Genomic DNA, 42,843 nt, shown 5'->3' with positions numbered 1-42,843 from the left:
CGATCCCCACGCCGCGCCCGCGGATTACGAAGCGCGCTACCGGCGTTCTGTGGAGGATGCGGACGGTTTCTGGCTGGAAGAGGCGAAGGAGCGGCTCGACTGGTATGCTGAGCCGACGAAGGCGGGTGAGTGGTCGTTCGATCCGGTGGACATCAGGTGGTTCGCCGACGGTTCGCTGAACCTGTGCTACAACTGCGTCGACCGCCACCTGCCGCAGCATGCAGAGCGCGCGGCGCTGATCTTCGAGCCCGACGATCCTGCCTCGCCCGCGCGCACCCTCACCTATGCCCAGCTTCACGCCGAAGTGGTGCAGATGGCCAATGCGCTGAAGGCGATGGGCGTCGCGAAGGGCGACCGGGTCACGCTCTACATGCCCATGGTGGTCGAGGGCGTGCTGGCCATGCTCGCCTGCGCGCGCATCGGGGCGATCCACTCGGTGGTGTTCGGCGGCTTCTCGCCAGAGGCGCTGGCGGGCCGGCTGGAAGGCTGCGACAGCCGCTTCGTGGTCACCGCCGACGAGGGGCTGCGCGGCGGCAGGACGATCCCCCTGAAAGCCAATGTCGATGCCGCGCTGGATCATGACGGGGTCACGGTCGACGGCGTGCTGGTCGTGCGCCACACCGGCGGCGATATCGCCATGACCGAAGGCCGCGACCACTGGTACCACGATCTTGCCAGCGATGCGGAATGCCCGTGCGAGGAGATGGGCGCGGAAGATCCGCTGTTCATCCTCTACACCTCTGGCTCCACCGGCAAGCCCAAGGGCGTGCTGCACACCACCGGCGGCTATGCCCTGTGGTGCGCGGCGACCTTTTACTACACCTTCGATTACCAGCCGGGCGAAGTGTTCTGGTGCAGCGCCGATATCGGCTGGGTGACGGGGCACAGCTATGTCACCTACGGCCCGCTGCTGAACGCTGGCACCAGCCTGGTGTTCGAAGGGGTGCCCAACTATCCCGATCACGGCCGCTTCTGGGACGTGATTGCAAAGCACAAGGTCAACATCTTCTACACCGCGCCCACCGCCATCCGCGCGCTGATGCGCGAGGGCGATGGCTGGGTGACGCAGCACGACCGTTCTTCCCTGCGCATTCTTGGCACCGTGGGCGAGCCGATCAACCCGGAAGCCTGGCGCTGGTATTACGAGGTGGTGGGCGAGAACCGCTGCCCGGTGGTCGACACCTGGTGGCAGACCGAGACCGGCGGCCACATGATCACCACCCTGCCCTATGCCCACGACATGAAGCCAGGGAGTGCGGGCAGGCCGTTCTTCGGCGTGCAGCCGCTGCTGGTCGATAACGAGGGGCAGCCGCTGCCGGAAGAGGACGGGGTCGCGGCCGAGGGCAACCTGTGCATCGCTGCCAGTTGGCCGGGCCAGGCGCGCACCGTCTACGGCGATCACGACCGCTTTATCGAGGCCTACTTCACCACCTTCCCCGGCCGCTACTTCACCGGCGACGGCTGCCGCCGCGACGGCGATGGGTACTACTGGATCACGGGCCGGGTGGACGACGTGATCAACGTCTCGGGCCACCGCATGGGCACGGCCGAGGTGGAAAGCGCGCTGGTGCTGCACCCCAAGGTGGCAGAGGCCGCGGTGGTGGGTTACCCGCACGAGGTGAAGGGCCAGGGCATCTACTGCTACGTCACCACGATGGAAGGGGTGGAGCCATCGGACGAGCTCCACGCCGAACTGAAACAGCAGGTGCGCCGCGAGATCGGCCCCGTGGCCACGCCCGACCACCTGCATTTCACCGACGGCCTGCCCAAGACCCGCAGCGGCAAGATCATGCGCCGCATCCTCAGGAAGATCGCCGAGAACGACTACGACGCCCTCGGCGATACCTCTACCCTCGCAGACCCATCCCTCGTCCAGCGCCTTATCGACGGACGGCAGAACACGTAGTAGCGGGGGGATATGCGCGAACGGATCATCATTGCCGACGACCACCCGCTGTTCCGCACTGCGCTGGTGCACGCGGTGTCGCGGGTCTGGCCGCAGGCGGAGGTGATCGAGTGCGCTTCCGCCGCGCAGGCTCGCGCCGCGCTGGAGAAGGGCTGCGACACCCTGCTGCTGGACCTGCACATGGAGGATTCGCACGGTCTTTCCGTGCTGATGGACCTGCGCCAGGAATATCCCGCCCTGCCCATCGTGATCGTATCCGCGAGCGAAGAAAGCCGCGTGTTCCAGGCTGCCAGCCAATTGGGCGCAGCGGCCTTCGTGCCAAAGTCCGCAGGGCTGGACGAGATGCGCCAGGCGCTGGGCGCGGTGCGCGACGGCGATAGCTGGTTCCCGGAAGCCGCGGGTAACGAGGATGCCGACCTGCAGCGCATCGCCAGCCTCACCCCCGCCCAGCGCCGTATCCTGGCCCTGATCAGGGAGGGCTTGCTGAATAAGCAAATCGCCTTCGAACTGGACATAAGCGAGGCGACGGTAAAGGCCCACATCACGGCCATCCTGCGCAAGCTAGGCGTCGTCAGCAGGACTCAGGCCGCGCTGGTGGCAACGAAGCTGGACGTCGATTACGCTTCGGTTGAAACCGGATCATCCTGAACGTCCTGCGCCTTGCTGCGCGACACCGCCTCCGCCAGCAGGGCGCGCAGCGCGGCGGGGGGCGAGGGCTTCAGCAAACGGTGCGCTGCGATCGATGCCGCCGCGAGGCGTGTCTCCTCCCCTGATTGCGCGGTCAACATGATGGCGGGTGGCTTCGCTCCCCACTGCCGTGTCACGCTGCGATAGGCGGCATCGCCGGTAACGCCGTCGTCGAGCTGGTAATCCACGATCACGACGTCGGGCGGCTCGGGGCAGTGCGCCAGCGCTTCATCCGCACTTGCCGCGCCGGTCACGCGAAGCTGCCACTTGCCCAGCAGGGCACTTGTTGCCGCAAGGGCCGCAGGATCGTTGTCGATCACCAGCACGCTGGCATGGCCCAGCGAAAGGGACCGCGCGGGTTGCCGGACCGGCGCGGTGTCCGCCGACCATTTGGCGACCCGGAGACGGAGCGCAAAGGCACTGCCGCTGCCAACGCGGCTTTGGAGTTCGATAGGCACGCCAAGCAGGCGCGCGGCCCGCTTGGCTATCGCCAGCCCCAGCCCCAACCCCTCGCCATCGCGCGAAGCCCGCTGGAATTCGCCGAAGATGCGCTCGCGATCATCCGGGTCGATGCCGGGTCCCGTATCGATCACGCACAGCCGGATTTCGTCACCGCAGCGCTTCACCCCCACCAGAACTTTGCCCGCCGGAGTATAGCGGATGGCATTGCTGACGAGGTTGCGCAGGATCGAAAGCAGCAGAGCGCGGTCGCTTTCCACAATGGCACTGGTGGGAAGACATCGCAGGTCAATCCCCTTGGCGGCAGCCTGGATAGCGAATTCGCGTTTGAGGTCAGCCACGATCTCGGCAAGCGCAAGCTGCTCCATCTGCGGCTCTATGCCGCCGCCATCGAGCTTCGAGATATCGAGCAGCGCGCGGATCAGGCGGTCTGCCGCGGCGATGGATCCGTCGAGATTGCGCACCAGCCTTTCCAGGCCATCCTGTCCCGCCACCTCCTCGCCAAGGGCAGAGGCGAACAGCCGGGCGGCGTTGAGCGGCTGGATCAGGTCGTGGCTGGCTGCTGCCAGAAAGCGTGTCTTGGAACGGGTGGCCTGCTCCAGCGCGGCGTTTGCCTCGCGCAGCTGCGCGGTGCGCTGCGCCACCTTCTCTTCCAGCGCCTGCTCGGCCAGCCGGTCTGCGGTGATATCGGTATAGGAGGTGACATAGCCCCCGCCGGGCGCGGGATTGCCGAGGATGCGCATCACCCGGCCATCGGCCTGCGTGCGCTCCGCCCGGTGCCGGGTGCCTTCCTTCATGTAGCCTATGCGCCTTGCCACCTGCCGCTCGATCTCTTCGGGGGCCACGCCGCTTTCTGCCAGGTTGAAGCGGATCAGCTGGGCGATGGGGGTGCCGGGCATTACCAAATCATCGGGCAGGCCGAACATGTCCTGATAGCGGGAGTTCCACGCGACGAGGTTCATGTCCCTGTCCACCAGCGCAACACCCTGGTCGATGTTCTCGATAGCCACCCGCAGCAGGTCGGCGTTGAACGACAAGCGCCTGCTCGTCTCGTCGAACATGGCGACGACTTCGGCAAACGAGACGGGGTCGTCCTGTGCCCACGACAGCATCAGCAGGCGGGCGGACGAGCTTCCGATCACGCCCGCCACCATCCGCTCCGCCATGGCCAGCAGCGGCTTGTCGGCATGGTCGCTGTCGCGATAGGCGCGCGGCGCAGCAGCGATGGCCGCATCGGCGTTATTGCGACCCACAAACTGGGCCAGCAGCAGGCGCACGTCGGCCACGCGCTTGTCCACTTCGTGCAGCGCATGTTCGGCATGGCCCGGCGCGCCCCGGAAAGCGGCCGCCTGCGCTTCGTCGACGAGGTTCGGCCGCGTCAGCAGCGTAGCGATCCAGAACAACGCCGCGTTGGCCGCCAGGCTGAGAGCGATGCCGGAAACCAGCGGATCGGAATGGACACTGACCACAGGCTGCGTGCCGAGCGCCGCAGGGCCGATCAGCAGCGCCACCCAGATGGCGAACCCTGCCACCAGCCCCGCCACCATACCGTGACGATTGGCACGGCGGGTATAAATGCCGAACAGCAGACCCGGCGCGAACTGCGCCGCCGCCGCAAAGGCCAGCGTGCCGAGGTCTGCCAGGCTCGCGAGTCCGCCGAAGCCCAGGTAGAAGAGATAGGCAAGCACCAGCAGGGAAGCGATGACGATGCGGCGGATCGCCAGCAACTGGCGCGCCAGCTGGGTGCGATCGCCGCGCCCGCGAAAGACCTGCCGGAACACCAGCGGCGCGACGAGATCGTTGGTGATCATCGTCGACAGCGCCACGCTGGCGACGATGATCATCCCGGTCGATGCCGAAAGTCCACCGATGAAGGCAAGGATGGCGAGCCAGACATGGTCCGTCGCCAAGGGCAATTGCAGCACGATCATGTCGGGATTGGTGCCGTCTGGCAGCAGGGCCGTACCCGCCAGCGCTATCGGCACGATCAGCATCGCCGTTAGCGCAAGATAGGCGGGGAATATCCAGTACCCGCGCCGTCCCGCATCGGCATCGCGCGCCTCCACGAAGGTCATGTGGAATTGTCGGGGAAGGCACAGAACTGCGCAGGCGGAGATGAGGGTCAGCACCCAGAAGCGGCTATCCACCTGACCCAGCGAGAAGGTGGCGGGCAGTTCCGAAACAGAAGCCGGATCGGTCACGGTCAGCACCAAGGCCAGCAGCGCGATGGCGAGCAATGCCACCAGCTTCACCACCGCTTCCACCGCGATAGTGAAGACGAGGCCCGCGTTCTCGCCCGACCGATCGCCCCGGCGAGACCCGAACAGGATCGCGAACAGGGCCATCACCGCGGCCACCAGCAGCACCAGCTCGTCCTGCGCCAGCGCCTCGCCCATGCGGTTGTCCAGCGCCAGCAGAGAGGCACCCACGGATTGCAGCTGCAAGGCCATGTAGGGGAGCGAGCCGAGCGTGGCGATCACCGAGACGAGCGCCGCGACGGTGCCGCTCTTGCCGTAGCGGGCAGACAGGAAATCGGCTATCGAGGTCGAATGCTGCGCCTTTGCGTGCAGCAGAACACGGCGGATCAGCGGTTTGCCCAGTACGAACAGCAGGATCGGGCCCAGGAAGATCGGCAGGAACTCCAGACCCTGCGTCGCCGCCGTGCCGACGCCGCCGAAAAAGGTCCAGCTGGTGCAGTAGACTGCCAGCGACAGGCCGTAGACCCAGCCGCCGCGACGGTTGCGGTCACTCCCTTCGGCCTGTTGCCGATCGCGCCTCGTGGCGAGCCAGAAAAGCAGGCCGAGATAGGCAGCGGCCAGCGTGACCGCCAATGCGAACACCATGGCTCGTTCACTCCCTACCCAAGGCTAGCGAATGGCCTGTGCGATGCAAGACCTGCCGGATACTTGAAGGACGCGGAATCCGGCGGGGCCGCCAAACGGTGCGAACACCGGATGGCAGCCCCGAACGGATCAGTGCACGTGGGCGCTGGCCGCGCCGCGCGGCACGCGGATCGAATCCACCAGCTTGCGCACCTCCACCGGCGGGCTTGCGGTCATCTTCGACACGGCGATGGCCACTGCGAAGTTCAGCACCATGCCGACCACGCCGATCCCTTCGGGCGAGATACCCAGCAGCCAGTTCTCCGCCACGTTCGCCGCCGGATTGGCGAGTTTGAAGTAGAAGATATAGGCGAAGGTGAAGAACAGCCCGGAAACCATCCCGGCTATCGCCCCCTCCTTGTTCATCGACTTGGTGAAAATGCCCATGAAGATGGCGGGGAAGAGGCTGGATGCGGCAAGGCCGAAGGCAAAGGCCACGACCTCGGCAACCCAGCCCGGCGGGTAAATGCCGAGATATCCCGCAACCACGATGGCCGCGCTGGCCGCCAGGCGTGCGGCAAGCAGTTCGCCTTTCTCGGAGATGTCGGGCCGGAACGTGGATTTCAGCAGGTCATGGCTGACCGAGCTGGAAATCACCAGCAGCAACCCTGCCGCAGTCGACAATGCCGCAGCAAGGCCGCCCGCTGCCACCAGCGCAATCACCCAACCCGGCAGGTTGCCGATCTCGGGGTTGGCCAGCACCATGATGTCGCGGTCGACATAGACCTCGTTGGTGTTTTCCGAATTGGGTGCATTGGCAAGCAGGCGTTCTCCCGATGCGCCGCGCTCTTCGGTGAATACAGGGGTACCTTCGAAAGCGGTGCCGGCGGAATATTGCATCACGCCGTCCTGGTTCTTGTCGACCCAGGCGATCAGGTCGTTGCCTTCCCAGTTGCCGAACCAGGCGGGCGCATCCTCGTAGGCGGTCTGGTTGACGGTATCGACGAAGTTGAGCCGGGCGAAAGCCCCTACAGCTGGCGCGGTGGTATAGAGGATGGCGATGAACAACAGCGCCCAGAACGCCGATTTGCGCGCGTCCGATGCCTTGGGCACGGTGAAGAAGCGCACGATCACGTGCGGCAGGCCGGCGGTGCCGACCATCAGGGCCAGGGTGATGCAGAACACGTCGATCATCGACTTGCTGCCGTCGGTATATGGGGCGAAGCCCAGGTCCGTAAGCACCAGGTCCAGCTTTTGCAGCACATAGAGGCCGGAACCGTCGTTCACCTCCGATCCCAGGCCGATCTGCGGGATGGGATTGCCGGTGATCATGAAACTGAGGAAGAATGCCGGCACCATGTAGGCGAAGATCAGCACGCAGTATTGCGCCACCTGGGTGTAGGTGATGCCCTTCATTCCGCCCAGCACGGCGTAGATGAACACGATGCCCATGCCGATGATGACGCCCCAGAAGATCGACACGTCGAGGAACCGGCTGAACACGATGCCGACCCCGCGCATCTGCCCGGCGATATAGGTGAAGCTGATGAAGATCAGGCAGATCACCGCCACCACCCGCGCGGCCTTGGAGTAGTACCGCGTGCCGATGAAATCGGGCACGGTGAATTGCCCGAACTTGCGCAGATAGGGTGCCAGCAACAGCGCCAGCAACACGTAGCCGCCGGTCCAGCCCATCAGGTAGACCGAGGCATCGTAACCGAGAAAGGCGATCAGGCCCGCCATCGAGATGAAGCTGGCAGCGCTCATCCAGTCGGCGGCCGTGGCCATGCCGTTCACCACCGGGTTCACCCCCCCACCGGCAACGTAGAATTCCTTGGTGGAGCCCGCGCGGCTCCAGATCGCGATGCCGATGTAGAGCGCGAAGCTCAGGCCGACGAAGAGATAGATCAGTGTCTGCGTGCTCATGCTCGCCCCCTCAATCGTCGAGATCGTACTTGCGCTCGATCTTCCGCATCCGCAGGACGTAGAAGAGAATGAGCGCCATGAAGACGTAGATCGAGCCTTGCTGGGCGAACCAGAAGCCGAGCGGGTAACCAGCGATGCTGAACTGGTCCAGCCAGTCGCGCAGCAGGATCCCGCAACCGAAAGATGCGATGAACCAGATGATCATGAGCACCACAAGCAGGCGCACGTTCTCGTGCCAGTAGGCGTTTTCCGCCGCACTGGTTTCACCGTCCTCGGCGCGCGTCTCCTGGCCTTTTTGTTCGTTTTCCATAGCCTCCCCCGGAGTTCGACGTCCGCTTTTCGGACATCTTCCCATGCAGGCTAGGTGGCGCATCGCAGCAGCGCGACCGCGACATTAGTCTAATGCACGATGATAAGGGGTTCCGACGGGAGGCTGCAATCCGCCGGGCCCGTTTCAGACCCTGTTGCGCAGCGTCAGCGCGGCTTCGCTTTCCTGCATCAGTCCGGCGATGATATCGGCCACCGGCTCCTCCGCCTTCACCATGCCGACCGACTGGCCTGCCATCAGCGAGCCATTTTCCACGTCGCCATCGATCACCGCACGGCGCAGCGCGCCAGCCCAGTAGTGCTCGATCTGCAACTGCGCCTCGGCCATCGCGATTTCCTCGCGGTCGAGCACGGCGGCGACTTCGCGCTGCTTGGCGGTGAATTCCTCGGTACCCTTGTTCTTCAGCGCGCGCACCGGGATCACCGGCAGGCGCGCATCGACCTGCACCGATGCGACAGCGTCGCGGGCACTGGCGCGGAAGAAGGCCTTCTTGAAATCGGGGTGCGCGATGCTTTCCGTGGCGCAGGCGAAGCGAGTGCCAAGCTGCACGCCGGCCGCGCCCATTTCCAGGTAGCCTGCGATCATGTCACCGCGGCCAATGCCGCCCGCCACGAAGACGAGGTTTTCGGCTGCCAGCTCGGGCAGGATTTCCTGCGCCAGCACGCTGGTGGAAACAGGGCCGATGTGGCCGCCTGCCTCCATCCCCTCGATTACCAGCGCGTCCGCGCCCGAACGCAGCAGCTTCTTGCCCAGCGCCAGCATCGGGGCGAAGGCGATCAGTTTCGCGCCCTTCTGCTTGATCGCATCCACACTGCCCTTGGGCGGCAGGCCGCCCGCCAGCACCACGTGGCCGACCTCGTGGCGGGCGCACACGTCGATCAGGTCGAACAGGTCGGGGTGCATGGTAATCAGGTTCACACCGAAGGGCTTGCCGGTCAGCTTCTTCGTCTCGGCGATCTCGCTGTCGAGCAGTTCGGGCGTCATCGCTCCACAGGCGATCACGCCAAAGCCGCCGGCATTGCTGATGGCAGAGACGAGATTGCGCTCCGACACCCAGCTCATCGCGCCGCACATGATGGCATGCTCGCTGCCGAGAAATTCGCTGCCACGCGCCATCAGCGCGGACGTCTTGGGATAGCTGCTCATGGCGTGGTCCTTAGGGGCAGTGCACCGCGTCGACAAGCGCGGCGCGTACCAAACCGGGCTTGGTCCATTACAATATCGGTTATCGGGTCGCGGCGCGTTTCTATGCGATTGCCTGCACGCAATGCCCGCAATAACAAACAGCAATGCAACCGCCGCGAGTCTCTCGCGGTGCGGGGTAAGCCAAGGGGGCAAGAATGAATTTTCGACATTTCGTGGCCGCGGTTTGCGGCGTGGTGGGGCTGGCGGCAATGCCGCTGACAGCGCAGGCGCAGAGCGATTCTTTCCGGATCGATGCCAACGCCACCCACACGACGGACCTGACCATCTGCAATCCGGAAGTGCGCGTGGTGCTGAGCGGGGACGGCGATACCGATCTTGATTTCGTGATCCGCAACGTTCGCGGCGACATTGTCCATTCCGACTACGGCCTGACCGATCAGAGCAGCGCCACGCTGCAGCGACAGGCCAGAAGCGGGTGCGAGAATTTCGAGTTGCGCACGACCAACCTCGGCAATGTCTGGAACCTGCTCGATGTGAGCCTGGAAAACATTCGGACCGATAGCGGCAACCCGATCGATACCGACAGCTACCGCGTCGATGCCAACTCCACCCACCGGGTGGACCTGTCCATCTGCTCACTTCAGGTGATTGTCAGGGTCAGCGGCGATGGCGATACCGATCTCGATTTCGTGATCCGCAATTCGCGCGGAGAGACCGTTCATTCCGATTATGATCTGACCGACCAGACGAGTGCTACGCTCTCTCGCCGCAACGGGGTAAGTTGCGAGACCTTCGAGCTGGAGACAAGCAACCTGGGGAACGTGTACAACCTCTTCACCGTGCAGCTTGAGGACGTGGTGCGTGATACGGCGGTGCGCAGCACAGGCGATGGAAACAACCGCGACATCTCCATCCAGAACCGCACCGGCCAGACAATCACGTACCTTTACTGGTCCAACGTCGGCGCTGACGGTTGGGGCGATGACAAGCTTGGTTCCGGCATTCTCGCGAACGGGCAGGACTGGAACGTCACCGTGGATGACGGATCAGGTGCCTGCCGCTTCGATTTCAGGGCTCGACTGGCAGACGGGCGCGACCTGGAGCAGCGCAATGTCGATGTATGCTCGGTTTTCGTCGTACAGTTCGCCGGCAACGGAAAGTAGTGACGGCTGCGGCGGTCTGATCTGAAATCAGGCCGCCGCGTCCTCCCCGTCGAGGCCATAGGCGGTGTGCAGTACGCGCACGGCAAGTTCGGTTTCATCTTCGTCGATCAGCACGGACACCTTGATTTCCGAAGTCGAGATCGCCTGCACGTTGATGCCGCGATCGGCCAGCGACTGGAACATGGTGGCAGCCACGCCGGCATGGCTCTTCATGCCCATGCCCACGACCGAAATCTTTGCCACCTTACTGTCGGTGATGATGCGGTTGAAGCCGATCTTCTCGCGCTTGTCTTCCAGCAACGCCTGCGCACGGGCGAGTTCCGCCTGCGGCACGGTGAAGGTCACGTCGGTCTCGCCCTTGTCGCGGCCCACGTTCTGGATGATCATGTCGACATTGATGCCCGCCTCTCCCAGCGGGGTGAAGATATCGGCAACCGCGCCCGGCTTGTCGGGCACGCGCGTCAGCACCACGCGGGCTTCGTTCTTGTCGTGCGCGATGCCGGTGACGGACTGGCGTTCCATATTGGTGTCCTCCAGGATTTTTTGCATCTCCTCCTCGGAGACAATCATTGTGCCGGGCAGGGTATCGGCTGGCGGGGAACCGTCTTCCACGAAAGACGATAGCACCTGCACGCGCACGTTGTGTTTCATGGCGAGGCTGACCGAACGGGTCTGCAGCACCTTCGCGCCAACCGAGGCCAGTTCGAGCATTTCCTCATAGGAAACGTAAGGGATCTTGCGCGCCCGGGCGACGATGCGCGGGTCGGTGGTGTAGACCCCGTCCACGTCGGTATAGATATCGCAGCGGTCGGCATTCACGGCAGCAGCAATGGCCACGGCAGAGGTGTCGGACCCGCCGCGCCCCATGGTGGTGATGCGCTGGAGATCAGATACGCCCTGGAAGCCGGGGATGATGGCGATCTCGCCCTCGGCCATGGACTCGGCCAGCCGTTCCGCGTGGATCTCTCCCACGCGGGCATTGGCATGGGCGGAGAAGGTCTTGACCGGCAGCTGCCAGCCCAGCCAGCTGCGCGCCTTGCAGCCCATCGCCTGAAGCGTCAGCGCCAGCAGCCCGCTGGTCACCTGTTCGCCGCTGGAAACGACCACGTCGTACTCGGCCGGATCGTACAGCGGATTGGCCTCGCGGCAGAAATTCACCAGCCGGTCCGTCTCGCCCGCCATGGCGGAAACCACCACGGCAACCTCGTTGCCGCCTGCGGCCTGCGCGCGCACGATATTGGCGACGCGACGAATGCGCTCGGTCCCGGCCACCGAAGTGCCGCCGAATTTCATTACGATGCGGGCCAAGTCACGTCCTTCATGCGTTTGTCTGGTTTAACCTTGCGCGCGCTGTTAGTGAGGGTGAATGTCCGACGCAACTGTATCGAATGCAACCAACTCGGCCACGATCAGGCCAGAGGAAGCCGAACACTTCGGCAAGCTGGCTGCCGACTGGTGGAACCCGGCGGGAAGCTCCGCCATGTTGCACAGGCTGAACCCCGTGCGGCTGGGCTTCATCCGCGAGGCTGTCGACATGCATTGGGGCGGCGACGTAGAGAGCGCCAAACCGCTGGCGAACAGGCGCGCGCTGGATGTCGGCTGCGGCGCTGGGCTGCTGTGCGAACCGCTGGCCCGGCTGGGCGCGGAAGTGACCGGCGTCGATGCGGCGGAAGAGAACATTGCCGCGGCGAGCAACCACGCAGCGGGCGCGGGACTGCCCATCGACTATCGCCACGGCGAAATAGGCACGCTGGGTCTTGGCCATTTCGATCTCGTCACCTCCATGGAAGTGATCGAGCATGTCGAGGACAAGCAGGCCTTCATCGCCCAGCTTGCCGCGCACCTGGCACCCGGAGGGCTGATGGTGCTTTCCACCCCCAACCGCACGCTGAAGAGCCGCACCCTGCTGGTCGGCGCGGCAGAAGCCTTGGGCGCTGTGCCCAAGGGTACGCACCACTGGGAAGACTTCGTCACGCCCGAGGAACTGGAAGCCCTGCTTTCCGACGCCGGACTCGCCATGGCCGAGCCCAGGGGTATCGGCTTCTCCGTGGGCAAGGGCCTCCACCTGACGGACGACCTTGCGCTCAACTACATCGTCACGGCGCGTCACCGGTCCTGAGCGGGAAGGGTGCGCGCGCAGTGTCGCGTGCCTTCGCGAAAGGCCGTAGCCCGGCGCGGGCTGTCCGCGAAGACGCCATCGACGCCGGCACGCTGCAGCATAGCGAACAGCAGGTCGTCGCATCCGGTGGCTTCCGGCACTTCCCCCATCTGTAGCATTTGCGGGAGGAAGGGGTTTTCGGGCCGGAGCGTCCAAGCGTCTACGGTCAGTCCGGCGGCCCTTGCGCGAGCCACCACGCCAGTGGGCTCGCCCTGTTCGTCAAGCAGCAGCGGCACCGCAACACCGATACCCACAGCATAACGAGCAACCTTCTCCATGCCCTCGGGCGTCAGCATGTCCGCATAGCTTATCGAGGGATCGTCGGCGGGCCCTCCCTCGGCAGCAATCAGTTGCACCAGCCTGATGCCGGTCATGGCCGAGAGCCGACGCAGCGGCTCGACTTCGAAACTCTGGATGTAAACCGGCGCACTCTCTCCCTCGTACCCGGCGGCATGAAGTTGCTCGACTAGCATGGCAGCAAGGTCGTGCCCGATCCCGGCGAAGTAGGTGGGATGCTTGATCTCGGGATAGAGGCCGATCGCGCGGCCCGTTTCGCTCTCCTTTGCGCGGGCCAGCTGGATAATCTCCGACAGCGTGGGCACCTGGTAGAGCCCGTCATAGGCCGTATTCTGCGGCCTGATCTCCGGCAGCCGCTCGCGGGCGCGCAGGGTGCGCAGTTCGGCAAGGGTGAAGTCCTCGGTGAACCAGCCGCTCACCTCTTGCCCGTCGATCACCTTCGTGGTCCGGCGGTCGGCGAACTCGGCGCGCTCTGCCACATCGGTCGTGCCCGAGATCTCGTTCTCGTGCCGAGCGACCAGTACGCCGTCTTTCGTCGCGACAAGGTCTGGTTCGATGTAATCGGCACCCTGATCGATGGCGAGTTCGTATGCTGCCAGTGTATGCTCGGGCCGTTCCCCGCTCGCGCCGCGATGGGCGATGATCAGCATTCCATCCTCCTGCGCTAAGGCCGTCGACGGGACCAGGCCGCTTATCAGGCTTGCGCACGCAAGCGCTATCGCCGCAACAATGGTTCTGCCGATCATTACCGTAGCCCCTCGTCCTCGACTTTCGCGACCGAACGGAAAGCCTCGTCGTTCCCTCGCGAAAGCGATTGCCCCGCTTCCAGCCAGCGCGCAGCCTCGTCCAGCTTTGAGCCATCGCTTTCGTCGCCCTCTTTTGCCAGCATGGAGTGAGCAACATCACTGAGAGAAAGGCGAATACGCTTCGAACATTCGCGCCACTGCCCGGCACGCGCCTCGATCCGCGGCTTGTGCAGACGTCCGCGGAGTGTCCGGTCGGCAACCCGGCCCACGTATTCGAGCTGCTCGTCTAGCGACATGGCAGAGCGGTCCATCGTGCGAAGCGCGCTCTCCACATCGTCCCTGCCGGTCTCGCCTTCCCGGCACCGGCACAGCTCGTCGCGCAGCCCGTCTGCCGCCTTCGCAAACTTTTCACCTGCCTTGCGCATGATACGGAAGGGGTCGGGCGTGAGAAGCACCTGGCTGAAAGCCAGCGCCACGCCGCCTCCGATCAGCGCATCGAGCACGCGGGCGTAGCTGTTCTGGCCCTGCCCCTCCACCAGTACGATGACGGTGGAAACGCCCGCCTGGATACCGATGATGGGCTGCACTTCGAATGCGATGGCCAGCATGATCGAGACGAACACGGCTAGCGCCAGCACTGCCGGATGTGCGCCCTCTGCACCCGCCAGTGCGATCTCGCCGATCACGATGCCCACGACCACGCCCAACAGCAGGCCCAGTGCCTGGCGCGAATGGCTGGGCAGGCCCGGCGCAAGGCTGACGACGGCGGCAACGGCGGCGAACAGCGGGGTATGCTCTGGCCCGAACACCAGCGTGCCGATCCACCAGGCAATACCCGCCGCCAGCGCCGATTCCAGCGACTCGCGAAAGGCGCGCTGCCAGTTCTGCTGCAGGCGGCTCAGCATGGCACGGTCAGCATCATACGATCAGCATAGGACATTTTCCCATTCGCTCTGGGTGAAGCCCACCAGTATGCGATCGCCGTCGTCGGTTTCCACCACCGGGCGCTTTATCATGCTGGGATTCTCAGCCATCAGCGCGAGCGCCCTGTCCCGGTCGATCCCGTCCTTGCGCGCTTCATCCAGCTTGCGCCAGGTCGTTCCGCGCCGGTTGAGCAGCACTTCCCAGCTGACCCGGTCCGCCCAGCGGCCGAGATTACCGGCATCCGCGCCTTCTTTCTTGTAGTCGTGGAAGGCGTAGTCGATCCCTTGCGAATCAAGCCAGCGCCGGGCCTTCTTCACGGTATCGCAGCCCGGAATGCCGTAGAGATGGATCGTCATGCCTTGGGTGCCTCTTTCCAACTAACCTGGAACACATGGAACACTGTCCTAGAGCGAAAAGGTTCGCGCTGTCAGCAGGGGCTGCGCCGCATCCCCGGATAGCGCGTGTTTCGGACAGGTTTGCGACAGGACCTTTCATGCCGCCGGGGTGGGCGAACAGGTGCGAGTAGGAAAGCGTCAGGGAAAGCGATGGGTGCGGGGGCGGTCGCAGCCGAACATGGTGTATTCGGCATACCAGCGCGCCCGGCCCTCGGCCTGTGCGGCAGCGTGCTCGGCCACCCGGCCCCACGCGCGGGCGCTGGCCTCGTCGGTCCATTCGGACAGCGCCACTACCTCGCCATCCTCTGCAACATAGCTCTTGAAGGAAAGGTAGCCCGGCTGCGCACGCGCCATGACCTCCATCTCCTCCGCCTGCAGATCGTAGGCGGCGGTGTCGATATCGGCGCGTTTGCGGTTGCGGAAGACCACCAGATACATGGGGCGCAGTTAGCCACACCGCCCCCTGAATCAAACCACCTTGGTTGCTCCAATCGTCAGAGTACGCGGAAATCCGCGATGCGCCCGTTGCTGGCAAAGGTGCAGGTGAATTCGTCGCGGCTACGGTCGCGTGTTTCGATGCGCCCGTCCACCCGCACGCTGTCGCGGGTAATCTGGTCCACCCGCTCCACGCGAACGCGGTCACGGGTGTAACGCTGGGCTTCCTGGCCGCAGGCGTTCACTGCTGCGCGTTCGAAGTCGCTCAGGTTACGCTCGTTGTAGCCGTTGCCGCCAAGGATGCCGCCCAGCAGGCCGCCAAGCGGATTACCGCCGACGCCGGTGGTGCAGCCGCTGACGCACAGCGTGGCGGCGATCAGGGCGGGTAAGGTCTTGCGCATTTCAAATCTCCTTAGATCAGGCCAGCGCCGTCCTCGCGCCCGGATACCCATCTACGAAGTGTGCAAGTGCTTGTTCCAATTTGTTTTGCTGTCAGCCCAGGTTCGCGTCCGCGATGGCTACGGCCAGCGCGTCCGCCGCATCGGCCCCTTCCGGCTCCGCGCCCGGCAACAGCACGCGCAGCATCGCCTGGACCTGGTGCTTGTCGGCGCCGCCCGTGCCGACAACAGCCTTCTTCACCAGCCGGGCCGCGTGTTCGCGCACCTCCAGGCCAGATGCTCCGCAGGCCGCTAGCACCGCGCCGCGCGCCTGCGCCAGCTTGAGCGTGGATTGCGGGTTCTTGTTGGCGAACACCTCCTCCGCCGCCCCGCGATCCGGGCGGTGGCGGGCGATGACCTGGGCGATCCCGGCGTGCAGGGCTGCCAGACGGTCGGGCATGGTCGCCCGCGCGGAGGTGGCTATCTGGCCGTTGGCGACATGGGATATGCGGCTCCCCTCGACCCGGATCACGCCCCAGCCGGTGCAACTGAGCGAAGGATCGAGGCCGAGGATGATGGTCACCACACCGCGTCATCCGAATGGGGGAAGTCCATTCGCAGGGGCGCGCTCACCCGCCCACCTTCTCCATCACATCGTCGGAGATGTCGTAGTTGCCCCACACGGTCTGCACGTCGTCGTCATCATCCAGCACGTCGATCAGCTTCAAGAGGGTAGAGGCGTTCTTCTCATCCATGTCGACGGTGAGATTGGGCTTCCATGCAAGCTTCACGGTCTCGGCCTCGCCCAGCGCCTTTTCCAGATCGCTGGCGACCTGGTGCAGGTCGTCTGCCGCAGTCCAGATTTCGTGGCCGTCCTCGGTGGAGGTGATGTCTTCCGCGCCGGCTTCCAGCGCGGCTTCCAGAACCTTTTCCTCGTCGCCCGCGTCGGCGGGATAGACGATCAGGCCAAGGCGTTCGAACCCGTGGACCACGCTGCCTTCGGTGCCAAGGTTACCGCCGTGCTTGGAAAAAGCCGTGCGGATAGAGGTGGCGGTGCGGTTACGGTTATCCGTCAGCGCTTCCACGATGATCGCGCTGCCGCCGGGGCCATAGCCCTCGTAGCGCACTTCCTCGTAATTCTCGCCGTCGCTGGCAGAAGCCTTGTCGATCGCGCGCTGGATGTTGTCCTTGGGCATCGACTGGGCCTTGGCCGCGTTCACCGCCAGGCGCAGGCGCGGGTTCATGTCCGGATCGGGCATGCCCATCTTCGCCGCGACGGTGATTTCGCGGGAAAGCTTTGAAAACAGGTTGGAACGCTTTTTGTCCTGCGCACCCTTGCGGTGCATGATGTTCTTGAATTTGGAATGGCCTGCCATGATGGTTCTTCTAAGGGGTGCTGAAAATGAAAGCGGGGCCTAGCCCAGCCCCGCTCATCCTTCAACAATGTCTGTCGCCTCAGCTGCCGACGACGGTGCCGCCGTTCGGGTGCAGCACCTGTCCGGCCATGTAGGAAGAATCTTCGCAGGCCAGGAACAGGAAGGCCGGGGCGACTTCGTTGGGTTCGCCTGCGCGACCCATCGGCGTGTCGGTGCCCCAGTCGTCCATTTCCTCTTCCGGCATGCCGCCGCAGGGGTTCAGCGGGGTCCAGATCGGACCGGGCGCGACTGCGTTCACGCGGATGCCGTCGTCGATCAGCTGGCCGCTCAGCGAGCGGGTGAAGGCCGTGATCGCTCCCTTTGTGGCGGAGTAATCCAGCAGGATAGGCGCGCCCTGGTACATGGTGATGCTGGTGCAGTTCACGATGGTCGCCCCACGCTTCAGGTGCGGGCGGGCGGCCTGCGCCACGTAGAACATCGAATAGATGTTGGACTGGAACGTGCGCTGTAGCTGCTCGGGCGTGATGTCGGTGATGTCATAATCGGGGTGCTGCTCGCCCGCGATCTGGATCAGGCTGTCGATCTGCCCGAAAGCATCGAGGGTCTTTTCCACCAGCTTCCCGGCATCTTCCTTGCGACCAAGGTCGCAGCGGAAGGTGATGGCCTCGCTGCCTTCCTGCTCGCACAGTTCCTTCGTCTTGGCAGCGTCGTCGTCTTCTTCGAGATAGGCGATGGCGACCTTCGCCCCTTCGCGCGCGAAAAGCACGGCAGTGGCGCGGCCGATTCCGCTATCGGCCCCGGTGATGATGGCAACCTTGCCCTTCATCCGGCCCGAGCCGGGATAGCGCGGCTGCCATTCGGGCTTGCGATCCAGCGCGCTTTCATGGCCGGGCATGTCCGGCTCCTCGGCGATGGGCTTGATGAAGGTGGCGTCCTGGGTCTTGTCGAGCGTGTCGGTCATGGGGTGTTTTCCTGCAAATTGGCTATTTGCAGAATCAACGGCCCTGTCCGACGCGCCGTTCCGCGCGTCGTCGCCCGGAAGGCTCCAACCGTCCCCTATCAGGCCATGCCCAGCGCGGCCTTGTAGGTATCGAGGATCATTTCCTGCTCGCTGCGGTCGTTCGCGTCCATCTTCCGCAGGCGCACGATCTGGCGCATGATCTTCACGTCGTAGCCCACGGCCTTGGCCTCGGCATAAACGTCGCGGATGTCGTCGGCGATGCCCTTTTTCTCTTCCTCGAGGCGTTCGATACGCTCGATCAGCAGGCGCAGGCGGTCGTCGGTGGCTTCGGCCATGGGGTGTTGCTCCGGTAGTATATGAGAATCGGTTGGCGCGCTGATTAGCGCAGCCGTTCACGGGTGCAAGCGCGCCCTGTGGACCGATTTGTGCACAGCACGCGCGTTAGCGCAGGTCCGCGCGGTTCTTTTCCACGCTGGCGGCCATCCGGTCGAGCTGCTCTGGCGTCGCCTCGGTCTGGCGGGTCGCCTTCCATTCGTCCATCGGCATGCCGTGGATCAGTTCGCGCGCGGCGGCCTTGTCGCCCTCGTACCCGGCGTCGCGAATCCAGTCGGCCAGGCAATTGCGGCAGAAGCCGGAGAGGCCCATCAGGTCGATATTCTGCGCATCGTGGCGGTGCCGCAGATGGCGCACCAGCCGTCGGAAGGCAGCGGCGGCGACCGCATCGGGCAACTGGTCGAGGGGATCTTGCGCAGTGCTCATCATATATCCTTGTCTTGTCATGCGAGAGTGCCATAGGCGGGGGCCATGGAAACGCTCGATACACGAAAACTTGGCCCGCGCGGGCGCAAGGTCAAGATTCTCGCCACCACCGGTCCTGCTTGCAGCGATATCGATATGCTGCGGCGGCTGTTCCAGGCAGGTGCGGACGCCTTCCGCGTCAACATGAGCCATGGCGAGCATGCAATGCACGCGCGCACCATCGCCAACATCCGCCAATTGGAAAAGGAATTCTACCGTCCCATCGCCATTCTGGCCGACCTGCAGGGGCCGAAGCTGCGCGTGGGCACGTTCAAGGATGGCCGCGCCATCATTCCGCACGGCGGCACCTTCACCTTCGACCGGGTGGGCGAACCGGGCGACGAGACGCGCGTGGAATTGCCGCACCCGGAAATCTTCCACGTGGTGGAGGAAGGCCAGCGCCTGCTGGTGAACGACGGCAAGATTCGCCTGAAGGTAAAATCGGTCAGCAACGGCGAGATCGTGTGCAAGGCCGAGGTCGGCGGCGTGATCTCCGACCGCAAGGGCGTGAACGTGCCCGATGCGGAAATTCCAATTCCCGCCCTTACCGAAAAGGATAAGCGCGACCTCGCCTTTGCCATGGAACAGGGCGTCGACTGGATCGGCCTGTCCTTCGTGCAGCGACCCGACGATTTGATCGAGGCGCGCAAGCTGATGGAAGGCCCCGATGGCGAGCGGCGCGGCGCGCTGTGCGCCAAGATCGAGAAACCGCAAGCGGTGCGCCGCCTCGACGAGATCATCGCGCAGGCCGACGGCATCATGGTGGCGCGCGGCGACCTTGGCGTGGAGCTGGAGCCGCAGGAAGTCCCGCCGCTGCAGAAGAAGATCGTCAACGCCACGCGCCTTACCGGCAAGCCGGTGATCGTGGCCACGCAGATGCTGGAAAGCATGATCGAAAGCCCGGCCCCCACCCGCGCCGAGGTGTCGGACGTGGCGAACGCGGTCTACGACGGTGCCGACTGCGTCATGCTGAGCGCCGAGACCGCTGCCGGCGACTGGCCCGAGGAAGCGGTGCTGATGATGGACGCCATCGGCCGGCAGGTGGAAAAGGACGATGCCTACAAGCAGCGCGTGCGCATGCTGGACACCCCGCCCGATCCCACGCTGGCCGACGCCCTCAGCCACGCCTGCATGACCATTGCAGACACCGTGAACATCAGCGCGATCGCCGTGTTCACCTTCTCCGGCAGCAGCGCCCGGCGCGTGGCGCGCGAACGCCCCGCCGTGCCGCTGATGGTGCTGACCCCGTCGATGGAAGTCGCCCGCCGCGTAGCCCTGCTGTGGGGCGGTCACCCGGTGGCAACCAAGGACATCGGCAGCTTCGAAGAGATGATCGCCAAGGGCAAGCGCATGGCCCTGCGCCACGGCTTCGCCGAGGAAGGCACGCGCCTCGCCATGCTGGCCGGCGTTCCCTTCGGTCAGGCCGGCGCGACGAACCTCGTCCACGTGGTGAACGTGCAGGGTGACGAACTGGAGAATTACGAGGGCTAGGCGACGCGCACAGCCAAATGCTGTGCGCTCGTCAGGCAGGTATTCGGAAGGAAAATGGAGCGGGCGAGGCGATTCGAACGCCCGACCCCAACCTTGGCAACTGCCTCTCGGCATTTTCGCTATCGTTTTCGTATTCAGTAAAATCTACGATATTCCAGGCAATATCAATTGCTTGTTTCTCACATCGAGTCCCCATTGGTACGCTGCGATTTCCGGCGGTTTCCCTCCTACTGCTTCCCCCCTGCTTCCCCGGCCATGCTGCACCTGTGTGGGGAAGCAAATATCAAGCGCGTGGGCCACCGGAGCGCAGGAGCAACTTCGAAAGGAATGACAACTCAAATCAAGGACAAATCGCATGACCAGACTAACTAAACGCACCGTCGAGGCGCTCAAATCCAACCGAGAGCGCGACACCTTTCTTTGGGACAGCGAACTGCGCGGTTTTGGCGTTCGCGTTAAACCCAGCGGCACCAAAACATTTATCATCCAATATCGAAACCAAGAGGCGAGGACCCGTCGCTGTGTTATAGGCCAATATGGTGTTCTGACTGTCGAGCAAGCCCGCGACCTCGCCCAAAAGAAGCTCGCCGCTGTGATCGACGGGGCCGACCCATCCGCCGAACGGCACTCGGTCCGTACGGGGCTGACAATCGCAGCAGTTTGCGATTGGTATCTTGCCGAGGCCGAAGCCGGTCGGCTGATCGGACGAAACCGCCGCCCCATCAAGGCGTCATCGGTCGCAGGTGATCGAAGCCGTATTGAACTCCACATTAAGCCGCTGATCGGCAATCGCGTGGTCAGCCAATTGAAATTGGCAGATATTGAACGCTTGCAAGGTGATATTGCGGCTGGTCGAACCGCCCGAGCGAGGCGCACAAGCCGAGGTGGGCAAACGGCTGGCGGCTCAGGCGTTGCTGCCCGCGCCATCAGCACGCTTCGCGCTCTACTCAATCACGCCCGCCGCCTCGGCATTATTGAGGTTAGTCCGGCAACAGGCGTGCGCATCATGGCCTCGCAGAAGGTGAAGCGATATCTGAGCGCTGGCGAAATCCGTCACCTTGGCAAGGTGATGACGCAGATGGAACGCGAGGGCGAACACCCGGCCGGCCTCGCTGCGATCCGCGTCATGCTTCTCACCGGTTTTCGCCGCATGGAAGTGCTGGCAATGCACAAGGCATGGGTTCAGCCCGACGACAATCTCGTCCGTTTTCCGGATACCAAGTCCGGTCCGCAGATCCGCGTGGCCGGAGACTCAGCAATGCACGTGCTGGAGGCTCAGGCTTTGTCCAGTCATTCGCCCTTCATCTTCCCGGCGGATTGGGGCGATGGGCATTTCGTAGGCGTCGTTCGGGTGCTGGGCCGAGTCTGCGCGCGTGCAGGCCTGGACAAAGTGACACCGCACACCCTGCGCCACAGCTTTGCCAGCATGGCAGCGGCGCAAGGTTTCAGTGAACTGACCATCTCGGGCCTACTCGGTCACGCCCCGCGCGGCGTAACCCAGCGCTATGTGCACCTGGATACCGCGCTCATCATCGCGGCGGATCAAGTGGCGGCAGAGATTGCGCGACTATTGGACGGTGGCGAGTTGCGGAGCGTGCGGGAGATCAAGCAAGCGCGCACACTGGCAGCTTTGCGTGCAGTTGCATGACGCCTACTTGGCTAAGATTGCCCAAAAGTCAGATTGAAAAACTGCGGTAGCTCGTGGATAGCGCTCCAAATCAAAGCCCGTCTCCAGAAATGGGGATGGGCCTTGTGGATAAGCCTGTGGTCTGTTCGGACTATCAGGAACCGGGATTCACGGACTATCAGGAACCCAAAGCTCGGACTATCAGGAACCGAAACAGGCCTCAAACCCGCAGAAATGCTTGGCTCCAGCATCCCTTAACAATGCTAACGACAATCCTTCTCGGATTGTTGCTAACACTAGGCACAGCGGCGCGCGGCTCCTCAGCGCTTTGGGGTGCGCCGTCACTGCGCGCCTTATGCACTCGGCAGGTGCAAGCTTCGCGGCTGCTTGCTAGAGATTAAACGATGAAGACCGACCTCGATCATCTTCCCCCGCAAAAGCAGCGCGAGATCGAGCGCGTCGTGCAGCTTATCTTCGAAGAATTCGACGATGCCTTCGCGCTCGCTAAGCATGAGTGGAAGAAGGCCGGGCGGATACTTAAGGTCATTCTTTACGGCAGCTATGCTCGCGGGACCTGGGTCGACGAGCCTCACACGGCCAAGGGATACCGCTCCGACTTTGATCTTCTGATCATCGTCAACGACAAGCGACTCACTGACAGGGTGAAGTACTGGGCGAAGCTCGATGACCGGCTAATGCGCGAATATGGCGTTACCGGTACGCTCCAGACGCCGGTCAATTTTATCGTGCATACCCTGCAAGAGGTGAATAACGGGCTGGCACATGGGCGCTACTTCTTCATGGATGTGAAGGAGGACGGGGTTGCGCTCTACCAATCCGACGACACCGACCTGCATACGCCCAAGCCGAAGACGCTGGAACAGGCGCTGGCGATGGCTCAGGAGTATTTTGACGAGTGGATGCCGTCAGCCGAGCAGTTTCTCATCCAGGGGAACGAGGCCACGAAAAGAGGCTGGAACAAGAAAGCAGCGTTTGAACTGCACCAAGCGGCTGAGCGCCTTTATCACTGCGTTCTGCTCGTTTGCACCTTCTATACGCCGCATAACCACAATCTTGCATTCCTGCGCACCCAGGCTGAACGGATCGACCCGCGTCTTACTTACGTCTGGCCGCGTGAAACGAAGCGTGATCGCGCACGCTTCGAGAAGCTCAAGGAAGCTTACGTGAAGGCGCGCTACTCGAAGCACTACCGCATCAACAAGGAAGAACTCGATTGGCTCGGTGAGCAAGTCGAAGAGCTGGGTCGCGTCGTCCACGATGTATGCACAGAACGCCTCGAAAAGCTTCAAGCCGATGCCAAATCGTGCCCGGATAAGCAGTAGACGCCGATTTGATTGGCCGGCAGCTTATCGATCTGGCTTGCCGGAAGCAGACCTTCGGCTATCGACCCCATTTCGGTGGTAGCAGCGCATTCGACCTATCGCCAAAAGCGGTCGTTCATGAAGAACCGGTTGTCGTTGGTAACGCGCCTCAATCCCAGCCATTCTGGTACGAGATCTGAACGCCCAAAAACAGTTGATCGTATAGCGGCAGCTACGCGCTACACTCTCCGAGACACAACAAATCGTCGCGAAAAATTCAGAATGTCAGCGGTCGACAAAAGGGCGGTCGCGAACCGCAGTCGAAAACGGCGCCGGGTTTAAGCCAGCGCCGTTCATCGTTCTCATTCAATGCGAAGTGGCCTGAGAATCAACCGTTGCATGAATACTCAAATTGCGCCGCGAAATAACCGGCGTTCTGGATTATGCGAATGACGTTGAAAGATGCCAGACCGCCATTCGAAGCACAGATGTTTTGCGCACCTTGCTCGGCCGCAGCTATGGCCTGTCCCACTTCGGGTAGAAATGGCCCGATATCCGTTTGCTGAGCAACCGCGGCAGAAGAGCCAAATGCGATTGCAGCCGAGAGTGCCAGAACCTTCGTTTTAGTTTTGAACATGGTATTTTCTCCGTGGGCTCTGAGCGCTTCACGCCGATATAGTGGCTTGGATCTCCGGACCTCGGCCGAGCAGCCTGGTCAACGGACGCGATACGCCGACCGGGCGTGCTCGGAGCAATCCAAGCCGCTTATCGTCGCTCCGACGAAAATGATTCCGCGCCCGACCAATCCCATGAATCAGGCAAGAGCGACTCGCTCCGGTCGGTCTCCTGGCTCGCGGGTCATCACTTGAAATACACCTTCCCGAACCAAACAATCAGTCCAGTGGTTGCGGAGTGACCCGCCAGTATTTCTCGCTCGCCGCTTACAGTTGCAGGGACAGCCGCAGATTTGACCTTGGAGGGCCTCACTGTGTTCCCGTTACCGGTGCGAACTTGAAGCTGAATGCGCGCAACTTTGCATGCAGCTGATTTTGAGTATCGGTACGCAGCTTTGAAAACAAGGGCTGATGCGCTCGTTTCGCGTCGAATAGCGCGAAAAACATCGTCAAACCCCATCGATGGAGATCCAATCCCGTCCCATCTCCAATGCCTGTGTTGGCGTCGCCCCAACCAACTGCGCGATCAGTTCAGCCGACTCGACGAGTCGTGGGCCAGGACGATTGAAAAGATGGTGGCCATCAACGGCAAAGACCTTCCCTTTGCGAACCGCGGTAAGGTCTTTCCAACCGAAGTGGTCGACGAGCGACCCCAGATCGGCGAGCGTTTGTGGCAACAGATATCCGCAGGGCATCGCAACGATCAGATCGGGATCGGCGGCAATCAAGTCGTCCCAATTCAGCCACGAGGAATGTTCTCCGGCTCGCGCGAACAATGGGTGACCGCCGGCCGCCTCGATTAGTTCGGGTACCCAGTTTCCTGCGGCCATCAGCGGATCGATCCATTCGATCGCGGCGACACGCGGGCGATCCATCCTCTCCGCGCTACTTCGGGATAGCCCTGACATCCGCTCCTTCAAGTCACCGACGACCGATGATGCACGCTCGGGAATTCCCGCCGCTTCGGCGACCTTAGCGAAATCGCTCCATACATCTTCCAATGTATCGGGTGCCAGCGACAGCAGCGTCGGGGCGGTTCCGATCCAGTCGCCGAGTGCTTCTTCCAGATCGGCAGGGGTGACCGCGCAGACCGCGCATTGCGATTGGGTCAAGATGAGGTCGGGCCGCAAGTCCCGCAGAAGCGCGGTATCGACTTCGTATACCGACAGTCCTTGCCTCACGATTTCCTGGATCCGGTCGTCGATCTGCCGCGACGTCAGTCCTTTCTCGAGTCTGGTCGACGTGACGACCGGCAATGCCTTTACGAAAAGCGGATAATCGCATTCGTGCGAGCGACCGACGAGGCTCTCTCCCAATCCGAGTGCGACGGCGATTTCGGTCGCGCTCGGCAGGAGGGACACGATGCGCGGCTGCGCCATGTCAGGCGAACCGTATTCGCGGAGAAGGTCCGAATAGCGTGGGAGCGGCTCTGGCGAGGAGCCAGGACGCCAACAACAGTCCTGCGAACCATAATGCATCGTTCGCGAAGATCTGTCCCACGATCGCCATCGTGAAAGTCTCTGTCCCGCCTACCACCAAAGCAAACCCGAATAGCGCAGCCTCGTAAACAGCGAAGCCGATCAGAAAGGCGCCAAATGTCCGAAGGGTGCTCAGCTCGTTTTGTTCTCCCATGATGATGGCACCGGCGAGCATGGCGAGAATAGATGCGATGCCCAGCGCACCGCCCCAGGCGAACGCATATCCCGTGTGCGGGTAGCCGAGGACGGTGAACCCCAGCAACTGGTTGGTCGCCCAGATCGCGAGGATCGTCGTTAACGCGAGCGAGCGGCGCATGGTCGCGGCGGTCACGATCGTAACAGCCACGAACGGCATCATGCAGGCGGCAACCAGCGATCCGCCCACCGTCGCCAAGGCAAGTGTGACAGGCCATGCGAACCTCGCAATGTCGGACTTTGCTATCATTTCATCCGTCATCGAAATTCTCCTTAGAAACGCGCGCGCGCGCCAATGGCGAACGAGCGTCCGGGCGTCGCGAAACTGAAGACATCCTCGTAATCGGCGGCCGTCAAATTCTCGACTCGGCCGAACAGCTCGACATTATCCATCACCCTCACGTCGGCGTTGACGTTCAGCAGAAAGTAGTCGTCCAGTTGCACGCGAACCGGCACGAACGAGGGATCGATGAAAGCGCTGTCGATCGTCTCTCCATTGTAGCGCGCAACGAGCGTGACCCCTCCGGCATCCTTGGGAGCGCGCCAGTCGACAGCCAGGCTGGCGGTATGGGAGGGCCGCCGCACTTCGCGCGCGCCATCCTCGTGGGAACGCAGATAGGTGTAGGCTCCATTGACGCGCCAAGCTTCCGCGAAGCGCGCCTCGCCGAACACTTCGACGCCGTTTCTCTTGGATACGGTATCGCGATTGCCAGGGCTGGCGACGAAGTTCGGGGGCGGAAAAGAAGTGAAGATCTCTTCGTCCAGTTCGCTCTCGAAATAGGTGACCCCGATTGAAGCGCGCTCACCGAACAGCGACTGGTCGATCCCGATCTCCCATCCGCTCGACTTCTCGGGCCTGAGGTCGGGATTGCCGATGAAACGGCCGTCCACGAACCCATATAGTTCGTAGAACGAGGGGTTCTTCACCCCCGATCCGACGGCCCCGCGCACTCGCGTAGCCGCAGCGATCCGATAGCTCGCCTGAAGCCTGTACGTGGTTGTATCGGCGAACTGGTCGTTCCAGTCCCTGCGGATGGATGCGGACGCGCTCGCTCGGTCTCCGAGATCGATCGCATACTGGCCGACGAGACCGACATTGTCGATCTGTCGGCGACCGGTGAATGCGAAGCCGGTCGGATCGGTGTTACGGAAGCGTTCGCGTTCGACATCGAGAGCCGCCGTGACCCGGTGGGTCAGACCGCCAGCCTCGATACGCAACGTCGTATCGTAGGACCCTTTCAACCTCTGGCCCTCGCTGCCATAGCTGCGTCCAGTCGAAGCGAAACCGTCGCGCCGGGTATCCGCGATCTGGGCCGAAAACGCTTGGGTCCAGCGATCGTCGAGCAAGTCTAGCTCGCCCCTGATGAGCACATAGATAGCCTCGTTCTCGAAGCGGTTGCCGGGGCTATCGACCTGGAATCCGAAGGTCGGACTTCCCGGATCGGAATCGCTGTCGTTGAATTCGGCATTGGTGCGCGCGTAGCGTAATACACCAGTGAGGCGTGCATTGGTTGATGGCGCGAACGTCGTCTTCAGCGAGACCGCACCACTGTCGTTCGCAAGATCGCGCGTGCCGTTCCGGGCGCCTGGCGTGCCATCGGTGGTATTGAGTGTGGCGGACAGCGCGTAGTCGAGATCGCCACTATATCCAGCGATCCGGGCAGCACCGTTCACCATGCCGAACGAACCGGCTTCGATCCGCGCGACCGCCCCGGGCGCATCGCGGCCGTCGAGAGTGATGTACTGGATGACGCCGCCGATCGCGTCCGACCCGTAGATCGCGCTCTGCTGTCCGCGCAGCACCTCGATCCGCGAAGCCTCGTCGGCGATAAGCGTTCCGAAATCGAACTCGCCGGCATAGGGATCCGACACCTCGATCCCGTCAACGAGGACGAGCGTATGGTTGGCTTCAGCACCGCGCAACCGAAGCTGTGTCTGACCGGGAACCCGTCCGACCGCGACCCCTGGGACGTCGCGGAGCACGTCGGACACCTCGCGGACTTGCCTCCGGTCGAGGATTTGCTCGTCGAGGACGGTGACCGATCCGCCGATCCGGTCGAGCGGCATGGGATCGGTGGCGCGGTTCCCGGTGACGACGATCGAGGTGTTGGATGTCTCTGGATCGGCAGCGGGATCGATGGTCTGAGCGAGCGATGGAGCCGGCAGAAGCACGGAAGACAGAAGCGACAGGTGAATGTATTTCATGAGAACGAATTTCCGGGGCGCCGGGCGACTTGGCCGGAGCGTCCGCACGAGTGCGGTCGACGAGACTGCTAGGGACGGACGCGTGCATCCCCCGGCAGTCCTGCCGATGCGGCTCCAACCGCTACTCGTCGCCCGGACGAAATTCGTTTCGCGCCTGGCCAATCCCATGAGCCCGGCAAGAGCGACACGCGCCGGTCGGTCTCCTGGCTCACGGGTTGTCGCACGAAACATACCTTCCCAGACGACAATTGCCGCCCAGTGGTTGTGGAGCCAACCCCACCCATGTTACGCGCTCGCCGCTTACAGTTGCAGGGACAGCCGCAGAATTGGCCTATCGAGACCTCACTGCGTTCCCGTTACCGGCACGCTTTATCGACATTTGATTCTGCCGACGCTCGTCTCATAGACTTTGGTCGAATGAGCGGCAAGCGCTCAGTTCCAGAGCAACGCAGCAAGACGATGGTCGCCGTTTTAGGGGGTAGGTGAACTTAATCCATCGTATCTGTTTAGGTCACCAACTGAAATGCCCAGATGTTGATCCGTCGACCTTTGGATTGGCACCAGCTTTCGCTTTCGTCTGAGATCGATTCTCAACCCTTTCTTAAATATCGCGAATGGTGTCGGAAGCCGTACGGCAGCATTTTAGTTTCTAATGCGCAAGCCGGACAGATCGCATACGGTCCAACTTCGTCGCCGGTTCAATGTCCTCTATATTGAATGCGCGGCCTAAAAGCCGACCGTCGCACACCCACCCTAAACCACGACATTAAAGCGTCAACATTATTGACCCAGAAGCTGACACATAGGCCGTCCACGAGCGTGGCTGCAACCAATCGTCGAGTATCCCGTGTGCGCTCGTAATCCGAATATCTGGCGCTTGGTGTGCGATGATCGCGTCGTTGCGCTGCCTTGGCGTTGCATCATTTAGCGACGCTCTTAGACACTGCCGCTACAGAAACTTTGCAGCTTGGTTGCTAATCAGAAGCACACTCGCAACGCTATCACTGCAGGTCGCTGGCAGCGCCGGATACAGTCGCGATGCACTCCGCTTGCAGGCGTAATCGGCGTGGGGTATTTGTCCGTAAGCGTCTGATTTGAAGAAAGAAAATGAGGGCGAGATAAAAGCGCCGCCGTCGGTCGGGGCGCAGGTGGTTGGTTTCGTTCAGTAATATGCGACGGCACCCATATTGCCCCTGCGGCGCTCATTTCAAAAAGTTCTTTGCTATCAAACAGATTGGCGACGGCGCTTGGCGTTCTGCGCTGTTTTCGTTCGGTAACCCGCTTTCGCCCGGACGTCCTTCGCCGTCCCGATGAGCATCGGTGCATTTGACTGGAGTGCTTGCCCCCACGCCTCTGCGCTGCGGCGAAAGAACGACAGCTGCGGCGTAGGAACGTCATGTGGCGCAGGGTGCCCTAATCGATCGATACTCAGTGCTGATGGCGGGCCGGCCTGTTCCCTCCATGCTTCCCAAGGTCGGTCCGTCATCACCCGAAAGATGAAAGGATCGACGGCTATGCCATCTGCGAGCACGACAGAGCATCCTTGCGAGCAATGCGGGCCCCAGGCCATCGAACCGATCGCCATGCGCGTACCCGAAGCCTGTCGCTATCTCGGGATCGGACGCAGCACACTCTATGTGCTCATTTCCAGAGACGAGATCGAGATCATCAAGATGGGGAGCGCAACCCTCGTGCTCACAGCCAGCCTGCGCTCGCTGGTTGAGCGGCTACGTCGTCCTGCCGATCAGGTACCGGGGACCGCTATATGATTACGGCGCATCCTGACTTGCTGAAAGCTGTGGTGCTTGCCGCAATCGTGAGCATGCCAGATCATTCCAAACGTCAGCTGGTCTCGAAGATCAAAGCGCGGCGTGCAAACGCAGAAGAAGCGCTGGCCGCCAGATTGGTGATTGCGCTTTCGCAGCGATCCTAGGCTCTCTGGCTATGGCAGCTACGCGCCCTCATATTGGACATTTGATCGGTCTCGTCGCGATCCTGAAACCTGCCACTGGACTAGGTAGTAGCTGAGGGCGGCTTCGTGCCCTCAATTCGGAAATCGGAGATACAAATGCCGATCTCGAAAGCCGACATTCTCCAAGTGCAAGGCAGACTGTTCGCGTAAGGCTTTTGACAACACCAGATCAATGATCTAGCAGTTTGACTTCGGGCACTTATTCCGGCGCCCGGTAAGGCAATGCGCCCAAGTCCGGCTCGATGAGCTGTGTGCGAAGGACGCGTTGATGAATTCTCCCGCTAATTCAGGTTCCGTAGAACAAACTCCGATCCCGTTTTCCGAAGGGGTGCGTGTCTGGGCGCGCGTGGCCGTGTTGAGCTTTGGTGGACCAGCGGGCCAGATCGCGGTGATGCACCGCATTCTAGTCGATGAAAAGCGCTGGATCGGGGAGAACCGGTTCCTGCATGCGCTCAATTACTGCATGCTCCTGCCCGGACCGGAAGCCATGCAGCTTGCCACCTATATTGGCTGGTTGCTCCACGGCGTTCGCGGTGGCCTCGTCGCAGGATGCCTGTTCGTCCTTCCCGGCTTCCTCAGCATTATGGCGCTTAGCGTGCTCTATGCCAGTTTTCAGGAGGCCAGCTTCGTCCAGGCGATTTTCTTCGGCATTAAGGCGGCGGTGCTCGCCATAGTCATCGAGGCCCTGCTGCGCATCGGGAAAAGGGCATTGAAAACTTGGCCCATGTATCTGATTGCCGCCGCAGCCTTCGTGGCGATATTCGCATTCGATGCACCTTTCCCGCTGATTATCGCGGCCGCCGCGTTGGTCGGTTTTCTTGGAGGGCATTTCGATCCTGCACGGTTTCTGGTCATTCGCGCCCGTGAAACGACCGAGGACGGGGAGAGCGAGCCGGAAGCCGTGCTTCATACAGGCGGTATGGCGAAAGCGCAGCCTACATGGCGCGGAGCAGTCCGCACGGCCTTGATCTGGGGCAGCATCTGGGCAGCTCCCATAATTGCGCTGATCCTTCTTGTTGGCCCAAATCACGTGTTCACGGAACTGGCGGTTTTCTTCTCCAAGCTCGCGGTCGTGACATTCGGGGGCGCGTATGCCGTGCTGGCCTATATGGCGCAGGAAGCCGTGCAGACGCATGGCTGGCTTGCCCCCGGTGAAATGCTCGATGGGTTGGGCATGGCGGAGACCACGCCGGGTCCACTGATCCAGGTCGTCCAATTCGTGGGGTTCATGGGGGGATATCGCGAAGCAGACATGTTAGGCCCGGTGGCTTCGGGCATCGCGGCTTCGGTCATCGTCACGTGGGTCACGTTCGTGCCGTGCTTCCTATGGATTTTCCTTGGTGCGCCATTTATCGAAAAACTGCGCGGCGTGAAGCTTCTGACAGCGGCGCTTTCGGCGGTGACGGCAGCAGTCGTCGGTGTGATCCTAAACCTTGCCATCTGGTTTGCGCTGCACGTTGCCTTCGCACGGCTTGACGAGGTTCGAGGTTACGGCGCACGCCTGCTCGTGCCGGACTTCGCCACGATCGACGTCGCCTCCGTCGTCATTGCCGCTGCGGCCCTGATCGCCATGCTGCGCTTCAAGATCGGGATGTTGCTCGTTCTCTTCGTGAGCGCACTCATTGGGTCGCTGTATTACCTCGCAATGATGGCTGGCACCTGAAATCACATCCAAGGAGAACTAAGATGAAGCAATTACGCAGAACATTGTTCGTCGGCGGCTTGGCTCTATCGCTATCAGCGATGTCGGCGGCTCTTCACGCGCAGGATAATCTCGGCAATCTCGAGGCACTGATTTTCGAGGCATCGCACTCGGAGGTCACCATGACCGACGATGGGGTCGCACGCATCGGTTGGACGCGCGCCGACGTGCCGGTGATGGTCGACGGCATGCGCCTCGATCCCCCGGCAGGTCTCGGCTCATGGGCTGCCTTCAAACCCGTCGATGGCGGAGTGATGGTCATGGGCGACACGGTCGTATTCGAGGATGAGATAACAGCCGCGATGGACGCTGCCCTCGCCAACGGGTTGACCGTCACCGCGCTGCACAATCATTTCATATTCGACGATCCGCCGGTCTATTTTATGCATATCGGCGGGCATGGGGAAACCGCCAAGATGGCAGCGGGTGTAAAAGCCGTCTGGGATGCCATCAAGGAAGTGCGCGCCGCCTCGCCGACGCCGCAGCGCAGTTTCGGTGGCATGACGCCGGATGCAAACGGCACGATCGAAGCCCTGGCGCTGAGCGAAATCTTGGGCACCGAGCCAAGCATCGCCGATGGTGTCGTGAAATACACCTTCGCTCGCCAAGGCCGCATGCACGGCGTTGAGATCGGTGGTTCGATGGGGCTTACGACCTGGGCGGCGTTCTCGGGCACCAACGACCTTGCCGCCGTGGATGGTGACTTCATCATGACCGAGGACGAAGTCCAGCCCGTGCTCCGCGCACTGCGCGAGCGGGATATCCATATCGTAGCATTGCATAACCACATGATCGGCGGTGAACCGATGTTTTACTTCCTCCACTACTGGGGAGTGGGTCCAGCAAAAGAGCTTGCAGCGGCGATTGCTGCTGCCCGTAACGCACAGGCCGAAACCGGATAGGCGCAACCATTCCGATAAAAATCAGTAAGGCAGCGATCGCTTGCACCTCATTGCGACAGGCATTGTCTTCGAAATGGCAGGGAACGTGAGTTATGTCGCTAGCTGGTGGGCTTGTCTTTGAATGCGATGTGGATGGGACACGGCGCCGCGATTTGAATCGCGACCGGATTGTCCGTTTTCTTAGGAAAGCTCCCGAAACCAGACTGTCTCGAAGCGGCCCAGAACTCGCCACGATATGGCAGCTAAACTACCGGCGCCCGAAACCAAGCCGGTCAGACGATTCATACGTCGGATTGGTTCACGGGAATTCTGGTCACTTTCACTGGCCGGGAAATGGGATGACATTGGCGCTATCAAGAAAGGTCGCCATACCTTCATCAGCGACTACCTGCTCGAACGCCCTGAATGCCGCGTCATCATCTGCGAACTGGTCATCCCAAACGATCGAGGTACCCTTCTCATTGACGACTTCGAGGGTCCATTGACCTTCGTCCTCCAGACGAAAAATGTTCACCTCGACAGAAACCCCATCTTTCGATTGGCTACCCGATAGGCCGGAAGTGACAAGGTTAGGGTCGCGTTTGCTCATATACTGCTGGATATTGCAGAAGGGCATCCGTGTAAATCGCATCGACGCCGCACAAATGACCGGCGAATTTTGCCGGCAATGTGGCGGGGCATGTCTGGTGTAAAATAAGAGAGGCTACTGGCCGAGGCAGAAACCCAACGGACCGTCAGCTTTGCCCTGTCCGGAGCTTCACAGCCGACATTCCGGAAACGGCCCAAATTCCGCCGCTTCAAATTACAAGCGAATTGGGCAATCAGATTGGACACCTTCACTGATCGCACTCCAAGCTGGACACACGCCAAACCAATCCTTGCACCTTGGAATCGGGAGGTTCAGTGTGTCGCAATGCAAACGCCAGAGTGCGCCACGAAACTCCGATTTGTGCTTCCCCCGCGCTTCCTCGGAGCAACCGACAGAGCGGGGAAGCAGAATTCGCCAACTTGCGATCCGCTTAAGCGGTTCAATTTTCTAAAGAAAAATGGAGCGGGCGAGGCGATTCGAACGCCCGACCCCAACCTTGGCAAGGTTGTGCTCTACCCCTGAGCTACGCCCGCTCACTGGCGCCATTCCCGGCTCGTGTCCGGGTGGGGAGCGGCGCAGTTAGCAGCGAGTCTCGAACCCCGCAAGGGCAAAATTGCCGCGCAATCAGAAAGCTTGCACCTATTGGATCGCGGCCCCTCTTTCCCCTTCACATTCGGCATAGAAGCGCCACATTGTGACATCACACGAATAGCGCAAAGCAGGAGCAGACACTTGGCAAGCATGGGCCTCAGCATCGAAGAGCAAAAGGCAGTCGAACAATTCCGCAAGGACGTGGTCGATCCCAGCCAGACCAAGCTGGTCGTGCTCGACTTTTGGGCCGAGTGGTGCGGGCCGTGCAAGGCGCTGACCCCGGTGCTGGAAAAAGTTTGCGCCGAATATGCCGACAAGGGCGTGATCCTCGCCAAGATCAACGTCGACGAACAGAAGTTCATCGCCAGCCAGTTCCAGGTGCAGTCGATCCCCACCGTCTATGCGATGTTCCAGGGGCAGCCGGTGGCGGACCTCACGCCCATGCGCAGCGAATCGCAGCTGAAGCAGGCGCTTGACCAGATCCTGCAGCAGGTGCCGGTACAGGCCGGAGCCGCCGATGGCCAGGATGGGCAGCAGCAAGGCCAGCAGGCCCCCGACCTCGACCAGCTTGTGGCCATGGGCGAGCAGGTGCTGGCCGATGGCGATGCCGAACGTGCGGCGTCCGTTTTCATGCAGCTGGCGCAGATGGCGCCCGACAAGGCCGAAGTGCAGTCCGGCCTGATCCGCGCGCTGGTGGCCGCCGGCCAGACCGAGGCGGCACAGCAGGCCTACGACGCGCTGCCGCAGGAAATGAAAGACGATCCGCTGGTGCAGCAGGGCCATTCCGCGCTGGAACTGGCGGGCACCCAGGTCGACACCGCAGAGCTGGATAACCTGCGCAAGGCCGCGGCCGAACGCCCTGCCGATACCGAAGCGCAAATCGCCTTTGCCGAGGCCGCCTTCGCCGCCGGCGAGCGCGACGAGGCTGCCGAAGTGCTGCTGCGCTCCATCCAGGGAGGCGGCGAGGAAGGCAACGAGGCCGCCAAGGAAAAGCTGCTCAAGATATTCGAGGCGGTTGGCATGGAAGACCCGTGGGTTTCGACCCAGCGCCGCAAGCTGTCGTTGATCCTGTTCGGATGAAGGGCAAGCTCTCCATCTTCCCGCTGACCGGCGCGATCCTGTTTCCCGGCCTGCAGCTGCCGCTGCACATCTTCGAGCCGCGATACCGCGCCATGGTGGGCGACGCGCTGGCGCGAGACCGGCGAATCGGCATGATCCAGCCGCAGGATTCCATGGAAAGCGCGCCGCTGTACGACGTCGGCTGCGTGGGCAAGATCGAGGATGTCGAGACCAGCGAGGACGGACGGTACAATATCGTGCTGACGGGCCTCACCCGTTTCCGCGTGCTGCGCGAACTGGAAGTGACGACGCCGTTCCGCCAGGTCGAAGCCGAAATGATCGAGGAGCCGACCGAGGAATACCTCTCGCTGGGCGAGCGTGCCAGCTTCGAGCACGAAGCGCGCAAGTTTGCCGACAGCCAGGGCTATGCCATCGACTGGGATTCGGTCGCCCGGCTGGACGATGTCTCCCTGATCAACGGAGTCAGTCAGATCGCCCCGTTCGACGCCGCCGCCAAGCAGGCGCTGCTGGAAGCGCCCAACCTTCGCGAGCGGTGCGACCTGCTGGTGCAACTGATGGAGTTCTTCGGCCGGGGCGACCCGGACGACGAGCATGTGACTCTTCAGTAATTTGTTTTTCGAAGCCGCCTCCGCGGCTTCGTCCTCGCTAGATGCGCAGCAAGCTGCGCCCGCTGCGGGCGCGCATTCGCGCTTGCGGTCGCTGGCGCGACCGTATCGTGCGCTGGACGAGAGGGACAGGACTGGCTCGGTCCACGACTAGCGGACCGCAAGGCCGAACGGCCGCCCGCAGGTGCCGCGCAGCGAAGCGGAGCGAACAGCACCGAGGACGAAAGCGCGGAGGCGCTTTCGCAAAACAAACAATCCCGCGGCCCCTTGGTCCACCGCCGAGGGAACTATACCCCGAAGCTACCCCGCAGCCCGTCGATCACGTACTGCGCCGCCAGTGCCGCCAGCAGCACACCCAGCAGGCGGGTGATGACGGCCTCGACGCGCTCTCCCAGCAGCTTGATCAGCGGGCCTGCCGCGATCAGCGCGATCATGGTGATCAGCAGCACCGATACCAGCGCGCCCATCACGACCAGCGACTGTTCCAGCCCAACGGCCTCGTTCATCAGCAGCATGATCGCGGCAATCGCGCCGGGGCCTGCCAGCATGGGCATGGCCATGGGGAAGACGGAGACATCCTCCACATGTTCGCGCGCGGCGCGTTCGGCGCGCTCCTCGCGGCGCTGGGTGCGTTTCTCGAACACCATTTCCCACGCGATCCAGAACAGCATCAGCCCGCCCGCGATGCGGAAACTGTCCAGCTCGATATGCAGCGCGGACAGCAGGTCCTGCCCGAACAGCGCGAACACCAGCAGGATCACGAAAGCGATGATCGAGGCGCGGATCGCCATGATCCGGCGCTCTGCGGTGGTCGCGCCCTTGGTGAGGCCCGCATAGATCGGCGCGCAGCCGGGCGGATCGATCACCACGAACAGGGTGATGAAGGCGGAGAGAAAAAGCTGTTCCATGGCCTATTCCCCCACCTGCGACCCGGCGGGCGCAACCAAGCGAACGGCTTCCTGCCAATCCCCGTCGCGCAGCCAGTTCACCACGACAGTGCGCGTGCCGTCGGCCCCGTGCAGCCATGTCCATTCCAGCGTGCCATCGGCGGAGCGTGTCGTGTCGGACGCAGTGCCTGCAGGTACGGTAACGTCGGGCGACAGCGGTACGGCCTGCGCACAATCGGCCACCCGGCCCTCGATCGAGGCCAGCCCGGGCACCACGATCGCGCCTTCCGGAATGTCTTCCTCGGGCCGTGGTGCGGGCTGCGGATCGTCGGGCGCGCCGAGGTCGTAAGTGTACCTGTAGCTGTTGTCGCGCTGCAGTTCCCAGATGGAAACGTAGCTGCCCACCATGCCTTCCGGCTCGATGAAGCGGCCAAAGGTCGCCGCCAGCGTGCCGTCGCAGCTCGACCAGACGGCGTTGGGCGCCCAGGCCACGGCCTCTTCGGGATCTTCCATGCTCGCCAGCCACGGCTGCGCGGGGATCAGGCCGTTCTGTCCGTGGATCACTGCATCGTCGGCGGCGTACTCGCGAAAGGCCGTCCACTGGCCTTCCTCGCGCGCCATCTTGGCAAAGGCGAAGTCGGCGGCAGCGACCCGGCCGGGATCGCCCACGCTGCCCTGTCGCTCGAGGAATCGCTCCGCCGCGCGCGACTCCCGGTTCATCCGCTGCTGCTGCGGACTGGTGCACGCGGCCAGCGTGGCAAAGACGGCTAGAGCGATGGTGGCGCGCGAAATCATGTTCGCGCCCTGCTCTTGCCCCGCCGGTTTGTCAAAGGGTCAGGTCGCCCGGATTAAATCGCGATGTCGGCGAGGATATAGATCACCGCATTCAGCGCCAGGATCAGCACCAGCGGCGAGAAATCGATTGCCCCGGTATCGGGCAACAGGCGGCGGATCGGCTTCAGCAGCGGATCGAGCAGCGAGTTGATCGAGTTGTAGACCTGCACGAGGAAATCGTTGCGCGGGCTGATCACGTTAAAGGAGAACAGCAGCCCGATAATGAACTGGATGATGACCAGGAACACGATGGCCTGGGCAATCATCGACAAAATCTGGATCAGGGCGAGCACGAAATTCTCCGCAGTATAAGCGTTTCAGGAAAGTGTATCACCGAGGTAATACGCGTCAAGCGCAGGTCAAGTGGGTGGTCAGGCGCTGATCAGCGTGCCTGCGCCGCGGCTAGTGAAGAATTCCAGCAGCATGGCATGGGGCACGCGCCCGTCCAGCACCACGGCCGCCTCGCACCCGCCTTCCACCGCATGAACGCAGGTTTCCAGCTTGGGGATCATGCCCCCGCTGATGGTGCCGTCCGCGCGCATCCGGGCGATGTCGACAGGCTTCAGGTCGGTCATCAACGTGCCGTCCTTGTCCAGCACGCCCGCAACATCAGTCAGCAGGAACAGCCGCGCCGCGCCCAGCGCCGATGCGATCGCGCCCGCCATGGTATCGGCATTGATGTTGTAGGTGTGGCCCTGCGCGTCGCTGGCGATGGGGGCAATGATGGGGATCATCCCGGCCTTGCTGGCGGTTTCGAGGATGGTGGTATCGACCTCTTTGGGCTCCCCCACGAACCCCAGGTCCACCGCCTGCTCGATCTGGCTGTCCGGGTCCTTCACCGTGCGGCTGACCTTTTCGGCCACCACCATTTTACCGTCCTTGCCGGAGATGCCGATGGCCTTGCCACCTGCCTGGGTTATCCAGCCGACCAGTTCCTTGTTGATCGCGCCAGACAGCACCATTTCGGCAATCGTCGCGGTTTCCTTGTCGGTCACGCGCAGCCCGTCGACAAAACGGCTTTCCACGCCCAGCTTCTTGAGCATGGCGCCGATCTGCGGGCCACCGCCGTGGACCACCACCGGGTTGATGCCGACCGCCTTCAGCAGGACGATATCCTCGGCAAAATCCTGCGCCGCCTCAGGGTCGCCCATGGCATGGCCGCCGTATTTCACCACGAAGCTGCGCCCGGCGTACCGCTGGAAATAGGGCAGCGCCTCGATAAGGGTCTCGGCCTTGGCCAGCATCCTGTCGTTTGTCGAATTGGTCATGTCGGCGAATCGCTTAGCCGCGCGCGCCCTTCCCGCCAATAGCGGCTTGCTAGCGAGGCTGCATGGTGGAAGAGATGGCCTCATGAAACGCAAGCAATACGAAGACCTGCTGGAGCCGCTGGAACTTGAACTTGTCGCCATGGCGCACTGGGCCAGGGCCACGGGGGAGCGCATCGTCGTGCTGTTCGAAGGGCGTGACACGGCGGGCAAGGGCGGCACGATCAAGGCCATCAGCGAGCGTATCAGCCCGCGCCAGTGCCGCGTGGTTGCCCTGCCCAAGCCGAGCGATGCCGAACGCACGCAGTGGTATTTCCAGCGCTACGTCCCGCACCTGCCATCGGCAGGAGAGATCGTGCTGTTCGACCGCAGCTGGTACAACCGGGCCGGCGTGGAAAAGGTGATGGGTTTCGCGAGCGAGCAGCAGGTGGACAAGTTCCTGCGCGAGACGCCGGTGTTCGAAAAGCTGCTGGTGGACGACGGCATTCGCCTGTTCAAATACTGGCTGTCAGCCAGTCAGGAGGCGCAGGAGGAGCGCTTTGCCGAACGGCTGGAAGACCCGTTGAAACGCTGGAAGCTCTCCCCCATCGATGTCGCCAGCCGCACCAAGTTTGCCGAGTATTCCGCCGCGCGGGAGGCCATGTTCGCTGCCACCCATACGGAGCACGCGCCGTGGACGGTGGTCGATTACAACGACCAAAAGCACGGCCGCCTCACCCTGATTCGCGACCTGCTGGACCGCTTGCCCGACACCCGCGTGCCGCATGAAGAGCTGGATTGGCCCGAACTAGGCCACGCCCCGCTGGAGGAGGAATTCAGGCTGCTCCAGCCCATCGCGCCGTTCCCGCTGGAGGACTGAACCGCTGGCAAAGGCCCCGCGTTTCGATGCCGCCTGGCAGCGCCGTCGCCGCTGGCGCGCGGCATGGCAACGCTGGCGCTGGGTACCCGTGCTGGCGCTGCTTTTCGGCGCCTACATCCTCGCACGCCATTTCGACTGGGGCACCGGCGAATGGGACGCGGTAGAGCGACAGTTCAGCGTGTGCGGACAGGGTTCGTCGCCCGCCTGCGTCGTGGACGGGGACACGCTGCGTATCGGCGACCGGCGCATCCGGCTGACCGGTTTCGATGCGCCGGAAATGGACGGTGCCTGCGATGCAGAGCGCCGGCTGGCCCGCGTTGCGCGTGATGAACTCGCCGCCTGGCTAAACCTGGGCAGGTTTGAGATGGATGGCGGCACAAATCCACCGCGCGATGATTATGGCCGCGAGCTCCGCGCCATTCGCCGCGGGGGCGAGGCGCTGGCCGACACCATGGCCGAGCGCGGCCTGGCCCGCCGCAGCGGGAGTGCCAGGGACTGGTGCGCCTAGCGCACCTACTCGGTGGTCACACCTTCCATGTCAGGATCGAGTACGCCCGTCTCTTCGCTTTCGGGAATGTCCAGCGTGACATCGCCATCCTCACCCTGGGTGTAGGGCTCGGCTTCCACGGGATAATCCTGTAGCGTATCATCGCGGTCGATCTGGGCCTCGTCGACTGCGGCCTCGATCTGAGCCTCGTCATCCCCGCGGGTGGGGTTCAGGACGAAGATGATGGCTACCACCGCCAGCAGAGCGATGACGAGAAACCACAGGTTGCGGTTGTTGTTGCCGGGTTCGGACATGTCGTTGGTTCTCCGTGTCTTCTCCGGTTTCAACCCGGAGCACCGCCGCAATGTTCCGAATTTCGCCAAGTCCCACAAATGGAGGCGCAGACAGGGTTAACGAATTTAAAAGCGTTAGCTGTCAGACACTAGGTAATTGTCCGGGTATTGTGTCCGGCCAGCAAAGGGAGGCGGACATGGCCGCCAGTGACATCAAAGTGAACGACGGGGATCGCCGCAAGGGGAGCGGTCGCCGCAAGCAGCAGGTCCCCATTGATTTTCCCGACCGCCGCGCGGGCGAGCGTCGCAGCGGCGAAGACCGCCGGAGCCATCCGCGCATCTAACCCGGTTGCGGCTCCGCTTCGGCAGGCTGCGGCAGGGTAGCGCGCAGCATCAGGTATCCTGCGATCGCCGCCACCAGCGAACCCGACAGCACGCCGATCTTCACCGCATCCACCTGTGCCGGATCGGCAAAGGCGAGGTTGCCGATGAACAGGCTCATGGTGAAGCCGATGGCCGCCAGCAGCGACAGCGCGTGGATCTGGCGCCAGTTCACCCCTTCGGGCAGGGTGGCGAACCCGGCCTTCACCGCGGCCCAGGCAAAGCCCACGATGCCGATCTGCTTGCCGATCACCAGCCCTGCAGCGATGCCCAGCGGCAGCGGCGAGAACAGCGTGTCGAGTCCCACGCCCGACAGCGAGACACCGGCGTTGGCAAAGCCGAACACCGGGATCACCAGGAAAGCGACATAGGGGTGCAGCGCGTGCTCCATCCGCTCCAGCGGGGCCTCGCCGTTGCGCCCGGCAATCGGCACGCACATGGCGGCTGCAACGCCCGCCAGCGTGGCGTGGACCCCGGACTTCAGCACAAAGACCCACAGCACCACACCCAGCAGTACGTAGGGGATGGACGAAGCCACCTTGCCGCGCCCGAACATTGCCAGCACCGCCAGCGTAATGGCAGCGCCGATCAGCATGCCCACGCTGGTTTCGGCGGTATAGAACAGCGCGATAATTGTGATTGCGCCGATATCGTCGATCACCGCAATGGCCAGCAGCAGCGCCTTCAGCGCCACCGGCACGCGCGGGCCGAGCAGGGTGAGGATGCCCAGCGCAAAGGCAATATCGGTCGCCGCCGGGATCGCCCAGCCGCCCAGGTTCTCTGGCGAACCTGAATTGATGCCAAGATAGATCGCGGCGGGCAGCGCCATGCCGCCGATGGCTGCCATCAGCGGGAGCGAGGCCTTGTTCCAGGAGTTGAGCTGGCCCACCAGCGCCTCCCGCTTGACCTCCAGTCCGACGAGGAAGAAGAACACCGCCATCAGCCCGTCGTTGATCCACAGCAGCAGGGGCTTGTCGATCACGCCGTCGCCTATGCCCGCCACCACCGGCACGTCCAGCAGGGCGAAGTAGCTTGCGGCGAACGGCGAATTCGCAATCACCAGAGCCAGTGCCGCAGCGACGATCAGGGTGATGCCGCCCGCGCTTTCCTTCTGCAGGAAGTCGCGCATGGCAGGTGCGATCACTTGCGTAACGGGCTTGGCAATGGCTCTGGCAATCATCGAGTGGGTACTTCCATCAGGTATTCAAAGGGGTGCGAGAGGCAAGGCGGGGCATTCCCCGATCGGACGTTTCGGTTCGGGGAAGAGGAAGGGACGTGAATGCCCCGCCCGCCCCTCGCCTTGCTCACCTTTCTCTCAGGCGCCGCTGGGTCGTCTGCGGCTTTGGGGAGAGAGGCGGGCAAGCAGATCGCGCACGCGCAGCTTGCGTCGCTTCAAGGCCATGACCTTGAACTGGTCGGGGGCGCGGCGATTGATCTCGCGTCGCACCGCGTCGTCCAGCCTCGCATGAAGCTCGGTGAGTTTGTAAAAACGGGCCGTCATCCTTCGTCTCCTTAAACAGGGAGTTGGTAGGATCGGACGGCCGGTATCGTTTTTTGCCGGGGTCTGTGGGGAGGGGGAAGAGGCCCCGTCAAACACGCACCGGCTGTCCGATGCGGTCCGACATCACGAGCGCCAAATGAGAGCGCGCGCCAGAGGGGCCCGGTCCGCAATATTCATAATGATGATCGTCGCGTTTGGTTTCAAGGAAAATTGCACACAATCGCCCACAAAGCGCTGACTTGCCCGCCTAGCCCGCCGGGGTGACGGCGCTGGCGACGATCATGGCCGGATTGTCCGCATCGACCTGTTCACTGATGTCGGCCGGCAGGTCTCCCGGAAAGGCCTGGACCATGCCGGTCACGCTGACATTGGCGCCGCCCTCGATCGCGGTGCCCTGTGCGTAGTCGCTATCGACGATCACCAGCGTCTCGTTCGTGCCGCGGCCGACGGTGAAGCCGATATCGCCCACCACCTCGTTCACCGGTACGTCCGACAGTTCCACCTCGCGCCCGGTCATGCTGCCAAGGCTGCGCAGCCCTGCGGAGCCGTAGATGGCCACCGGGCCGTTGGGCGTCGTGCCCCCTTCACCCGTGGCGGCATCGCTGTAACCGGGGTTGCGGCCGGAATTGGCCGTGCCGTCATAGCGGGCGGCGTCGGGATCGGGATCGGCGGTCAGCGCCATGACGATCCAGAACGCGGCGATGATACCGGCGGCGGCCAGCAGCCACGGAAGCCATGCCGGCAGGGATTTCTTGTCTGCGGAGAATAGGGCCATGAAGAGGCCTCTCGGATTGGAGCCAAAGCGCCTGACGCATGGTGCGCGAAAGATCGTGGCCCTGTGGGCCTCCAAGCGGATGGCCGCCGCGAAAGTTCCCCGGTGAGGCGAATATAGGCCCGCCCCTGCCGCAGGCCTATTCCTGCGCCGCGCTTTCCTCTGCTGCTGCTGCCTCGATCTCTTCCTCGCTGGCGTTGGTCATCTGCGTCTGCGGCAGGTCGACC

At 62.8% G+C, this 42,843-nt stretch carries 45 protein-coding genes, 1 tRNA gene and 2 riboswitches (1 of these 48 only partly in view); of the genes, 16 read left to right on the top strand and 30 right to left on the bottom strand.

Going from position 1 to position 42,843, the window contains the following annotated elements:
* Both acs and D2V07_RS15900 read left to right on the top strand, forming a co-directional pair.
* Positions 1-1,906, top strand: a 1,906-nt coding sequence (acs, locus tag D2V07_RS15905; protein ID WP_119586767.1) for an acetate--CoA ligase, incomplete at its 5' end; no start/stop codon positions are given.
* Positions 1,907-1,918: 12 nt separating this feature from the next.
* Positions 1,919-2,554: a response regulator gene (locus tag D2V07_RS15900; RefSeq protein WP_119587893.1), complete on the top strand. Its 636-nt coding sequence runs from the start codon at positions 1,919-1,921 to the stop codon at positions 2,552-2,554.
* On the opposite strand, the gene D2V07_RS15895 is transcribed toward D2V07_RS15900, so the two are convergent.
* The 4 genes from D2V07_RS15895 to D2V07_RS15880 form a co-directional block, all read right to left on the bottom strand.
* Complete coding sequence (locus D2V07_RS15895; RefSeq protein WP_119587892.1) at positions 2,524-5,895, bottom strand: hybrid sensor histidine kinase/response regulator; 3,372 nt, start codon at positions 5,893-5,895, stop codon at positions 2,524-2,526. The genes D2V07_RS15900 and D2V07_RS15895 overlap by 31 nt on opposite strands.
* A 129-nt stretch (positions 5,896-6,024) precedes the next feature.
* Positions 6,025-7,800, bottom strand: coding sequence for a sodium:solute symporter family protein (locus D2V07_RS15890; protein WP_119587891.1), 1,776 nt, complete (start codon positions 7,798-7,800; stop codon positions 6,025-6,027).
* 10 nt (positions 7,801-7,810) lie between these two features.
* Complete coding sequence (locus tag D2V07_RS15885; protein WP_119587890.1) at positions 7,811-8,110, bottom strand: DUF4212 domain-containing protein; 300 nt, start codon at positions 8,108-8,110, stop codon at positions 7,811-7,813.
* 144 nt (positions 8,111-8,254) lie between these two features.
* Positions 8,255-9,274, bottom strand: a complete 1,020-nt coding sequence (locus D2V07_RS15880) for an NAD(P)H-dependent flavin oxidoreductase (protein WP_119587889.1) — start codon at positions 9,272-9,274, stop codon at positions 8,255-8,257.
* A gap of 194 nt (positions 9,275-9,468) precedes the next feature.
* On the opposite strand from D2V07_RS15880, the gene D2V07_RS15875 reads away from it, so the two are divergent.
* A complete protein-coding gene (locus tag D2V07_RS15875; RefSeq protein ID WP_147367043.1) occupies positions 9,469-10,437 on the top strand; it encodes a hypothetical protein in 969 nt (322 codons plus the stop codon).
* A gap of 27 nt (positions 10,438-10,464) precedes the next feature.
* Here the strand turns inward: D2V07_RS15875 and D2V07_RS15870 are convergent, their stop codons facing one another.
* A complete protein-coding gene (locus tag D2V07_RS15870) occupies positions 10,465-11,745 on the bottom strand; it encodes an aspartate kinase (protein WP_119587887.1) in 1,281 nt (426 codons plus the stop codon).
* A 58-nt stretch (positions 11,746-11,803) separates the two neighbouring features.
* Between D2V07_RS15870 and ubiG the strand changes: the two genes are divergently transcribed.
* The gene (gene ubiG, locus D2V07_RS15865; RefSeq protein WP_119587886.1) at positions 11,804-12,556 is read left to right on the top strand and encodes a bifunctional 2-polyprenyl-6-hydroxyphenol methylase/3-demethylubiquinol 3-O-methyltransferase UbiG; all 753 of its coding nucleotides are present in this window, start codon (positions 11,804-11,806) and stop codon (positions 12,554-12,556) included.
* Here the strand turns inward: ubiG and D2V07_RS15860 are convergent.
* From D2V07_RS15860 to D2V07_RS15815, 10 genes are all read right to left on the bottom strand, one after another.
* Entirely contained in the window at positions 12,544-13,638 is a 1,095-nt protein-coding gene (locus tag D2V07_RS15860; protein ID WP_119587885.1) for a glycerophosphodiester phosphodiesterase, read from the bottom strand. The genes ubiG and D2V07_RS15860 overlap by 13 nt on opposite strands.
* Entirely contained in the window at positions 13,638-14,543 is a 906-nt protein-coding gene (locus D2V07_RS15855) for an FUSC family protein (protein WP_119587884.1), read from the bottom strand. Before D2V07_RS15855 ends, D2V07_RS15860 begins: the two co-directional genes overlap by 1 nt.
* Before the next feature lie 21 nt (positions 14,544-14,564).
* Complete coding sequence (locus tag D2V07_RS15850; RefSeq protein ID WP_119587883.1) at positions 14,565-14,918, bottom strand: ArsC family reductase; 354 nt, start codon at positions 14,916-14,918, stop codon at positions 14,565-14,567.
* A gap of 177 nt (positions 14,919-15,095) precedes the next feature.
* The gene (locus D2V07_RS15845) at positions 15,096-15,395 is read right to left on the bottom strand and encodes an antibiotic biosynthesis monooxygenase family protein (protein ID WP_119587882.1); all 300 of its coding nucleotides are present in this window, start codon (positions 15,393-15,395) and stop codon (positions 15,096-15,098) included.
* Between the two features lie 56 nt (positions 15,396-15,451).
* Positions 15,452-15,793: a hypothetical protein gene (locus D2V07_RS15840; RefSeq protein ID WP_119587881.1), complete on the bottom strand. Its 342-nt coding sequence runs from the start codon at positions 15,791-15,793 to the stop codon at positions 15,452-15,454.
* A gap of 91 nt (positions 15,794-15,884) precedes the next feature.
* A complete protein-coding gene (ruvC, locus tag D2V07_RS15835; RefSeq protein WP_119587911.1) occupies positions 15,885-16,352 on the bottom strand; it encodes a crossover junction endodeoxyribonuclease RuvC in 468 nt (155 codons plus the stop codon).
* A gap of 46 nt (positions 16,353-16,398) precedes the next feature.
* Positions 16,399-17,145 (bottom strand): YebC/PmpR family DNA-binding transcriptional regulator, encoded by a 747-nt coding sequence (locus D2V07_RS15830; protein WP_119587880.1) that lies wholly within the window; start codon positions 17,143-17,145, stop codon positions 16,399-16,401.
* 79 nt (positions 17,146-17,224) lie between these two features.
* Positions 17,225-18,106 (bottom strand): SDR family oxidoreductase, encoded by an 882-nt coding sequence (locus D2V07_RS15825; RefSeq protein ID WP_407641606.1) that lies wholly within the window; start codon positions 18,104-18,106, stop codon positions 17,225-17,227.
* Between the two features lie 98 nt (positions 18,107-18,204).
* Complete coding sequence (locus D2V07_RS15820) at positions 18,205-18,441, bottom strand: DUF2312 domain-containing protein (protein ID WP_119587879.1); 237 nt, start codon at positions 18,439-18,441, stop codon at positions 18,205-18,207.
* A gap of 106 nt (positions 18,442-18,547) precedes the next feature.
* The gene (locus D2V07_RS15815) at positions 18,548-18,865 is read right to left on the bottom strand and encodes a DUF1244 domain-containing protein (protein ID WP_119587878.1); all 318 of its coding nucleotides are present in this window, start codon (positions 18,863-18,865) and stop codon (positions 18,548-18,550) included.
* Positions 18,866-18,910: 45 nt separating this feature from the next.
* Here D2V07_RS15815 and pyk point away from each other — a divergent pair, with 45 nt between their 5' ends.
* The 3 genes from pyk (at position 18,911) to D2V07_RS15800 (ending at position 23,365) form a co-directional block, all read left to right on the top strand.
* A complete protein-coding gene (gene pyk / locus D2V07_RS15810) occupies positions 18,911-20,395 on the top strand; it encodes a pyruvate kinase (RefSeq protein ID WP_119587877.1) in 1,485 nt (494 codons plus the stop codon).
* Positions 20,396-20,750: 355 nt separating this feature from the next.
* Positions 20,751-22,043: a tyrosine-type recombinase/integrase gene (locus tag D2V07_RS15805; RefSeq protein ID WP_119587876.1), complete on the top strand. Its 1,293-nt coding sequence runs from the start codon at positions 20,751-20,753 to the stop codon at positions 22,041-22,043.
* A gap of 383 nt (positions 22,044-22,426) precedes the next feature.
* Complete coding sequence (locus D2V07_RS15800; protein WP_119587875.1) at positions 22,427-23,365, top strand: HEPN domain-containing protein; 939 nt, start codon at positions 22,427-22,429, stop codon at positions 23,363-23,365.
* Between the two features lie 367 nt (positions 23,366-23,732).
* Here D2V07_RS15800 and D2V07_RS15795 read toward each other — a convergent pair whose 3' ends face one another.
* The 4 genes from D2V07_RS15795 to D2V07_RS15780 form a co-directional block, all read right to left on the bottom strand.
* Complete coding sequence (locus tag D2V07_RS15795) at positions 23,733-23,981, bottom strand: hypothetical protein (protein WP_119587874.1); 249 nt, start codon at positions 23,979-23,981, stop codon at positions 23,733-23,735.
* 182 nt (positions 23,982-24,163) lie between these two features.
* A riboswitch (cobalamin riboswitch) is annotated at positions 24,164-24,364 on the bottom strand.
* A 103-nt stretch (positions 24,365-24,467) separates the two neighbouring features.
* Positions 24,468-25,397: a cobalamin-binding protein gene (locus D2V07_RS15790; RefSeq protein WP_037447548.1), complete on the bottom strand. Its 930-nt coding sequence runs from the start codon at positions 25,395-25,397 to the stop codon at positions 24,468-24,470.
* A 1-nt stretch (position 25,398) separates the two neighbouring features.
* A complete protein-coding gene (locus D2V07_RS15785; protein ID WP_051749615.1) occupies positions 25,399-25,953 on the bottom strand; it encodes a hypothetical protein in 555 nt (184 codons plus the stop codon).
* An 11-nt stretch (positions 25,954-25,964) separates the two neighbouring features.
* Positions 25,965-27,896: a TonB-dependent receptor plug domain-containing protein gene (locus D2V07_RS15780; protein ID WP_037447551.1), complete on the bottom strand. Its 1,932-nt coding sequence runs from the start codon at positions 27,894-27,896 to the stop codon at positions 25,965-25,967.
* Between the two features lie 176 nt (positions 27,897-28,072).
* A riboswitch (cobalamin riboswitch) is annotated at positions 28,073-28,304 on the bottom strand.
* A 1,106-nt stretch (positions 28,305-29,410) separates the two neighbouring features.
* Here D2V07_RS15780 and D2V07_RS15775 point away from each other — a divergent pair.
* From D2V07_RS15775 to D2V07_RS15765, 4 genes are all read left to right on the top strand, one after another.
* Positions 29,411-29,665 (top strand): helix-turn-helix domain-containing protein, encoded by a 255-nt coding sequence (locus D2V07_RS15775; protein WP_119587909.1) that lies wholly within the window; start codon positions 29,411-29,413, stop codon positions 29,663-29,665.
* Complete coding sequence (locus tag D2V07_RS18610) at positions 29,662-29,829, top strand: hypothetical protein (protein WP_158586864.1); 168 nt, start codon at positions 29,662-29,664, stop codon at positions 29,827-29,829. The genes D2V07_RS15775 and D2V07_RS18610 overlap by 4 nt, the downstream gene beginning before the upstream one ends.
* A 307-nt stretch (positions 29,830-30,136) precedes the next feature.
* On the top strand, positions 30,137-31,531 hold the full coding sequence (gene chrA / locus D2V07_RS15770) for a chromate efflux transporter (protein ID WP_119587873.1): 1,395 nt from the start codon (positions 30,137-30,139) through the stop codon (positions 31,529-31,531).
* Between the two features lie 23 nt (positions 31,532-31,554).
* Positions 31,555-32,472: a DUF1259 domain-containing protein gene (locus D2V07_RS15765; protein ID WP_225081837.1), complete on the top strand. Its 918-nt coding sequence runs from the start codon at positions 31,555-31,557 to the stop codon at positions 32,470-32,472.
* Positions 32,473-32,791: 319 nt separating this feature from the next.
* Here D2V07_RS15765 and D2V07_RS15760 read toward each other — a convergent pair whose 3' ends face one another.
* Complete coding sequence (locus D2V07_RS15760; protein WP_119512645.1) at positions 32,792-33,061, bottom strand: hypothetical protein; 270 nt, start codon at positions 33,059-33,061, stop codon at positions 32,792-32,794.
* Between the two features lie 458 nt (positions 33,062-33,519).
* Positions 33,520-33,594, bottom strand: a tRNA-Gly gene (locus D2V07_RS15755).
* 208 nt (positions 33,595-33,802) lie between these two features.
* Here D2V07_RS15755 and D2V07_RS15750 point away from each other — a divergent pair.
* Together D2V07_RS15750 and D2V07_RS15745 are read left to right on the top strand one after the other, a co-directional pair.
* Positions 33,803-34,732, top strand: coding sequence for a tetratricopeptide repeat protein (locus tag D2V07_RS15750; RefSeq protein WP_119587872.1), 930 nt, complete (start codon positions 33,803-33,805; stop codon positions 34,730-34,732).
* Positions 34,729-35,340 (top strand): LON peptidase substrate-binding domain-containing protein, encoded by a 612-nt coding sequence (locus tag D2V07_RS15745; RefSeq protein WP_119587871.1) that lies wholly within the window; start codon positions 34,729-34,731, stop codon positions 35,338-35,340. Before D2V07_RS15750 ends, D2V07_RS15745 begins: the two co-directional genes overlap by 4 nt.
* A gap of 284 nt (positions 35,341-35,624) precedes the next feature.
* Here D2V07_RS15745 and D2V07_RS15740 read toward each other — a convergent pair whose 3' ends face one another.
* From D2V07_RS15740 to argB, 4 genes are all read right to left on the bottom strand, one after another.
* Positions 35,625-36,245: a MarC family protein gene (locus D2V07_RS15740; protein ID WP_119587870.1), complete on the bottom strand. Its 621-nt coding sequence runs from the start codon at positions 36,243-36,245 to the stop codon at positions 35,625-35,627.
* Between the two features lie 3 nt (positions 36,246-36,248).
* Positions 36,249-37,019, bottom strand: a complete 771-nt coding sequence (locus D2V07_RS15735; RefSeq protein ID WP_119587869.1) for a hypothetical protein — start codon at positions 37,017-37,019, stop codon at positions 36,249-36,251.
* A 53-nt stretch (positions 37,020-37,072) separates the two neighbouring features.
* Positions 37,073-37,351 carry a YggT family protein gene (locus tag D2V07_RS15730; RefSeq protein ID WP_325049031.1) on the bottom strand — a complete coding sequence of 93 codons (279 nt, stop codon included), beginning with the start codon at positions 37,349-37,351 and terminating at the stop codon, positions 37,073-37,075.
* Positions 37,352-37,429: 78 nt separating this feature from the next.
* Positions 37,430-38,326, bottom strand: a complete 897-nt coding sequence (gene argB / locus D2V07_RS15725; protein ID WP_119587868.1) for an acetylglutamate kinase — start codon at positions 38,324-38,326, stop codon at positions 37,430-37,432.
* An 82-nt stretch (positions 38,327-38,408) separates the two neighbouring features.
* Between argB and ppk2 the strand changes: the two genes are divergently transcribed.
* Complete coding sequence (ppk2, locus tag D2V07_RS15720) at positions 38,409-39,182, top strand: polyphosphate kinase 2 (RefSeq protein WP_119587867.1); 774 nt, start codon at positions 38,409-38,411, stop codon at positions 39,180-39,182.
* 88 nt (positions 39,183-39,270) lie between these two features.
* Positions 39,271-39,690 carry a thermonuclease family protein gene (locus D2V07_RS15715; protein ID WP_119587866.1) on the top strand — a complete coding sequence of 140 codons (420 nt, stop codon included), beginning with the start codon at positions 39,271-39,273 and terminating at the stop codon, positions 39,688-39,690.
* Positions 39,691-39,695: 5 nt separating this feature from the next.
* Here D2V07_RS15715 and D2V07_RS15710 read toward each other — a convergent pair whose 3' ends face one another.
* On the bottom strand, positions 39,696-39,983 hold the full coding sequence (locus D2V07_RS15710) for a hypothetical protein (RefSeq protein ID WP_147367042.1): 288 nt from the start codon (positions 39,981-39,983) through the stop codon (positions 39,696-39,698).
* 176 nt (positions 39,984-40,159) lie between these two features.
* Here D2V07_RS15710 and D2V07_RS18605 point away from each other — a divergent pair, with 176 nt between their 5' ends.
* The gene (locus D2V07_RS18605; RefSeq protein ID WP_158586863.1) at positions 40,160-40,306 is read left to right on the top strand and encodes a hypothetical protein; all 147 of its coding nucleotides are present in this window, start codon (positions 40,160-40,162) and stop codon (positions 40,304-40,306) included.
* On the opposite strand, the gene nhaA is transcribed toward D2V07_RS18605, so the two are convergent.
* The 4 genes from nhaA to D2V07_RS15690 form a co-directional block, all read right to left on the bottom strand.
* Entirely contained in the window at positions 40,303-41,523 is a 1,221-nt protein-coding gene (nhaA, locus tag D2V07_RS15705) for a Na+/H+ antiporter NhaA (RefSeq protein WP_119587864.1), read from the bottom strand. The two genes, D2V07_RS18605 and nhaA, sit on opposite strands and share 4 nt — an antisense overlap.
* A gap of 135 nt (positions 41,524-41,658) precedes the next feature.
* Positions 41,659-41,844: a YdcH family protein gene (locus D2V07_RS15700; protein ID WP_119587863.1), complete on the bottom strand. Its 186-nt coding sequence runs from the start codon at positions 41,842-41,844 to the stop codon at positions 41,659-41,661.
* Between the two features lie 247 nt (positions 41,845-42,091).
* The gene (locus tag D2V07_RS15695; protein WP_119587862.1) at positions 42,092-42,619 is read right to left on the bottom strand and encodes a hypothetical protein; all 528 of its coding nucleotides are present in this window, start codon (positions 42,617-42,619) and stop codon (positions 42,092-42,094) included.
* A 136-nt stretch (positions 42,620-42,755) separates the two neighbouring features.
* Positions 42,756-42,843, bottom strand: partial view of a hypothetical protein gene (locus D2V07_RS15690; RefSeq protein ID WP_119587861.1) — the final stretch only. It continues 188 nt past the right edge of the window; only the last 88 of its 276 coding nucleotides appear in the window; the start codon falls outside the window, past its right edge; it ends in the stop codon at positions 42,756-42,758.

The organism is Aurantiacibacter zhengii, from assembly GCF_003584125.1.
Classification (GTDB): domain Bacteria; phylum Pseudomonadota; class Alphaproteobacteria; order Sphingomonadales; family Sphingomonadaceae; genus Alteraurantiacibacter; species Alteraurantiacibacter zhengii.
Note: the sequence above shows the minus strand (reverse complement) of the source record. Positions and strands in the feature narration are given on the sequence as shown.

Excerpts from the sequence above, each read along its gene's own strand:
- D2V07_RS15775 (WP_119587909.1), top strand. The coding sequence starts at position 29,411 with ATGCCATCTGCGAGCACGACAGAGCATCCTTGCGAGCAATGCGGGCCC.
- D2V07_RS15785 (WP_051749615.1), bottom strand. The coding sequence starts at position 25,953 with ATGACGGATGAAATGATAGCAAAGTCCGACATTGCGAGGTTCGCATGG.
- D2V07_RS15700 (WP_119587863.1), bottom strand. The coding sequence starts at position 41,844 with ATGACGGCCCGTTTTTACAAACTCACCGAGCTTCATGCGAGGCTGGAC.
- D2V07_RS15880 (WP_119587889.1), bottom strand. The coding sequence starts at position 9,274 with ATGAGCAGCTATCCCAAGACGTCCGCGCTGATGGCGCGTGGCAGCGAA.
- ppk2 (WP_119587867.1), top strand. The coding sequence starts at position 38,409 with ATGAAACGCAAGCAATACGAAGACCTGCTGGAGCCGCTGGAACTTGAA.
- D2V07_RS15885 (WP_119587890.1), bottom strand. The coding sequence starts at position 8,110 with ATGGAAAACGAACAAAAAGGCCAGGAGACGCGCGCCGAGGACGGTGAA.
- D2V07_RS15890 (WP_119587891.1), bottom strand. The coding sequence starts at position 7,800 with ATGAGCACGCAGACACTGATCTATCTCTTCGTCGGCCTGAGCTTCGCG.
- D2V07_RS15795 (WP_119587874.1), bottom strand. The coding sequence starts at position 23,981 with ATGTTCAAAACTAAAACGAAGGTTCTGGCACTCTCGGCTGCAATCGCA.
- D2V07_RS15695 (WP_119587862.1), bottom strand. The coding sequence starts at position 42,619 with ATGGCCCTATTCTCCGCAGACAAGAAATCCCTGCCGGCATGGCTTCCG.
- D2V07_RS15710 (WP_147367042.1), bottom strand. The coding sequence starts at position 39,983 with ATGTCCGAACCCGGCAACAACAACCGCAACCTGTGGTTTCTCGTCATC.
- D2V07_RS15805 (WP_119587876.1), top strand. The coding sequence starts at position 20,751 with ATGACCAGACTAACTAAACGCACCGTCGAGGCGCTCAAATCCAACCGA.
- D2V07_RS15800 (WP_119587875.1), top strand. The coding sequence starts at position 22,427 with ATGAAGACCGACCTCGATCATCTTCCCCCGCAAAAGCAGCGCGAGATC.
- chrA (WP_119587873.1), top strand. The coding sequence starts at position 30,137 with ATGAATTCTCCCGCTAATTCAGGTTCCGTAGAACAAACTCCGATCCCG.
- D2V07_RS15825 (WP_407641606.1), bottom strand. The coding sequence starts at position 18,106 with ATGACCGACACGCTCGACAAGACCCAGGACGCCACCTTCATCAAGCCC.
- D2V07_RS15840 (WP_119587881.1), bottom strand. The coding sequence starts at position 15,793 with ATGCGCAAGACCTTACCCGCCCTGATCGCCGCCACGCTGTGCGTCAGC.
- argB (WP_119587868.1), bottom strand. The coding sequence starts at position 38,326 with ATGACCAATTCGACAAACGACAGGATGCTGGCCAAGGCCGAGACCCTT.
- D2V07_RS15745 (WP_119587871.1), top strand. The coding sequence starts at position 34,729 with ATGAAGGGCAAGCTCTCCATCTTCCCGCTGACCGGCGCGATCCTGTTT.
- D2V07_RS15740 (WP_119587870.1), bottom strand. The coding sequence starts at position 36,245 with ATGGAACAGCTTTTTCTCTCCGCCTTCATCACCCTGTTCGTGGTGATC.
- D2V07_RS15830 (WP_119587880.1), bottom strand. The coding sequence starts at position 17,145 with ATGGCAGGCCATTCCAAATTCAAGAACATCATGCACCGCAAGGGTGCG.
- D2V07_RS15760 (WP_119512645.1), bottom strand. The coding sequence starts at position 33,061 with ATGAGCAAACGCGACCCTAACCTTGTCACTTCCGGCCTATCGGGTAGC.
- D2V07_RS15900 (WP_119587893.1), top strand. The coding sequence starts at position 1,919 with ATGCGCGAACGGATCATCATTGCCGACGACCACCCGCTGTTCCGCACT.
- D2V07_RS15860 (WP_119587885.1), bottom strand. The coding sequence starts at position 13,638 with ATGATCGGCAGAACCATTGTTGCGGCGATAGCGCTTGCGTGCGCAAGC.
- D2V07_RS15855 (WP_119587884.1), bottom strand. The coding sequence starts at position 14,543 with ATGCTGAGCCGCCTGCAGCAGAACTGGCAGCGCGCCTTTCGCGAGTCG.
- D2V07_RS15845 (WP_119587882.1), bottom strand. The coding sequence starts at position 15,395 with ATGTATCTGGTGGTCTTCCGCAACCGCAAACGCGCCGATATCGACACC.
- D2V07_RS15815 (WP_119587878.1), bottom strand. The coding sequence starts at position 18,865 with ATGAGCACTGCGCAAGATCCCCTCGACCAGTTGCCCGATGCGGTCGCC.
- D2V07_RS15875 (WP_147367043.1), top strand. The coding sequence starts at position 9,469 with ATGAATTTTCGACATTTCGTGGCCGCGGTTTGCGGCGTGGTGGGGCTG.
- D2V07_RS18605 (WP_158586863.1), top strand. The coding sequence starts at position 40,160 with ATGGCCGCCAGTGACATCAAAGTGAACGACGGGGATCGCCGCAAGGGG.
- nhaA (WP_119587864.1), bottom strand. The coding sequence starts at position 41,523 with ATGATTGCCAGAGCCATTGCCAAGCCCGTTACGCAAGTGATCGCACCT.
- D2V07_RS15850 (WP_119587883.1), bottom strand. The coding sequence starts at position 14,918 with ATGACGATCCATCTCTACGGCATTCCGGGCTGCGATACCGTGAAGAAG.
- D2V07_RS15735 (WP_119587869.1), bottom strand. The coding sequence starts at position 37,019 with ATGATTTCGCGCGCCACCATCGCTCTAGCCGTCTTTGCCACGCTGGCC.
- D2V07_RS15820 (WP_119587879.1), bottom strand. The coding sequence starts at position 18,441 with ATGGCCGAAGCCACCGACGACCGCCTGCGCCTGCTGATCGAGCGTATC.
- D2V07_RS15765 (WP_225081837.1), top strand. The coding sequence starts at position 31,555 with ATGAAGCAATTACGCAGAACATTGTTCGTCGGCGGCTTGGCTCTATCG.
- D2V07_RS15895 (WP_119587892.1), bottom strand. The coding sequence starts at position 5,895 with ATGGTGTTCGCATTGGCGGTCACGCTGGCCGCTGCCTATCTCGGCCTG.
- D2V07_RS15780 (WP_037447551.1), bottom strand. The coding sequence starts at position 27,896 with ATGAAATACATTCACCTGTCGCTTCTGTCTTCCGTGCTTCTGCCGGCT.
- D2V07_RS15790 (WP_037447548.1), bottom strand. The coding sequence starts at position 25,397 with ATGGCGCAGCCGCGCATCGTGTCCCTCCTGCCGAGCGCGACCGAAATC.
- D2V07_RS18610 (WP_158586864.1), top strand. The coding sequence starts at position 29,662 with ATGATTACGGCGCATCCTGACTTGCTGAAAGCTGTGGTGCTTGCCGCA.
- ubiG (WP_119587886.1), top strand. The coding sequence starts at position 11,804 with ATGTCCGACGCAACTGTATCGAATGCAACCAACTCGGCCACGATCAGG.
- D2V07_RS15750 (WP_119587872.1), top strand. The coding sequence starts at position 33,803 with ATGGGCCTCAGCATCGAAGAGCAAAAGGCAGTCGAACAATTCCGCAAG.
- pyk (WP_119587877.1), top strand. The coding sequence starts at position 18,911 with ATGGAAACGCTCGATACACGAAAACTTGGCCCGCGCGGGCGCAAGGTC.